This is a genomic window from Bacillus pumilus (genome assembly GCF_009937765.1).
Classification (GTDB): domain Bacteria; phylum Bacillota; class Bacilli; order Bacillales; family Bacillaceae; genus Bacillus; species Bacillus pumilus_O.
Window position 1 is genome coordinate 230,686 of record NZ_CP047089.1, and the last position, 56,977, is coordinate 287,662.

At 41.7% G+C, this 56,977-nt stretch carries 60 protein-coding genes and 1 riboswitch (2 of these 61 running past the window's edge); of the genes, 39 read left to right on the forward strand and 21 right to left on the reverse strand.

The features are described 5' to 3' along the window. The 5 genes from GPS65_RS01070 to ywaC all read left to right on the forward strand — a co-directional run. Positions 1 to 1,089, forward strand: the 3' portion of a protein-coding gene (locus tag GPS65_RS01070; protein WP_119125547.1) for a right-handed parallel beta-helix repeat-containing protein. It extends 339 nt beyond the left edge of the window; 1,089 of the gene's 1,428 nt are visible here — the last part of the coding sequence; the start codon falls outside the window, past its left edge; it ends in the stop codon at positions 1,087 to 1,089. Between the two features lie 115 nt (positions 1,090 to 1,204). Further along, positions 1,205 to 1,314, forward strand: a riboswitch (SAM riboswitch). Positions 1,315 to 1,483: 169 nt separating this feature from the next. After that, positions 1,484 to 2,602 (forward strand): sugar ABC transporter substrate-binding protein, encoded by a 1,119-nt coding sequence (locus GPS65_RS01075; RefSeq protein WP_012011701.1) that lies wholly within the window; start codon positions 1,484 to 1,486, stop codon positions 2,600 to 2,602. Between the two features lie 69 nt (positions 2,603 to 2,671). Beyond that, positions 2,672 to 4,168: a sugar ABC transporter ATP-binding protein gene (locus GPS65_RS01080; RefSeq protein ID WP_012011700.1), complete on the forward strand. Its 1,497-nt coding sequence runs from the start codon at positions 2,672 to 2,674 to the stop codon at positions 4,166 to 4,168. Continuing rightward, positions 4,165 to 5,178: an ABC transporter permease gene (locus GPS65_RS01085; protein ID WP_012011699.1), complete on the forward strand. Its 1,014-nt coding sequence runs from the start codon at positions 4,165 to 4,167 to the stop codon at positions 5,176 to 5,178. Before GPS65_RS01080 ends, GPS65_RS01085 begins: the two co-directional genes overlap by 4 nt. Before the next feature lie 94 nt (positions 5,179 to 5,272). After that, a complete protein-coding gene (gene ywaC / locus GPS65_RS01090) occupies positions 5,273 to 5,905 on the forward strand; it encodes a GTP pyrophosphokinase YwaC (RefSeq protein ID WP_012011698.1) in 633 nt (210 codons plus the stop codon). Positions 5,906 to 5,953: 48 nt separating this feature from the next. Here the strand turns inward: ywaC and GPS65_RS19230 are convergent, their stop codons facing one another. Then, positions 5,954 to 6,094, reverse strand: a complete 141-nt coding sequence (locus tag GPS65_RS19230; protein ID WP_162900864.1) for a hypothetical protein — start codon at positions 6,092 to 6,094, stop codon at positions 5,954 to 5,956. Between the two features lie 19 nt (positions 6,095 to 6,113). After that, complete coding sequence (locus GPS65_RS01095; RefSeq protein WP_088002537.1) at positions 6,114 to 7,199, reverse strand: Rap family tetratricopeptide repeat protein; 1,086 nt, start codon at positions 7,197 to 7,199, stop codon at positions 6,114 to 6,116. Positions 7,200 to 7,726: 527 nt separating this feature from the next. On the opposite strand from GPS65_RS01095, the gene GPS65_RS01100 reads away from it, so the two are divergent. The 3 genes from GPS65_RS01100 to GPS65_RS01110 all read left to right on the forward strand — a co-directional run bounded on the left by GPS65_RS01100 (position 7,727) and on the right by GPS65_RS01110 (position 9,930). Then, positions 7,727 to 8,491: a transporter substrate-binding domain-containing protein gene (locus GPS65_RS01100; protein ID WP_058013371.1), complete on the forward strand. Its 765-nt coding sequence runs from the start codon at positions 7,727 to 7,729 to the stop codon at positions 8,489 to 8,491. 69 nt (positions 8,492 to 8,560) lie between these two features. Next, positions 8,561 to 9,205 carry an amino acid ABC transporter permease gene (locus GPS65_RS01105; RefSeq protein ID WP_041816038.1) on the forward strand — a complete coding sequence of 215 codons (645 nt, stop codon included), beginning with the start codon at positions 8,561 to 8,563 and terminating at the stop codon, positions 9,203 to 9,205. Beyond that, a complete protein-coding gene (locus GPS65_RS01110; RefSeq protein WP_088002532.1) occupies positions 9,202 to 9,930 on the forward strand; it encodes an amino acid ABC transporter ATP-binding protein in 729 nt (242 codons plus the stop codon). Before GPS65_RS01105 ends, GPS65_RS01110 begins: the two co-directional genes overlap by 4 nt. A 79-nt stretch (positions 9,931 to 10,009) precedes the next feature. Here GPS65_RS01110 and GPS65_RS01115 read toward each other — a convergent pair whose 3' ends face one another. Continuing rightward, a complete protein-coding gene (locus tag GPS65_RS01115; protein WP_012011694.1) occupies positions 10,010 to 10,393 on the reverse strand; it encodes a glyoxalase GlxA in 384 nt (127 codons plus the stop codon). A gap of 117 nt (positions 10,394 to 10,510) precedes the next feature. Between GPS65_RS01115 and GPS65_RS01120 the strand changes: the two genes are divergently transcribed. Continuing rightward, positions 10,511 to 11,692: a class I SAM-dependent rRNA methyltransferase gene (locus GPS65_RS01120; protein ID WP_012011693.1), complete on the forward strand. Its 1,182-nt coding sequence runs from the start codon at positions 10,511 to 10,513 to the stop codon at positions 11,690 to 11,692. A 37-nt stretch (positions 11,693 to 11,729) separates the two neighbouring features. On the opposite strand, the gene GPS65_RS01125 is transcribed toward GPS65_RS01120, so the two are convergent. Both GPS65_RS01125 and GPS65_RS01130 read right to left on the reverse strand, forming a co-directional pair. Next, positions 11,730 to 12,410: a CidB/LrgB family autolysis modulator gene (locus GPS65_RS01125; protein WP_012011692.1), complete on the reverse strand. Its 681-nt coding sequence runs from the start codon at positions 12,408 to 12,410 to the stop codon at positions 11,730 to 11,732. Further along, a complete protein-coding gene (locus GPS65_RS01130) occupies positions 12,404 to 12,787 on the reverse strand; it encodes a CidA/LrgA family holin-like protein (protein WP_012011691.1) in 384 nt (127 codons plus the stop codon). The genes GPS65_RS01125 and GPS65_RS01130 overlap by 7 nt, the downstream gene beginning before the upstream one ends. A 165-nt stretch (positions 12,788 to 12,952) precedes the next feature. Between GPS65_RS01130 and cidR the strand changes: the two genes are divergently transcribed. From cidR to GPS65_RS01150, 4 genes are all read left to right on the forward strand, one after another. Then, entirely contained in the window at positions 12,953 to 13,840 is an 888-nt protein-coding gene (cidR, locus tag GPS65_RS01135) for a cidABC operon transcriptional activator CidR (RefSeq protein WP_012011690.1), read from the forward strand. 17 nt (positions 13,841 to 13,857) lie between these two features. Beyond that, complete coding sequence (gene thiM, locus GPS65_RS01140) at positions 13,858 to 14,673, forward strand: hydroxyethylthiazole kinase (protein ID WP_012011689.1); 816 nt, start codon at positions 13,858 to 13,860, stop codon at positions 14,671 to 14,673. Then, positions 14,670 to 15,338, forward strand: coding sequence for a thiamine phosphate synthase (gene thiE, locus GPS65_RS01145; protein ID WP_012011688.1), 669 nt, complete (start codon positions 14,670 to 14,672; stop codon positions 15,336 to 15,338). Before thiM ends, thiE begins: the two co-directional genes overlap by 4 nt. A 134-nt stretch (positions 15,339 to 15,472) precedes the next feature. After that, positions 15,473 to 15,847 (forward strand): nuclear transport factor 2 family protein, encoded by a 375-nt coding sequence (locus tag GPS65_RS01150; protein ID WP_012011687.1) that lies wholly within the window; start codon positions 15,473 to 15,475, stop codon positions 15,845 to 15,847. A 25-nt stretch (positions 15,848 to 15,872) separates the two neighbouring features. Here the strand turns inward: GPS65_RS01150 and GPS65_RS01155 are convergent, their stop codons facing one another. From GPS65_RS01155 to GPS65_RS01170, 4 genes are all read right to left on the reverse strand, one after another. Then, positions 15,873 to 16,211, reverse strand: a complete 339-nt coding sequence (locus GPS65_RS01155) for a DUF4288 domain-containing protein (protein ID WP_012011686.1) — start codon at positions 16,209 to 16,211, stop codon at positions 15,873 to 15,875. A gap of 491 nt (positions 16,212 to 16,702) precedes the next feature. Next, positions 16,703 to 18,244 carry a solute symporter family protein gene (locus GPS65_RS01160; RefSeq protein WP_012011684.1) on the reverse strand — a complete coding sequence of 514 codons (1,542 nt, stop codon included), beginning with the start codon at positions 18,242 to 18,244 and terminating at the stop codon, positions 16,703 to 16,705. Then, on the reverse strand, positions 18,241 to 18,555 hold the full coding sequence (locus GPS65_RS01165) for a DUF485 domain-containing protein (protein ID WP_012011683.1): 315 nt from the start codon (positions 18,553 to 18,555) through the stop codon (positions 18,241 to 18,243). The genes GPS65_RS01160 and GPS65_RS01165 overlap by 4 nt, the downstream gene beginning before the upstream one ends. Before the next feature lie 425 nt (positions 18,556 to 18,980). After that, positions 18,981 to 19,649 carry a hypothetical protein gene (locus GPS65_RS01170; RefSeq protein WP_012011682.1) on the reverse strand — a complete coding sequence of 223 codons (669 nt, stop codon included), beginning with the start codon at positions 19,647 to 19,649 and terminating at the stop codon, positions 18,981 to 18,983. A 740-nt stretch (positions 19,650 to 20,389) separates the two neighbouring features. On the opposite strand from GPS65_RS01170, the gene GPS65_RS01175 reads away from it, so the two are divergent. Together GPS65_RS01175 and GPS65_RS01180 are read left to right on the forward strand one after the other, a co-directional pair. Beyond that, on the forward strand, positions 20,390 to 21,517 hold the full coding sequence (locus GPS65_RS01175) for a Rap family tetratricopeptide repeat protein (RefSeq protein WP_012011680.1): 1,128 nt from the start codon (positions 20,390 to 20,392) through the stop codon (positions 21,515 to 21,517). Then, entirely contained in the window at positions 21,507 to 21,752 is a 246-nt protein-coding gene (locus GPS65_RS01180) for a hypothetical protein (protein WP_012011679.1), read from the forward strand. The genes GPS65_RS01175 and GPS65_RS01180 overlap by 11 nt, the downstream gene beginning before the upstream one ends. Positions 21,753 to 22,031: 279 nt before the next feature. Here the strand turns inward: GPS65_RS01180 and GPS65_RS01185 are convergent, their stop codons facing one another. The 3 genes from GPS65_RS01185 to GPS65_RS01195 all read right to left on the reverse strand — a co-directional run bounded on the left by GPS65_RS01185 (position 22,032) and on the right by GPS65_RS01195 (position 23,821). Beyond that, positions 22,032 to 22,700, reverse strand: a complete 669-nt coding sequence (locus tag GPS65_RS01185; RefSeq protein ID WP_012011678.1) for a glycosyltransferase family protein — start codon at positions 22,698 to 22,700, stop codon at positions 22,032 to 22,034. After that, a complete protein-coding gene (locus tag GPS65_RS01190) occupies positions 22,693 to 23,382 on the reverse strand; it encodes a class I SAM-dependent methyltransferase (RefSeq protein ID WP_012011677.1) in 690 nt (229 codons plus the stop codon). The genes GPS65_RS01185 and GPS65_RS01190 overlap by 8 nt, the downstream gene beginning before the upstream one ends. A gap of 298 nt (positions 23,383 to 23,680) precedes the next feature. Next, positions 23,681 to 23,821: an anti-repressor SinI family protein gene (locus GPS65_RS01195; protein WP_003215413.1), complete on the reverse strand. Its 141-nt coding sequence runs from the start codon at positions 23,819 to 23,821 to the stop codon at positions 23,681 to 23,683. Positions 23,822 to 24,277: 456 nt separating this feature from the next. On the opposite strand from GPS65_RS01195, the gene GPS65_RS01200 reads away from it, so the two are divergent. Both GPS65_RS01200 and GPS65_RS01205 read left to right on the forward strand, forming a co-directional pair. Beyond that, positions 24,278 to 24,661, forward strand: a complete 384-nt coding sequence (locus GPS65_RS01200; protein WP_012011676.1) for a GtrA family protein — start codon at positions 24,278 to 24,280, stop codon at positions 24,659 to 24,661. Positions 24,662 to 24,688: 27 nt separating this feature from the next. Continuing rightward, a complete protein-coding gene (locus GPS65_RS01205) occupies positions 24,689 to 24,946 on the forward strand; it encodes a hypothetical protein (protein ID WP_012011675.1) in 258 nt (85 codons plus the stop codon). Positions 24,947 to 24,981: 35 nt separating this feature from the next. On the opposite strand, the gene GPS65_RS01210 is transcribed toward GPS65_RS01205, so the two are convergent. Then, positions 24,982 to 25,827 carry an AraC family transcriptional regulator gene (locus GPS65_RS01210; protein WP_012011674.1) on the reverse strand — a complete coding sequence of 282 codons (846 nt, stop codon included), beginning with the start codon at positions 25,825 to 25,827 and terminating at the stop codon, positions 24,982 to 24,984. 176 nt (positions 25,828 to 26,003) lie between these two features. Here GPS65_RS01210 and GPS65_RS01215 point away from each other — a divergent pair, with 176 nt between their 5' ends. The 8 genes from GPS65_RS01215 (at position 26,004) to qoxD (ending at position 35,280) form a co-directional block, all read left to right on the forward strand. Further along, positions 26,004 to 27,188 carry a galactokinase gene (locus GPS65_RS01215; RefSeq protein ID WP_144481790.1) on the forward strand — a complete coding sequence of 395 codons (1,185 nt, stop codon included), beginning with the start codon at positions 26,004 to 26,006 and terminating at the stop codon, positions 27,186 to 27,188. After that, the gene (gene galE, locus GPS65_RS01220) at positions 27,188 to 28,180 is read left to right on the forward strand and encodes a UDP-glucose 4-epimerase GalE (RefSeq protein WP_012011672.1); all 993 of its coding nucleotides are present in this window, start codon (positions 27,188 to 27,190) and stop codon (positions 28,178 to 28,180) included. Before GPS65_RS01215 ends, galE begins: the two co-directional genes overlap by 1 nt. 34 nt (positions 28,181 to 28,214) lie before the next feature. After that, complete coding sequence (gene galT / locus GPS65_RS01225) at positions 28,215 to 29,735, forward strand: UDP-glucose--hexose-1-phosphate uridylyltransferase (RefSeq protein WP_012011671.1); 1,521 nt, start codon at positions 28,215 to 28,217, stop codon at positions 29,733 to 29,735. Between the two features lie 4 nt (positions 29,736 to 29,739). Continuing rightward, a complete protein-coding gene (locus GPS65_RS01230; protein ID WP_012011670.1) occupies positions 29,740 to 30,822 on the forward strand; it encodes a M24 family metallopeptidase in 1,083 nt (360 codons plus the stop codon). A gap of 516 nt (positions 30,823 to 31,338) precedes the next feature. Further along, the gene (gene qoxA / locus GPS65_RS01235) at positions 31,339 to 32,295 is read left to right on the forward strand and encodes a cytochrome aa3 quinol oxidase subunit II (RefSeq protein WP_088002709.1); all 957 of its coding nucleotides are present in this window, start codon (positions 31,339 to 31,341) and stop codon (positions 32,293 to 32,295) included. 27 nt (positions 32,296 to 32,322) lie between these two features. Next, positions 32,323 to 34,281 carry a cytochrome aa3 quinol oxidase subunit I gene (gene qoxB / locus GPS65_RS01240; protein WP_003215069.1) on the forward strand — a complete coding sequence of 653 codons (1,959 nt, stop codon included), beginning with the start codon at positions 32,323 to 32,325 and terminating at the stop codon, positions 34,279 to 34,281. Then, positions 34,281 to 34,898, forward strand: coding sequence for a cytochrome aa3 quinol oxidase subunit III (qoxC, locus tag GPS65_RS01245; protein WP_012011668.1), 618 nt, complete (start codon positions 34,281 to 34,283; stop codon positions 34,896 to 34,898). The genes qoxB and qoxC overlap by 1 nt, the downstream gene beginning before the upstream one ends. Before the next feature lies 1 nt (position 34,899). After that, positions 34,900 to 35,280: a cytochrome aa3 quinol oxidase subunit IV gene (qoxD, locus tag GPS65_RS01250; RefSeq protein ID WP_012011667.1), complete on the forward strand. Its 381-nt coding sequence runs from the start codon at positions 34,900 to 34,902 to the stop codon at positions 35,278 to 35,280. Positions 35,281 to 35,358: 78 nt separating this feature from the next. Here the strand turns inward: qoxD and GPS65_RS01255 are convergent, their stop codons facing one another. After that, positions 35,359 to 35,625: a spore morphogenesis/germination protein YwcE gene (locus GPS65_RS01255; RefSeq protein ID WP_003215279.1), complete on the reverse strand. Its 267-nt coding sequence runs from the start codon at positions 35,623 to 35,625 to the stop codon at positions 35,359 to 35,361. 476 nt (positions 35,626 to 36,101) lie between these two features. Between GPS65_RS01255 and GPS65_RS01260 the strand changes: the two genes are divergently transcribed. From GPS65_RS01260 to GPS65_RS01270, 3 genes are all read left to right on the forward strand, one after another. Continuing rightward, a complete protein-coding gene (locus GPS65_RS01260; protein WP_012011666.1) occupies positions 36,102 to 37,313 on the forward strand; it encodes an FtsW/RodA/SpoVE family cell cycle protein in 1,212 nt (403 codons plus the stop codon). Positions 37,314 to 37,423: 110 nt separating this feature from the next. Next, complete coding sequence (nfsA, locus tag GPS65_RS01265; RefSeq protein ID WP_012011665.1) at positions 37,424 to 38,173, forward strand: oxygen-insensitive NADPH nitroreductase; 750 nt, start codon at positions 37,424 to 37,426, stop codon at positions 38,171 to 38,173. 55 nt (positions 38,174 to 38,228) lie between these two features. Next, positions 38,229 to 39,230, forward strand: coding sequence for an LLM class flavin-dependent oxidoreductase (locus GPS65_RS01270; protein WP_119125545.1), 1,002 nt, complete (start codon positions 38,229 to 38,231; stop codon positions 39,228 to 39,230). A 324-nt stretch (positions 39,231 to 39,554) separates the two neighbouring features. On the opposite strand, the gene GPS65_RS01275 is transcribed toward GPS65_RS01270, so the two are convergent. After that, positions 39,555 to 41,981, reverse strand: a complete 2,427-nt coding sequence (locus GPS65_RS01275) for a S8 family peptidase (RefSeq protein WP_161985299.1) — start codon at positions 41,979 to 41,981, stop codon at positions 39,555 to 39,557. Between the two features lie 500 nt (positions 41,982 to 42,481). Here GPS65_RS01275 and GPS65_RS01280 point away from each other — a divergent pair, with 500 nt between their 5' ends. The 6 genes from GPS65_RS01280 (at position 42,482) to GPS65_RS01305 (ending at position 48,435) form a co-directional block, all read left to right on the forward strand. After that, positions 42,482 to 42,760: a hypothetical protein gene (locus GPS65_RS01280; protein WP_012011661.1), complete on the forward strand. Its 279-nt coding sequence runs from the start codon at positions 42,482 to 42,484 to the stop codon at positions 42,758 to 42,760. Between the two features lie 52 nt (positions 42,761 to 42,812). Continuing rightward, on the forward strand, positions 42,813 to 43,646 hold the full coding sequence (locus GPS65_RS01285; protein ID WP_119125542.1) for a PRD domain-containing protein: 834 nt from the start codon (positions 42,813 to 42,815) through the stop codon (positions 43,644 to 43,646). 254 nt (positions 43,647 to 43,900) lie between these two features. Beyond that, positions 43,901 to 45,289, forward strand: coding sequence for a sucrose-specific PTS transporter subunit IIBC (locus tag GPS65_RS01290; RefSeq protein ID WP_012011659.1), 1,389 nt, complete (start codon positions 43,901 to 43,903; stop codon positions 45,287 to 45,289). 19 nt (positions 45,290 to 45,308) lie between these two features. Beyond that, positions 45,309 to 46,766: a glycoside hydrolase family 32 protein gene (locus tag GPS65_RS01295; RefSeq protein WP_119125541.1), complete on the forward strand. Its 1,458-nt coding sequence runs from the start codon at positions 45,309 to 45,311 to the stop codon at positions 46,764 to 46,766. Between the two features lie 189 nt (positions 46,767 to 46,955). Next, positions 46,956 to 47,210, forward strand: coding sequence for a hypothetical protein (locus GPS65_RS01300; protein ID WP_008359596.1), 255 nt, complete (start codon positions 46,956 to 46,958; stop codon positions 47,208 to 47,210). 148 nt (positions 47,211 to 47,358) lie between these two features. After that, positions 47,359 to 48,435, forward strand: a complete 1,077-nt coding sequence (locus GPS65_RS01305; RefSeq protein WP_119125540.1) for a chitobiase/beta-hexosaminidase C-terminal domain-containing protein — start codon at positions 47,359 to 47,361, stop codon at positions 48,433 to 48,435. A 45-nt stretch (positions 48,436 to 48,480) separates the two neighbouring features. Here GPS65_RS01305 and GPS65_RS01310 read toward each other — a convergent pair whose 3' ends face one another. Both GPS65_RS01310 and GPS65_RS01315 read right to left on the reverse strand, forming a co-directional pair. After that, positions 48,481 to 49,290, reverse strand: coding sequence for a bifunctional hydroxymethylpyrimidine kinase/phosphomethylpyrimidine kinase (locus GPS65_RS01310; RefSeq protein ID WP_119125539.1), 810 nt, complete (start codon positions 49,288 to 49,290; stop codon positions 48,481 to 48,483). Positions 49,291 to 49,416: 126 nt separating this feature from the next. Beyond that, positions 49,417 to 49,722 carry a YflT domain-containing protein gene (locus tag GPS65_RS01315; protein WP_119125538.1) on the reverse strand — a complete coding sequence of 102 codons (306 nt, stop codon included), beginning with the start codon at positions 49,720 to 49,722 and terminating at the stop codon, positions 49,417 to 49,419. Between the two features lie 128 nt (positions 49,723 to 49,850). Between GPS65_RS01315 and GPS65_RS01320 the strand changes: the two genes are divergently transcribed. Together GPS65_RS01320 and GPS65_RS01325 are read left to right on the forward strand one after the other, a co-directional pair. Then, the gene (locus tag GPS65_RS01320; RefSeq protein WP_012011652.1) at positions 49,851 to 50,678 is read left to right on the forward strand and encodes a glycosyltransferase family 2 protein; all 828 of its coding nucleotides are present in this window, start codon (positions 49,851 to 49,853) and stop codon (positions 50,676 to 50,678) included. Further along, entirely contained in the window at positions 50,675 to 51,355 is a 681-nt protein-coding gene (locus tag GPS65_RS01325; protein WP_012011651.1) for a uracil-DNA glycosylase, read from the forward strand. Before GPS65_RS01320 ends, GPS65_RS01325 begins: the two co-directional genes overlap by 4 nt. Before the next feature lie 33 nt (positions 51,356 to 51,388). Here the strand turns inward: GPS65_RS01325 and GPS65_RS01330 are convergent, their stop codons facing one another. After that, positions 51,389 to 52,747 carry an aldehyde dehydrogenase gene (locus GPS65_RS01330; protein WP_119125537.1) on the reverse strand — a complete coding sequence of 453 codons (1,359 nt, stop codon included), beginning with the start codon at positions 52,745 to 52,747 and terminating at the stop codon, positions 51,389 to 51,391. Positions 52,748 to 52,917: 170 nt separating this feature from the next. Between GPS65_RS01330 and GPS65_RS01335 the strand changes: the two genes are divergently transcribed. The 3 genes from GPS65_RS01335 to GPS65_RS01345 all read left to right on the forward strand — a co-directional run bounded on the left by GPS65_RS01335 (position 52,918) and on the right by GPS65_RS01345 (position 55,033). Next, a complete protein-coding gene (locus GPS65_RS01335; protein ID WP_012011650.1) occupies positions 52,918 to 53,250 on the forward strand; it encodes a YwdI family protein in 333 nt (110 codons plus the stop codon). Between the two features lie 33 nt (positions 53,251 to 53,283). After that, positions 53,284 to 54,591 carry a purine/pyrimidine permease gene (locus GPS65_RS01340; RefSeq protein WP_012011649.1) on the forward strand — a complete coding sequence of 436 codons (1,308 nt, stop codon included), beginning with the start codon at positions 53,284 to 53,286 and terminating at the stop codon, positions 54,589 to 54,591. A gap of 70 nt (positions 54,592 to 54,661) precedes the next feature. After that, positions 54,662 to 55,033, forward strand: coding sequence for a DUF423 domain-containing protein (locus GPS65_RS01345; RefSeq protein WP_012011648.1), 372 nt, complete (start codon positions 54,662 to 54,664; stop codon positions 55,031 to 55,033). 40 nt (positions 55,034 to 55,073) lie between these two features. Here GPS65_RS01345 and GPS65_RS01350 read toward each other — a convergent pair whose 3' ends face one another. The 3 genes from GPS65_RS01350 to GPS65_RS01360 all read right to left on the reverse strand — a co-directional run. Continuing rightward, a complete protein-coding gene (locus GPS65_RS01350; protein ID WP_012011647.1) occupies positions 55,074 to 55,691 on the reverse strand; it encodes a cupin domain-containing protein in 618 nt (205 codons plus the stop codon). Between the two features lie 129 nt (positions 55,692 to 55,820). Next, on the reverse strand, positions 55,821 to 56,363 hold the full coding sequence (gene gerQ, locus GPS65_RS01355) for a spore coat protein GerQ (protein ID WP_012011646.1): 543 nt from the start codon (positions 56,361 to 56,363) through the stop codon (positions 55,821 to 55,823). A gap of 223 nt (positions 56,364 to 56,586) precedes the next feature. Continuing rightward, positions 56,587 to 56,977: the 3' portion of a YIP1 family protein gene (locus GPS65_RS01360; RefSeq protein WP_012011645.1), read on the reverse strand. It continues 284 nt past the right edge of the window; 391 of the gene's 675 nt are visible here — the last part of the coding sequence; its start codon lies beyond the right edge, outside the window; the stop codon is at positions 56,587 to 56,589.

The window sequence follows — 56,977 nt, forward strand, 5'->3', positions numbered from 1 at the left end:
CAAGCAGATGGCGGTCTTGTCACGATCGATCAAAAAAGTTACATTACCCTCAAAGGTCTGACGGTGGGACATCTCAAGACGAATAAAGAAGACCTGACCCCAGTCGGTATTTTCATCAAAGGAAGCGGGAAAGGCGTAAAACTTCTCAACAACCGAGTGTATGACATTCAGACGACACACAAAAATGGGAATGCGCACGGTATTGCGGTCTATGGAACAAAAGCTCCAGCGGCCATTGAAGATATTGAAATCAAAGGAAACACTGTTGAAAAATTAAAGCTTGGCTTCAGTGAAGCGTTTGTGCTCAATGGAAACGTCACTAAGTTTCGTGTGACACATAACACGGTTCGCCACACGGATAATATAGGTATTGATTTAATTGGTTTTGAGAACGTAGCACCTTCTAAAAAGTACGATCAAGTTAGAAATGGTGTTGTATCAAGAAACAAAGTGTACGAGATCACGAGTGTAGGGAATCCAGCCTATGGCAAAGACATCTCCGCTGGTGGCATTTATGTGGATGGTGGGAAGGATATTGTGATTGATCATAACATTACACATCACAACGATCTTGGGATTGAAGTCACAAGTGAACATAAAGGAAAAATGGCAGATCGTATTCGCATTGAACACAACCAAGTGTATTTGAACCGTTATACAGGCATTTCAATTGGCGGTTATGATAAAAAGCGAGGCGGAACAACAAATACGACGATCTCACATAATATTTTATACAAAAATGACACAGCTGGCTTAGAAGGCGGCCAATTGTTGATGCAATATCAAGCCGTGAACAATCGAATCACGAGCAATATCATGACAGCGAGTGCCTCGCATTACTTAGTCGTGAATCTTTATGGAGTGAATCAAAAGAATATCTTCCAAAAGAACGTATATGATGACCGCAAAGGTGCGAAGGCATCACAGTGGGTATGGCGCGGGAAATGGATGGAGGGCTACAAAACGTATCTCTCTAAAAGCGGACAAGATAAAGGATCAGCACACCTCAATCCACAATTTGTGAATGAGAAAAAATATGATTTTCGCCTGAAGAAGTCATCACCTGCTAAGAAAATCATCGGAAATTAAGCATGTGTGAACGCAAACGCATTGTTTTAAATTTTCAAAAAAATCATTGACATTGATGTGACATCACATTAAAGTAAAGAAGACATTTCAACGAAAACAAAATTTCATAACGGATCTCTTATCAAGAGAGGCAGAGGGACTGGCCCTATGACGCCCGGCAACCGTTTCTACTATAGAAATTGGTGCTAATTCCTGCAAAGCTGTGACAGCTTTGACAGATAAGAGAGGAAGAATTCCCGATACATGTTTCATGCAACGGTGATCAAGCCTCTCTTTCTAAGAGAGGCTTTTTGTCGTCTCTTTTTCAAAAGGAAGAACAGTTTACTGGCGTTTCCCCACATTTTTACCTAGTTTTCCGATGTGAAAAATAAAAACAACTTGAGGAGGAACAGCAATGAAGCGTAAGTATTTTACATCTAGTCTTATATTATTAACGGTATTGACTGTCCTATTAACAGGCTGCGGCACTGGATCGAGTGCGGGCTCAAAGGCAAATGCGAATGAAAAAGTCTCTTTTGACAATGTACCGAAGCGATTCGCAAAGGGACAGGGAGCAAAAATTAAAGTCATCCGTAAAATCGGCGGAGATGATCATACAGCACAGTTTTTAGCTGGGACAAAGGCAGAAGGTGAAGCGCTTGGCTTTACGGTTGATGTCTACACCGCAAATGGAGATACAGCGAAGTTCCATGACGCCATCTCTCAGGCGCTGGAAGAAAATTATGATGGCTTTATCATCTCTCATGGGGACGACGAGGCGACCGTCGCTGACGTGAAAAAGATTACGGCAAAGGGCATTCCGGTCGTAGCGTTCGATTCAAATCCTAAACTGAAAGGCATCAAAGGGGTTACAGTGACGTCTCAAGATGACGAACAATTAGCGAAAAAATCACTAGACGCACTCGTGTCTGATTTTAAAGGAAAAGCCAATATTGCGTACCTCTGGGTAGATGGATTCCCGCCAATGGTGAGACGGAACAAGGTTTATCAAGAAACGCTCAAACAACATTCCGGCATCAAGGAACTTGACCGCTTTGGTATTGCCTCCTCTGATACGTCTGTTCAAACACAAAATGCAGTGGCAGCGATGCTAAATAAATATCCAAAGGGTAAACTTGATGCTATTTTTGCCACGTGGGATGCCTTTGCCATTGGCGCAGCAAGAGCGCTAAAGGAAGCAGGAAGAACAGAAGTGAAGATTTATGGGATTGATGTGTCAAATGCTGATCTTCAAGAAATGACAGCAAAAGACAGTCCGTGGAAGTACACAGCAGCAGTTGATCCGAAGCTCATTGGCGCAGTTGACGTGAGAATTCTTGCGAAGAAAATAGCGGGCGAGAAAACCCCGTCTTCCTATGACCTTGAGGCCTCTCTCATCTCACAAAAACAGCTTCAACAATCAGGAAAAGCCATCAATATGGTCAATCTTGCAGACGAAGTGAAGGGATTCGGCTCATCAACTGCCTTTGAAGAAGATTGGATGAAGACCTTGAAGAAGCATTATACAAAATAAACGTCGTGCACTCTCTTCTATAGAGGGTGTTTCGTTTTTCAGATGATGATCATGAGAAGGAGGACACCTATGACAGCGCCGTTAGTTTGTATGAAGCATATTTCGATTGAATTCCCAGGAGTAAAAGCGTTAGATCAAGTGAATTTCACATTAGAAAAAGGGACAGTTCATGCACTGATTGGAGCGAATGGTGCTGGGAAGTCCACGTTAATGAAAGTTCTTTCTGGCGCTCATTCCCATTATGAAGGAAGCATCCAAATCAATGGTCAGGCGGCATCAATTCAAACCCCAAAGGATGCGGCCTCATATGGTGTGCAGACGGTTCATCAAGAAGTGGATACAGCTCTCGTTCCTTATTTAAGTGTTGGAGAGAATATGATGATGCATCAGCTTGAGAAAAAAACATTTGTCGGCTGGAAAGAGCTACACCGTAAGGCAGCTCACCGATTAAAAGAATTGGACATCGACATTTCCACAAAACGCCTTGTGAGTGATCTGTCCCTTGCGGAAAAACAGATGGTGCTCATCGCCAAGGCTGTTTCAATCAAATGCAGCATTTTAATCTTAGATGAACCAACAGCCCCGCTTAGTCATGCAGAAACAAACAAGTTATTTTCAATGATTGATCGGCTGAAACAGAATGGAACGGGTATTGTGTTTATCTCTCATCGCATGCCTGAAATTTTCACCATTTGTGATGAACTGACAGTGATGCGAAATGGAACCGATGTCGCAGCTCATCTTGTTCAAAATACAAATCCCCAGCAGATCATTGAAGAAATGCTAGGAGCGCCATTAGAGGAGCAATTCCCGCTTCGTACACCTTTGAAAGACGCACCTATTGTCCTTGAAGTGAAGCAGCTAAACGACCAGCATAAATTACGCAACATTCATCTTCATGTGAAAAAGGGAGAAATTCTCGGAATTGCAGGCCTTGTCGGTGCAGGAAAAACGGAATTGTGTAAAGCGCTTTTCGGCGCCTCAGAAAAAACGACGGGGACTGTACAACTTCATGGTCAAACCGTACGCTTCACATCGCCTCATCAAGCTGTGAGAGCTGGAATGGCCCTTGTGCCAGAAGAAAGGAGAAAGGAAGGGGTTCTGACAGAAGAGAGTGTGGGGTGGAACTTAACAGCAGCAAATCTTCGTTCATTCTCACGTGTGTTCAGCTTCTTACATCGTTCAAAGGAAAAGCGGAAAGCAGACGAAATCGTCAAGCGACTTGGTGTGAAAACCCCATCTCTTGAAGCAAAGGTGAAGCATCTATCCGGTGGAAATCAACAGAAGATTGCCATTGGAAAATGGCTGCTGGCTGAGGCGGATGTCTATCTCTTTGATGAACCAACTAAAGGTGTTGACATTGGAGCGAAAAAAGATATTTTCACACTGATTGCAGAGCTTGCCGCCCGCGGGAAATCTGTGATTTATGCGTCAAGTGAGCTGTCGGAGATTGCAGGGATCGCAGACCGCGTCTATGTGCTGTATGATGGCAGCATTGCCCGGGAAATGACGGCCCCAACGACTGAGGAAGAGCTTTTATATCATTCAACAGGAGGACAATCATGACTGAACGACAAATTCTAGCCCCTGTGCAGCAAACGAAAAAACAGCGGCCATCCTTTCATCTATTTGATTTCTTTTATCGATATGGCACGATCTTAACCATTGTTGTATTGATTGTGGTATTTGCGGCAGCGAATCCAGCGTTTTTACAAACAGGGAATATCATCAATATCTTACGGTCTATCTCGATTGTGACCATTATTGCGGTGGGGCTTACCATCTCATTGGCAGTCAACGGCTTTGATCTATCAGTCGGATCAGTCGCAACGTTATCAAATGCAATCGTGATTTCTATGTTTGTGTGGTTTTCGCAAAACCCGCTGATTGCGATCCTTTCTGCGCTAGCGGCTGCCCTTATTGTTGGTTTACTCAATGCCTTGATGATTGTCAAAATGAAAATTCCAGATATGCTCATGACATTAGCCATGATGTTTATCATTCAAGGATTGGCTCAGACGTATACGAAAGGGGCGACCATTTCTGAAAACATGGTGCTGCCTGACGGTACATTCTCAACGGGTACAATTCCCGCCTTTTTTAGCAAAATCGGACAGGTGCCATATATTATTCTCTTAATGGCAGTGATTGTGCTATTTGCACATATTTTCATGACCTACACAAAGCACGGACGATTTATGTACATCATTGGTGGGAATAAGGAAGCGGCTCGATTGTCCGGGATACATGTAAATAAATATAAAATCGCGGCATATCTGCTCTCGGCTTTATTTGCAGCAATCGGTGGTATTGTGCTGGCATCAAGGGTGATGACAGCGGAAATAAATGCAGGCACACCTTATTTAATGGATGGCGTAGCGGCAGCTTTTATCGGTTTTTCCGTCATGGGAGCAGGAAAACCAAATGCATTTGGTACTTTTATTGGGGCTGTGCTCATCGGAATTTTGCAAAATGGGCTTGTGATGATGTCTGTCCCTTATTACGCGATGGATATTGTGAAAGGCTCTGTACTCGCGCTTGCGCTAGCGTTGACGTATTACAAACAGCGAGGCTGACGATGTATTTTTTAAAACCTTTCGAGTCTCGTCTCCGTCTAGTAAACGGAAAGCGGTGCAGCCGCCGTTTCCCAAAAGGAGATGACAAAAAGAAATGAATATGTCAGCAACTCATGTAGAAGATTTGAAAAACGTCATGGAAGACTGGAAAAATGAATTATTAGTATATAAATTTGCATTAGATGAAATGGATACGAAGTTTTCAATCATTAGCCAAGAATATAATTTAATCCATGGCCACAATCCAATAGAGCATACAAAATCACGGATCAAATCCTTTGAAAGCATTGTAAATAAATTAGCAAGAAAAGGATGCGACATCACAACACAATGTGCCAAGGAGTATATTCATGATATCGCAGGTGTCCGCATCATCTGCTCCTTTATTCAAGATATCTATAATATTATCGATGTATTGAGGCAAAGAGAGGATCTAACAATCCTTGAAGTGAAAGATTACATTCAACATCCAAAACCAAATGGCTACAGAAGTCTTCATTTAATTGTGGAGATTCCTGTCTACTTAACGAATCGTGTGGAGCATGTGAAGGTTGAGATTCAGGTGCGGACCATAGCGATGGATTTTTGGGCGAGTCTTGAACATAAAATCTATTATAAATTGCAAAACGATGTTCCTCATCAGCTAACCGATGAACTGAAGGAAGCGGCTGATATAGCCCATTACTTAGATGAAAAAATGCAAAATATTAAACGAGAAATTGATTAGTGCATAAAAAAGAGCAGCTGCGATATTCACAGCTGCTCTTTAACATGTTTAAGGATTGGTACCGCGGTCTCTCTTTTGAATCATATCTTGAGATTGTGCAGATTGGCTATCTTTTTGGATAGAAGCGCCAATGGAAGCACCAGTTATCAAGAGTGTCAAAACCGCAGTTGTGATAAGCCATTTTTTCATCATATATCACTCCATATTCTTAACAAGTTTTTAAGGATAACGCCTTGTTCCAGAAATAAGTAGATTCTTCATGAAGTCCAAGATCTGTTAAGTAAGCAGCTGCATCCTGACAGATGGCTTCAAGATCGACAAGAAAATTCATAGATTCTAATTGATCACAATAAGACTTGATTTGCTCTATCATGTTGTCTTGCTGAAGCATAAGTGTTTCTAAAATAGATAATTTAAGTGAAATGTTTCGTTGTTTTAAATTTTCTGCTTTTTGAAGTGAAAGCTGTACATAGTAGTGGAACAAACCAGGTTTTTTCAGCTTGAATAGTGCTTTTGTGTAGGCATACATGGCAAGTAAGTAGCCGCCTGGAGAAGACGTTTCAAATGTCTCGATCAATAAAGCCTTTTCTAGGAGCGGCACAGCTTCACTGTATTCATTTCTAAGACTTTTAATAAAAGCAGCATTGCAATACGCATGACCAAGTAAATCTGGGTCTTCCATTTGTTCTAGTGAATGAATTACTTCTTCAAATAATGATTCTGCCTCATCATATTTTGATTGATCAGCATAATTCAAAGCGAGCATCATTTGACAGCTGATTGACTTTTTTACATAACATGGATCTGCGTCATAAATAGATGAAGCCATTTTCAAGTGGTGTATGGAGAGGAGCGTGGATCTTATATTATAGTAAAGACAGCCTGTTTTATAATGAAATTCTGCTTTTTCAATGTCATCGTGGACGAGATCTAATTTATCCTCTGCCAATTTTAAAAGGTGAAATGCCGTATCCTGATTGCCTCTGCGCATTTCATACATCCCTTTAAAGAAATAGAAATAATAGCTGAGCATGTCATCTGTACGGATTGCATTTTCATCAACAAAAAGACTATGATCCAACGAAGCTGTATCTTCGATGAGATCTTTAAAACGGTACTCTAGCAATTGATAGTAAAGTAAGACGTCTTGATTCTCTTCCATGTGATCAAACGCTTGAAGAATCTCTTCCTTTAGCTGGATCGCACCTTGTATTTCTCTTTTTTTCATCATGACATACCAGTCATTTAACATATTCGCTACATCAACGGACGACAAAACACCTGTTTCTGACAATTTATATCCTCCTTTCTTCATCTATCACTCTAGTTCGATTTCCGTTCATCTGAATTCACTTTCCATATTCAGTATCTTCTTATATTTTAAGCGCTCTCTCGCAATTTGTAAAACATGTTTTTTGATGTAAATTCAACCAGTTGTGAAATAAATAGGGATTAGGCGTCTTTTTGTATACGTTTACATATTTTTAGGTAAAAAGAGGATATTATAAAAAATATATTGCAATATCAATAGAGAGAAGAAAGTCATTCAAACGTCTATCTTCGCATGTTAGAAAAAACGGCGGTTTTCAAGGTGATATCTCGTTTTTTGTGAGATTATCTCACATCATGATTGTGAATTGCTTTTCTTTTAGAATAAAATGAGTTATTCGCAAAAAAGTAAAATTTAAAGAGACTATTGATCTAGGATTGTATGGATCTTTGGTATTGATAAAAAATATCACACACTATAGATTTAGCGTGGTATATTATTAATGGTATTGCGAATATTTAGACAAAACTGACAATAGGGGGTCGTGTTTTATGAAAAAATCGATGTTACTGATCATGGGACTCATAGTTGTGCTCGTCATGGCAGCCTGTGGATCAAAATCGGACAGCGGTTCGGGAGAAGGCAAAGACACATATAAAATAGGGATAGATGTAACATATCCGCCGTTTGAATTTGAAAAGGGCGGTAAAACTGAAGGGATAGACGTAGATCTAATTAACGCCATCGCGAAAGACCAAGACTTCAAAGTGAAGCTGGAAGCTATGGATTTCTCAGGCATTATCCCAGCAATGCAGGCAGGCCAGCTTGATGTAGGGATGGGCGGAATGAGTATTACAGATGAGCGTAAGAAGAAGGTAGATTTCTCAGACCCATACTTCGACGCTGGACTGACAGTTGTTGTGAAAAAAGACAGCAGCATTAAATCAATTGATGATTTAAAGGGGAAAAAGCTAGCTGTTAAAAATGGGACGACGGGTGCAAAATTTGCATCGGATAACGCAGATAAATATGGGTATGAAGTGGTTCAATTTAACGACAGCCCATCGATGTTCCAAGAAGTTTCAAACGGAAATGCAGATGCTTTAATTGAGGATTATCCTGTCATTACGTATGCAATCGCACAACAAGATTTAAAATTGAAAACAGTTGGAGACCGATTGAATGGCGACCAGTATGGTATCTCTGTCATGAAGGGGAAAAACCAAGATCTATTGAAAAAGATCAATAAAGGTCTAGAGAACCTAAAGAAAAACGGTGAATATGACAAGATTATTGATAAATATTTGAAGTCATAACACTAGCGAGGCGCGCTCCGAGCGCGCTTTCTTTATGATACGCCGTATGTGAATTAGGGAGGGAGAAACATGGACACGATTGTTAATGCATTTCCGTATTTAATGGATGGGTTGCAAACCACTTTATATATCTTTGTTGTTGCCATCATTTTAGGGTTTATCATCGGTTTAATAGTGGCATTATTCCGTCTATCACCTTTTAAAATCTTAAATTTCATCGCGCTTGTCTTTGTCAATGCCATTCGAGGCACACCATTTATCGTACAGCTATTCTTCATTTACTTTGGTTTGAATACACTTGAATTCATATCGCTTGATCGAGTGCCGGCAGGGATTATTACAGTAGCAATTAATGCAGGGGCTTATTTCTCAGAAATTATTCGTGCTGGGATTCAGTCCATTGATAAAGGACAAACAGAAGCTGCACGTTCCTTAGGCTTTACAGGGGGACAAAACATGCGTTTTATCGTGCTTCCGCAAGCATTTCGCCGCATGCTTCCAGCAATTACAAACCAGGCCATCATCAGCTTGAAGGATACATCTCTCTTATCTATTATCGGAATCGCCGATATTATGCAGCGGGGTCAAGTACAAGCATCGGCAACATTTGATCCTTTGAATGTCTGGCTCATTGTCGGTATCATTTATTTCGTGATCATTTATTTACTTTCTCTACTGGCTAGCTATGCAGAAAGGAGATTTGATATCAAATGAGTATGATTACAGTGAAAAATTTGAAGAAATCCTTTGGAGATCACGAAGTGTTAAAGGATATTAATGCAGTCATCGAAGAAAAAGAAGTAGTGTGTGTCATTGGACCTTCTGGGTCAGGCAAAAGCACGTTTCTAAGATGTCTCAATAAATTAGAAGATATTACGGCTGGTGAAGTTGTTGTCCACGGACATACGATTACAGATCCAAAGGTGAATATCAATAAAGTACGACAAGAAGTGGGGATGGTGTTTCAGCACTTTAATTTATTTCCTCATAAAACCGTTTTAGAAAACATCACGATCGCACCGGTGAAGGTAAAAGGCACCGACAAGAAGGCGGCAGTCGATAAAGCGATGGACCTGCTTGAAAAGGTAGGCTTAAAAGACAAAGCCAAAAGCTATCCTAACCAATTATCTGGTGGACAAAAACAGCGTGTCGCCATTGCTAGAGCCTTGGCAATGGACCCGAAAGTGTTATTATTCGATGAACCGACATCTGCTCTTGACCCTGAAGTGGTCGGAGATGTATTAGCAGTGATGAAACAATTAGCCGTCGAAGGCATGACGATGATTGTGGTCACACACGAAATGGGCTTTGCGAGAGAGGTTGGAGACCGCGTGATCTTTATGGATGGCGGATATATTGTCGAGGAAGACAAGCCGGAAGCTCTCTTTGGAAACCCGCAGCATGAGCGTACAAAATCATTTCTTAGTAAGGTGTTATAAAAAAAGAGTAAGGGCATATGGATGCTCTTACTCTTTTTTATGGGGCATAAAGGGAATCGGCCCCATTTCCTAGGAAATATTAGCGCTGGAAGAATTCGATCCATTCTTGGTCTGGCCCTCTGAAAAAGAAGTAGCAGTATCCATTTGGTAATGTCGTAATTTCTTCATCAATCAATTCAATTTGCAGCTTTTGAATACGATTGAATTCAGCATGAATATTGTCTGTTGTAAAGGCAAGATGGTGTACTTTTCCTTCAGATGGCAGATCGCTACTGTACCCTTGGATGAGCTCAATTTCCGTTTCTGCCTCATCTTTAAAGCCGAGAAATGCAAGCTCAATCACTCCGTTTGTATGAGTGATGCGATCCTTTAATTTCATGCCCACGACTTTTTCATAAAAATCAATGGACGTATCAATATTGGAAACCATAATACCTGTATGATCTAATCGTAATGTCGTCAAAAAAGAGCCTCCTCTATGGTGTGTTGATATTTTTCTCCTCATCTTATCATAATAGAAGTAACGTATACATTCATATGATAGGATAGAGAGAGTCAATTTAGGATAAGGATGACACAAATGAAAAAAATCTCATTAAAACAAACATTTGCAGAACAACTCAAAAAAGGATATCCGCTCATTTCTAAAGATGCTGTATCGCATGTAAGCAGTGTGAAAGAAGGCGAACTGATTGAATGGGTGGATGAGCGAGGCGCCTTTTTAGGAAAAGGATATTATGGTGTGCAAAATAAAGGGATCGGCTGGGTACTTACTTTTGATGCCAACGAAAAAATAGACCACGCCTTTTTTGTCTCCAAGCTTGAGCAGGCAGCGAAAAGTAGAACGCATTTATTTCGTGATGCACAGACGACTGCTTTCCGTGTGTTCAACGGAGAGGGAGATGGAATTGGTGGATTCACGATTGATCATTATGACGGTTTCTATCTCATCCAGTGGTATAGCGAAGGAGTGTATACATTCAAGGCGGAAGTATTGGGTGCACTTGAGCATGTGTATCCAGACTATAAAGGCATTTATGAAAAGAAACGATTTGATACGTCGGGACAGTATATAGAAGATGATGATTTTGTAAAGGGAGAAAAAGGTGAATTTCCTCTTATCGTCAAAGAAAATGGTATGAACATAGCGGTTTACTTAAATGATGGTGCGATGACAGGTATTTTTCTTGATCAACGTCATGTGAGAAAAGCAATTCGAGATCGTTATGCAAAAGGAAAGACCGTGCTCAATACATTTTCTTACACAGGTGCTTTCTCTGTAGCAGCAGCACTTGGCGGAGCGAGCCGGACGACAAGTGTAGATGTCGCAAACCGCAGTTTGAAAAAAACATCTGAACAGTTTGAAGTCAATGATATAGATGTGGATGGGCAGGATATTAAAGTTATGGACGTCTTTAAGTATTTTCCGTTTGCTGCGAAAAAAGGATGGACCTATGATCTTGTCATATTAGACCCGCCTTCCTTTGCACGCACGAAAAAACACACATTCAGTGCAGCGAAGGACTATAAGAAGCTATTAAAAGAAGCCATCCAAATCACCGCTGAGAACGGCGTCATTGTGGCATCAACGAATAGCAGTGCATTTGGTATGAAGAAATTCAAAGGATTTATTGCGCAGGCCTTTAAAGAATCAGGCCAAACCTATCGTATCCTTGAAGAATATACACTTCCTGAGGATTTCCGTACGACGAAAAATTATCCTGAAGGAAATTATTTAAAGGTTGTCTTCATACAAGCATAAGAAAAAAGCCATTTTCCGATAAAGGAAATGGCTTTTTTTATAAGGCAAACGACATGAGGATAGGCGCTGCACATAAAGTAATGATGGCTGAAATAATCATGGATACGCTTGAGATCGTCCCTGAGACGGAGCTCATTTCAAATGCCTTTGATGTTCCTGCCCCGTGTGCACCTGTACCAAGCAAGACGCCCATGGCAATGTCATTATCGATACGGAAATAACGAATGATCATTGGACCGATGATTGACCCAAACAGTGCGGTTAAAATGACGAATACTGCCGTAACGGACGGCATTCCGCCAATCATTTCTGACACACTCATCGCCACTGGCGTTGTGACCGACCTTGGGACAAGACTTTCAATAAGGCCTGTATCCAAGTGGAACAACTTCGCGATAAATGCCGTAGATAGGATGGCAATGACAGAACCGCAAGCCACATTCAAAATAATTTCCACTGCATGCTTCTTCAGAATGTGAAAATACTTATAGAGGGGAATGGCAAAAGCAACAGTCGCAGGCTGAAGCATATTCGTGAGCCATTTCCCGCCTTGATTGTATGCGTCGTAAGGAATGTTGACGATTAAAAGCAAGACGACAAGGACAAGCGGTGTCACAAGTAACGGTGAGACATAGACCTTCGGGTGTCGTTTATATACCGCTTTTGATCCGAGATATAAAAGAACTGTTAAGATCAAAAATAGTACGCCAACTAACATAGCTTTTTTCGCTCCTTTCTTTTCGCAATCATTTGCGTCATGATACCAGTCGAGAGCATGACGACAAAGGTACTCAGTAAGACGACAAGGACAATACTTGTACCAGATTGAGAAAGCAATGTTCCATAATCAATAACACCAACGGCGGACGGGATAAAGAATAGTAGCAGTTCTCCGAGCAGCCAGACGGCACCAAGTTCAATCCATTTTAATTGAATAATTTTAAAATGAAGTAATAAGAAAATGACCAGAATGCCTAATATCGTGCCCGGAATTCTTAAATGCAAAAAGGCCGCGAGCACATTCATCAATTTCGCAAAAACAAACAAAGCCATAATCTGAAGGACAGCAATCAGCGGCGTTTTGAGCAATTTCACTTTCTGTTCACTCCTTTTTCTATATAAATTGTTCACTGTTTCACAAAAACATGACAACGTTCCAATTGATTAGCTTACTTTAAAGTGTACAGCACGTTCAGTTATAGGTAAAATACATATATCGAATAATTAGTATTCCTTTTGTCTATAGGAAGGATGAGTCATGTGGACATTAGACATTTAACATATTTCTTAGAAGTGGCAAGGTTAAAAAGCTTCACAAAAGCATCACAATCTCTTTATGTGTCGCAGCCTACCATATCCAAGATGGTCAAAAACCTTGAAGATGAGCTAGAGGTGCAGTTATTTTATCGGAATGGCAGACAGGTTGAAATGACAGATGCTGGACAAACGATGTATACCCAGGCGAGTGAAATCACACAATCATTTCAAAATTTAACAAGCGAGCTAAATGATTTAATGAATGTCAAAAAAGGGCATATTCGCATCGGGCTGCCACCGATGATTGGATCGAGTTTTTTCCCGAATGTCATGGGAGAATTTCGCCAGCAGTATCCAGATGTCACATTTCAATTGGTGGAACACGGCTCTATTAAAGTAGAGGAAGGGGTCGAAGATGGTTCGTTAGATATTGGTGTCATTGTTCTGCCTGCAAATGATAAAATCTTTCATACGTACACCATTATTAAAGAGGACATGAAGCTCGTGACGCATCCATCACATCCGATGGCAGGTCGAGATAAAGTTGATTTAGCTGATTTAAAGGAAGAGTCTTTTATTTTCTTTCGAGAAGACTTTGTTCTGCATAGCCGGATATTGAATGAATGTATGAATGCGGGCTTCCGACCCAATGTCATTTATGAGACATCTCAATGGGATTTCATTAGTGAGATGGTAGCCGAGAACTTGGGAATTGGCCTTCTGCCTGAGCGGATCTGCCGTGATCTTGATCCTGAAAAGGTGAAAGTCATTTCCTTAAATACATCGATCCCGTGGCATTTAGGAGTCATTTGGCGAAAGGATCGCTATTTGTCGTTTGCGGCAAGAGAATGGTTAAAACATACGAAATCCTATGTATGGGGAGCAGAGTAAAAGGGAGGACGATACGGATGAAAACAAGCATCGCATCTCATTTATTGGAGAAGGTTCGAGCGGAAAATCCACTTGTTCATAATATCACCAATCAAGTCGTGACGAACTTTACAGCGAATGGTCTGCTTGCTTTAGGCGCTTCGCCGGTCATGGCAAACGCCAAAGAAGAAGTGGCAGAAATGGCGCAATTAGCCGATGCGCTTGTGCTAAATATTGGCACACTGACCAAGGAGACGGTGGAGTCCATGATTCTGGCTGGACAATCTGCTAATAAAAAGGGGATACCTGTTCTATTAGATCCTGTCGGCGTTGGTGCGACAACGTTTCGTTTGAAAGCGGCAAAACAGCTGTTAGAGCAAGTGAACATAACCGTTGTCAGAGGGAACGCTGCAGAAATTGCTCATTTACTTGAAGTGGATGGCTGGGAGTCAAAAGGCGTGGATGCGAAAGCGGCCAACGGAGATGTATCGGCACTAGTCAAACAAGCAGCGAAGACACTTCAGACGGTTGTGGTGATTACAGGGGAAGTCGATGTAGTGTCAGATGGAGAGGACGTGTTGTCTATTCATAATGGACATGAATGGCTCACCAAGGTGACGGGAACAGGCTGTTTACTGACGTCTGTTATCGGGGCATTTTGTGCAGCAGGTGAAAGGCCGCTTCACGCATCGGCAGCTGCTCTATTGTTTTATGGTGTCGCAGCTGAAAAGGCAGCTCAGTACACCCAGAATAAAGGGCCAGGTACGTTTCAAATGGAATTGCTCAATGCACTCTCACACACAACTGGCAATGATGTGTTGACGCTAGGGAAAATAGGGAGGAATGTCACATGACAAAAACTGATCAACAGCAAATCAAACAGCAATTATCGGTTTATTTTATTATGGGAACAGCGAATACAAGCCGGCAACCGCTTGATGTGTTAAAAGAGGCGATTCAAGGCGGAATCACCATGTTTCAATTTCGAGAAAAGGGCGAGGGAGCCTTGCAAGGAGAAGAGAAGAAACAATTGGCTCGTCAACTTCAAGTACTTTGCCAAGAAGCGAATGTTCCGTTTGTTGTAAATGATGATGTGCAACTAGCGATAGATCTAGATGCAGATGGCGTACATGTTGGACAGGAAGATACAAATGCAGAAGACGTCAGACAAAAAATCGGGGATAAAATATTAGGTGTATCTACGCATAACCTAGACGAAGTGAAACAAGCCATGAAAGACGGTGCAGATTATGTCGGCATGGGTCCAGTCTATCCAACAGAAACGAAAAAGGATACACGCAGTGTCCAAGGAGTCTCATTGATCACTGAAGTGCGTCATCATGGACTTCATATTCCGATTGTTGGCATCGGGGGTATCGCATACGATAATGCAGCACCAGTCATACAAGCAGGAGCAGATGGTATCAGCATCATCAGCGCCATTAGCCAGAGCGCTGATCCTAAGAAAGCAGCAGAAGAATTAAGAGCACTTGTTACATCAGAAAAAGCATTACTTTAATACGGAAGAGACATGGATTGACTCAATTCATGTCTTTTTTGATTTCGGGGATAATAGACAGGTGAGAAACAATTGTGTACAATCAAATTGTTCGATTTTTATCGAAATGACAGGTAAATAAAGGAGAATGAACAATGGAAGTGCTCGATATGTATTTTCGCCGCTACGATGAAGCTGGAAAAGGGCAAGAACAAATGGATGATTTGCTCGCATTGTTTTCTGACGATGTCATGATTGTCTTAAATGGTGCAGAGAAGCCAGGTATCCAAGCGTTTACACAGTTTTTAAACACATTTTTCCACGTGCATGAAGACATCAAACATATGTGGGATGGATGGGAAAAAAGAGAAGATGGCAAGTATGAAACCAACTGGGCCGTGTGTGGAAAACTTTCGGATGGCCGTGTTTATACAGCAGAAGGAATTGATATTGCAGAACTAGACGACAAAGGAAAGATCGTTTATTTAGAAAACGTACCGAAAATTCCAGAGTTATTTCAGCGCTATTAAAAAGCCGGCTCATCAGCCAGCTTTTTTATTTGTCTAAAGAATAAGCCTCGATGGCTTCTTTTGCCGATGTTTCTTTATCAAAAATAAGGTGGCGGCTATACACTTCACTTAAATGCAGCGATTCTTGATCTAAGTGATCTATAAGCTCAAAGACATCTAATATGGCTGCTAATTTTATGGTCGTTTGTCCACCTGCAGCATTCTCAAAGGTTTCTTCTGGAAAGCTTTTTTTGACGATATCTTTTACTTTACGATGGTTTTTTGCTCGCACCAAAATGATTCGTTCTTCAAATATTTTATCGGGCATATTGCTTGGTGATGAGATGGATTCAAATAATAACTTGGCAGAATATAGCTGACGCATAAGTAATGTCACTTCTTTCTTGCAGCTTTTCATTGTACACGCGTGAAATGATTTCCAGTATGTGACTAAAATGATAACATATGAATGACGTAGTGTAGGAGAAATAGATCTATAACGGGGGGATAGTCATGAAGAAAGTGATTGATAACAGAGGAGAAACACATGAAATTTTGTTGATCATCGTCACCTTATGCTCTCTTATCACGTGTAGAAAAATTGCGAGATTAGAAAAGTATAAAGATAAGTTGAAGGGTCAATTTATACCTTACTAAGGAAAAGAAGAACACAAAAAAGCCGGCTCCAGCGTGTAGACAAACCATCGCATTCGGAATCAGTCCTGCGTGCTGGTGCTCACAAATGTCAAATTCGCTCTGCGCCAGTACTCGTCCTTTCAAGGGCTACAAAGATTTTCTATCACAATGAAAAGAAGAGAAAGGGCTAAAATCAAGATCATTTTAGCCCTTTGTCAACAATATGAAGCCGTCTCTTCCTTATGAATCAGTATCCATATGCATCCCTGTATGTGCCTTTACTTGAATTTCCGTAAAGGTGTCTTCATCTGCTTTTTCAGAAGAGAAGATCGTGCCTAAGTATGCGGCAAGGAATCCGAGCGGGATCGAGATAATGCCAGGGTTTGACAGCGGTATGAGCGGATCTCCTGTAAAGATAGCTGCTCCCGATGGGTCCCAGACGCTTGGGCTGAGCGAGACGATGATCAGTGCGCTCAACAGACCTACTAAGCTCCCTGCAATGGCACCCGTAGAATTAAATCGTTTCCAAAAGACAGTGAAGATAATCAATGGTAAATTTGCACTTGCTGCCACTGCGAACGCAAGTGACACAAGGAAAGCAACGTTTAACGATTGGGCAAATAATGCAAGAATAATAGAAAGAATGGCCACGCCGATAGAAGCAAAGCGTGCGGCCTTCACCTGTTCCCGTTCACTCGCTTTCCCCTTGCGGACGATCTGACTATAAAAATCATGCGCAAAGGCAGACGCAGCAGATAGGACGAGACCAGTTACGACCGCCAAAATGGTCGCAAAGGCAATAGCGGAAACAAAGGCAAATAACAGATCTCCTCCAAGGGCTTGGGCGAGCAGTGGGGCAGCCATATTTCCTGCTGCATCTTCTGCTGTAATCGCGTCTGTTCCAACGAAGGCAGCTGCACCGAAGCCAAGGAAAACCGTCATTAAATAAAAAATACCGATGATCCACGTAGCGGATAGAACAGATTTACGCGCAGAAATGGCATCCTTCACCGTATAAAATCGGATCAAAATGTGCGGCAAACCTGCTGTCCCAAGCACTAAAGCAAGGTTCAAAGACAAGGTCTCTAAAGGCACATCATATTTATTTCCCGGGTGAAGAAATGATCCACCGAGCGGGGTCGCTGTTTTCATCTCCTCAAACATCTTGAGCAGGCTAAAATCAAACTTTGCAAATACAAGCAGTGAAATAATCAGTGTTCCTAGCATGAGAAGCACAGCCTTTGTGATCTGTACCCAGCTCGTTGCGATCATGCCGCCAAACACGACATAAATGGTCATCAAGACACCAACGATTAGCACCGCAATCCAGTAATCAATGCCAAGAAGCAGCTTGATTAATGCACCTGCCCCAACAAGCTGTGCAATCATATAAAAAGTAGAGACTGTGATTGTGTTAAACGCGGCTACCCCTCGAATGGCAGGGCGTTTAAATCGTGCAGCAATCATATCAGCCATCGTATATTTACCTAGATTTCGAAGCGGTTCGGCCACAACGTAAAGAACGACAAGATACGCCACGAGAAAGCCAATGCTATAGAAAAAGCCATCAAATCCATTCAAAGCGATCATTCCAGCGATTCCTAAAAATGATGCAGCAGACATATAGTCTCCGGCGATGGCAAGTCCGTTCTGAAACCCAGTCAGACCTCCACCTGCTGTGTAAAAGTCGCTCGCATTGCTCGTTTTTTTCGCAGCAAAATACGTGATGACCAATGTGAGCCCTACGATCGCTATGAATAAAATAAAAGCGGTCATGCTCATTCGTCATCACCTCTCGATTCAATTTTTAAAGCGCTTACATATTTGTCGAACTGAGCAGCTTTCTTCGCATAAAGTCCACATAATACCCAGGTCATCACAAATTGTGTGAGGGCGAATAACCACGCCCATGAAATCGCGCCAATTGCCGGCGTGTTCAAAAAGGTGAAGTAGGATGTAGCAACCGGAAGTGAAAAGTAAAAGAGAAAAAAGAAAATCGTCATCGGTACGATAAATCTGCGTTTTTCCTCGAGAAGTTTTCGAAAATCCTCTGAAGCGGCAACCTTCTTATAGTGAACTTTTTTGTCTGCCATTGTTTCCTCCTTTGTACGAATTAGGGACAAGGTACTCCAATGCATATGAGACGATCTGGTTGTTTATGACAGTATATCATAAAAAAGGCACCCGGAAAGGGTGTTTGAGCCTAATTAAAACATGACTTTATCTTCAGGTATTTTTTGCTTCGCACTGGCTTACCCGGATTTCTGTGGTAGCGGTAAGAAATATAAAAAGTCATAAGGACATTCATCTGAATCAAGGGCTGCACAGTTTATCGAAACACAAAAAAGTACGAACGAAAAATAGAAGATTATCAAAAATTTACAGGTAATATTCCTCCATGTCAGGAGGAGTGTTATAACTGCTCCACTACTTGATCCAAAAACAACCGAGTTGGCATGTTGACATTAAGAATTACATAAACATGAGAAAAAGCAGGCTAATGAAGCCTGCTTCTTTTTTAATATTTTTTCCCAAGACGTGTCGTATGTGAAACTGTTTTAACATGCTTTTTACGCTTTGAATCTTTGTAGACAGATAAGACAAATTTGTTGTTCCAGTAGCCGTTTTTCGGGCTGTAGTACGTTTTGAATGTGTAATGAAAGACTTTTTGACCTGTTGATCCTGAAGCGGATGTTACTGCTGTAGCTATTATGGCTACTGCTTTCAGTGTCAAGACTGCGCCAGCTATAGCACCGGTCCCCGTTGGTAATGCTAAAATAGCACCTGTGACAAGAGCGACAATAGCAACAGTGATGTTGAATTTGTTTTTATAGTTTTTTACAAGTCTCCATTGGTAATCTTTGTTTGTTGTGCTAATCTCGCTGTCTTCATTGATTAATTCTTTTCCAGCTTCTTTAAATTCCTCTAACTCAACTAATTCATTGTTGATACGAAGTTCTTTTTTTGCTCGGTCAAAAGAGACGGTATCAACTCGTTCGCCATTATCAATCGTTATTGTTTGAGTGCTGCCTTTGGTCACGGAATTGAAAGTATGTACCTTACCTTCAATTTCAGTTTGATAAGATTCTTTAATTTCTTGAGGTTGGTGGGTTATTGCTGCTACGGTTTGTAATGGAACTGTTAGAAATAACGTCAGGCCTAAAAGCACGATTATGAACTTTTTCATTTTGGATATTTCCCCCTTGTTTTTTGTGCAATAATGTACATATGGATAAAAAATGCTTTTCTTTTAAAAAAAGTTAATTTAGGAGTGATTGATGTGTTTTGGAATTGGGTAGTGGGCATGATCGGGATAATCCTAGGAGCTTGTATCTTTGCAACGGAGTTCGAAGATGCTACTTTCTTCACTCGCTTTATGTTCAAGCTTATTGCGATTTTACTTCTTGTGTTTTCAGTGACTTTTATTAAGTGGCGGCGGAAAAAAATAAAACAGCATAAGTCATAGTACTCCCTCCTTTTTCTTGACATGTTTTCATCCTAGCATTGATTGATTCACCTTTGGGAATTCAATGGAAAATTTCTTTTTGGGTTGCGGTGACCGCAATATAGGTTCTTTAATATGGTCTTCACTTGATAATAAAGAACAGGCTACAGAGCCTGTTCTTTTGTTTCTTAAAAAACATTGAGTCTATTTCAAAAACACCACCAAGAGCGTTTATATTCGATACTAAGCACCTTTATTTATGCTCGGGGATTTTCCATAATGTGATACTGCAAATGCGCTTATATGGGATTTAAATGGGTTAACAGCGATAGCATTTAAAAACCGATATGTCTAGTGTCCTACTTGCTTAAAAAACGTTTGCGTCATGCCGAAAATTTTACATATTAATGGATAAATAGGTTTTTATTAGGAATTGATATGCTAACATTTATTAAAAATTGGTTTTCTAGGGGGGATTGTAGATGGCGTCTATACCGTCTCCAGTTGTAGCGATCAAGATAAATGAATGGTATAAGCATATAAAAAGATTCAATGTTAAAGAGGCTCAGATGCTAAGGGAAGAGGTTAGAAAAGATATAGATGTCATGGAAGAAGATGAACAGGCGGTTCTTTATTTTCAGTTAATGGAGTTCCGTCATCAATTGATGACAGACTATGTGCAGCCTTCTAAAGAACCACTTGAAAAATCGGATTACTTGAAAGCTGTAGAAGGACAAGGAAAAAAGATGTCAGCCATTCTTGAATACTATTTTAATTTTTTTCAAGGAATGTATGAATTCAAAAATGGTGAGTTTATTAGAGCTATTGTATTCTATAAGCGTGCGGAAAAGCGCCTTGAGCAAGTAGGGGAGGAGTTAGAAAGAGCAGAATTTTATTACAAGTTATCAGAAGTGTTTTATCACATGAAACAGACACACGTATCTATGTATTACGTTGGTCTTTCTTATGATACTTATAAGGCGCAAAAGAGCAATTCCCTTTATATGATTCGAGAAATTAATTGTCTAACTGTTATGGCAGGTAATTTCATTGATTTTGAATGCAGAGAAAAAGCGCTTCCTCATTTAATGTCAGCTTTAGAAAAATCTAAGGCAATTTCTAATAAGCCAATGATTGTGAAGTCATTATTTAATATTGGGTGCTGTTATAAAGGATTAGGTGATTTTAATAGGGCGCTAGCTTATTTTAATCAGGTTATTCTAGAAGGAGAGCCTATTAATGCTATAGAGTTGCTATTGGTTTATTACGAATTATCGTTATTTCATTTGAGTCAAAAGGAATTTATTGAGGGTGAAAGATTTTTCAAAAGAGGCTTGGAAGAAGCGAAGAATAGAAAAAATGATCTATTTTTATCGTTGCTGATGTTATTGGAAATTTTATTTTTAAAAACAGCAAACTTAAGTGAAGTCTTGAACTCGTTGGAAAAATTAGAGAATGAGAGGGGTTATCCATACATGGAAGACCTAGCGCTCGAAGCGGCTCGGTACTATAATGAGAATGGGCGTATGGATGAATCTGTAAAAATGTATGAAAAAGTGATGTACGCCCGAAAACAAATCCAAAGGGGCGACTGTTCATATGAATGTTAAAACGGTTCTTACTGGTTTTTTGGGTGCTACAGCATTGCTAGGTGTGATCTCATTATCATCTGTCGATTTTGATGTGAATTCAAGAAATGCTACTTCTCCAGAATCCACTGATCTGACTGTAAATGCTACAGGCAGTAGCGTTACTACTGAGGGTTTTGCTGTGAGGAATGGAACCCGTTCTAGTGAAAATCCTGATGTTCGTTTTGGAACACGTGATTCTAGGTTATCTACTTGATGAATTAAACTGACCTTTAGGATTTGTCAGGCTGTCGAGAAAATCTCGACAGCTTTATTGTCCCAGAAAGGTTATCGATTCTATAAATCAGATCCGAAAGCTTGTGCTCCGTGTCCTTTTCTTGAAAGCTGCACAAGATTTCAAAAGCACCAAAAGGTCATTTCAAGACACGTGTGGGAAGCCTTTTTCATTCTCACCTTACATCATGACATGGAAAATAAAAAGAATGTAGAAAAACATGAGTTTCTCTACATTCTGTGCACCCGAAAAGGGTGCTTTCTATCGATAATTTGCAAGAAATGTTTGTCTCGCTTTTTCATATGCTTCCGCATCAAAATGATCTCCGCATTTGTGGATGCACCAAGGCTCTTCTTGCCTTGCAATGCCAACCTCATAGCCTTGTTGCATGAATTCAAAGGATTGCGAAACATCATAAAAATGAAAACCATCAAAGAGATCCTCACGCCACTTTACATCATACTGCGTCGCCATAAAAAGACCATCAATCGCTGAAGCGTTGATATAATCTTGCGCTTCGGCCTGTTGACGACCATTTTCAAATGAAAGCAGTTGATAGGTGTCGTGACGATATTCAATGACTTTCCCCCTGCAATCAGAACTCTCCCACCAGATCCCATTGTCAGGCACGCTTTCTGCACCTATGACCCCAACCATCCCAAGTGATGGATGCTGTAAAAAAAGCGGGATCAACTCAAGAAGCATATGCTGTTTGACAATCAATGTATCTTGATGAAGATAAATTTTAAACTGAGCTGGATGAGTGATGGCTTCATTATAAGCAGAGGTCATACTGGATGCATGTCTAATCGGCAAAACCTCCACATGATATCCATGGGGAGCGGGAAGTGAAGCGAGCTGCCGAAAGCAAGCCTGAAACATCGACTCATCATTTACACATAAAACAAACAGGATGGTGGGGTTACTCATGAAGCTGAACCGCCTCAACTACATACTGATAGGCGGTAGCGGCCTCATGAAAATCTGAACGAATGCCATGCTTCATGAGTAATTCATGTAAATCACTCATCACGCTCTCATAGGAAGGATGCTGTACGCGAATGGTTTCGAGTTCGCGAATACGGAAGCCTGCTGATTGAAAGAGTGCATGAATTTCATGAAGAGTGAAGAAACGCAAATGAGTTTGATCCATTAATCCTGCATCTGTATAAGTGAATCTGCCGGCTAATAATTCTAAAACGGTTGATATGTGACCGATATTCGGAATGGATGACAGAATGGCTCCTTCTTTTTTTAGGAAAGGTTTGACCTTCTTTAAAACGGCCCACGGGTCCAATAAATGTTCAAGGACATCTCCGAAAATGATGCAGTCAAATTGTTCCTGTTCGTAAGGGAGCGTCATCTGTTCAATATTTCCGCATAGCACATGATCTAGCTCTTGTTCAGCCTCTTTTGCTGCATCCTCAAACGATTCAATTCCATAAATGGTCCGTCCTTTTTGTTTCAGGACTTTTCCAAGCTTGCCTGTGCCGCATCCGATATCCAATAAAGACGTCCATTCCGCGCGGATACGGCTGACAATGACCGGGTTCACGCCATGATAATACTGATCCTTTTTTTGGTGATAATAGGAAAGGGACTCTGAACTCACGCTCTACCCACCTTTCTGCTTTCTCATTGCTTTCATGCTTAATATATGGGTGGGGAGCTTGGTTTTATAACGAGAGAAGGACAATTTTCATGAATGGTGGCTAAAAAGGGATCATATAAAGAACGGGAAACGGACTGTCCTCCTAATATAGAAAGACAGAACCCCATGAGTGGAAGGGATTGGTATGAAGGGGTGTTCTACTGTAGCGTATCGTCATGAAAGGATTTTTAAAAGGTCAATTGACAAGTCAGAACTTTTAGCCAAAGCAGTCTGAAAGACAAAGGATAACGGCGTTGATTTACGGTTTGTTTATCATCTTCTGATCACCGTTGGATGTTAAAAAAGCTTGTATTTCTTCGATGGCTAGTCCAATTTTTTTCGCTTCCTGAATCAAATAAACCCACTCTTCGTCAACTCTTCTTTTCACTTGCGTATCCATAATATCCTCCAGTTCAATAAGACATATTCATCTGCAACCAATGACTTGAACAAACCGTCTAGTAACTGTACGTGTGGATGAAAACAGCGCAAAATAGATTTTGTCGAAAAATGATGACATTTAACCTATTTTGTAAAATCTATCACCTACCACGTTCCTAAAAAAATGACTAAAAAACCCATAATTATTGATTTCTTACTTCTAATAATAAACAATTGTACAGTCAGTTAAAAGATTATAAATTAAAATAATGAAAAAGACCTAAATCATTTGGCTTATATAAACCAATTAGGTTGACATTTGCCATCGAGTAGAACAAATTTCATCTGTGCAGAACGTACATATTGTTCGTTTGGGAAGTTCTTCTCAAGATGGTATTCTAAAAGAAACAGAAACCACCAAGAAGGAATGAAGAAAGACATGTATAGCCTTTTTCAAAAGTATCAAGAAGTTGTCATGTATCTTGTGATGGGTGTGTGTACAACCATCGTCAACATAGTCAGCTTCTACTTATTCGTTGAGATGTTTTCCATGGATTATAAAACAGCTACAGTTGTTTCATGGGTATTTGCTGTTCTCTTTGCTTATATCACCAATAAGAAGTATGTCTTCAAGCAAAAGGCTCGTGATACGAAAAGCCTTATGCGTGAGCTTTCTTCATTTTTTAGTGTTCGTCTCATGTCTCTAGGTGTCGATCTGGGGCTGATGATTTTATTTGTGAGCCAAATGGCGCTCAATGAAACGGTCGCAAAAATTCTTGTCAACTTTGTGATTGTGGTCGTGAATTACGTCGCCAGTAAATGGTTCGTCTTCAAGAAAACAAAAGAAGATGCGATTTAACATATGAAAAAAGATAGGTGATGTGAAATGAGCAGCAGGCCAGACGAATTATATGACGTCATATATCAGCAAACAGAAAAGCAGCATGAACAAGTGTTGAGGCTAGTCAAAGAAATGACCGCACATCCAGAATCGTTTTCGGAACAAGAAAAGGAAAAGATCAACCGAATGGACATTGCGCTTCAAACAGCAACGGACATTTTGGAAAACTTAATGACACCTGACACGCAAATGTCCATTGTTTTAAGACAAGGGAGAATTCATGTTGACCTGACGAAAGCGTAAAAGAAGCAGCCAATTGTGAAAGCGGCTGCTTTTTATTATGCATCGCTTGTTTCCCGCAGTTGCTTTGGAGACATGCCGATTTTCTTTCGAAAGACTTTATTCAAGTAATTCGCATTTCTATAGCCGCACTGTATGGCGATTTCTTCAATCGAATATTTTGTTGTTTTCAATAACGTTTCCGCCTTTTCTAACCGAATATTGGTTAGGTAGTGAATAGGTGTGAAGCCAGTGGCCTTTTTGAATTCCCTCGTAAAATGACTTTTGGATAAACGTGCCGCAGCTGCCATATCGTCTGGGCCAATTTCTTCGTGAAAATGATGGCTGGCAAACAAGGCAGCTTGAACGATGGGCTCGGGCCATTTCTCCATTTGTCCCTCAAGCTTTGGCAAATATGAATACAGTTCCATGACAAATTGATAAGCAAGGCTAGACCCCTCAAATGGATTGGTAATCCGTCTTTCACTGGCTTCATCATAAATGGTCTTGAGCAGGCGGATCGGTCTGGAATTCGGATGAAAACGCATGACCTGCTTTCCTTGGTCAATAAATTGGTCAAAGCAAAGATCGCAGGATTCCCCGTAAAGCGTTAAATAGAGAAATTCCCAATGCTCACTGTCTTCTGGAAAATAATATTGGTAGGCACTAGGGCTTTTCACGAGAAAGGCCTGACCCGGCAATACTTTGAAACGTTTTTCTCCGATTTCAATCATGCCATGTCCAGACAGTGTGAGCTGAAAAATGCACTTGCCCTGATCCTTCCGCTCCACGCCATTCCAGCTATATAACGAAGAAGATTGAACTTCCCAGCCAACAGACCAGATTTGTGCCGGCAATGTCACATCAGAATGGTGAAAACGAAATGCAAATGCTTCTTTCTTCAAATTGGAAACCCTCCTTCACAGCAAAAAACAACCTTTTTCTATTTATAATCATGTTACACCTCATATCACATCGTACCATTCACAGCAAAAAAAGGGTATTTTTTAACGATTTTTTTACCATTGAACGGATGTTGCTGTGACAACTAAAATAAATAGTATCAGAAGAGAAAAGGGGAATGGATATGATCGGTACGTTACGCGCGGCATTTCACCAGCAATTTGGAGATAGAGAAGAACTTCGCTATTTTTTTGCCCCAGGAAGAGTGAACTTGATTGGTGAACATACAGATTATAATGGAGGACATGTGTTTCCATGTGCGCTTACTCTCGGAACGTATGCTGCTTGTGCAAAACGTTCAGATGGCCGCATAAGAATGTATTCCTTGAACTTTGAGGGCGATGGTGTGAAAGAATTCAATCTTTTTGAAATCGCTTACGTAGAATCGGACGGCTGGGCAAATTATCCGAAGGGTGTGTTCAAACAGTTTATAGAAGCAGGAATGAAGATAGAAGAAGGCTTTGACATTGTGTACAGCGGCAATATTCCAAATGGGGCAGGTCTGTCTTCCTCTGCCTCCATAGAGCTTGTCACCGCTGTTCTCATCAATGAATGGCATTCATTCGGCGTTTCAAATGTCCAACTCGCTCTTCTTTCTCAGCGTGCAGAGAATGAATTTATTGGTGTCAATTGCGGGATCATGGATCAGTTTTCGATTGCCCTTGGAAAAGAAGATCACGCCATTTTGCTCAATTGTGATACCCTTGCCTTCGAATATAGTACGTTTCGACAAGATGGACTTGCGCTTGTCATCGCCAATACAAATAAAAAGCGGACACTGGCAGATTCCAAATATAATGAGCGCCGGGCAGAGTGTCAATCCGCTTTAAATGATCTACAGAAAAAAATCGACATTACCCACTTATGTGAGCTCACTGCGGATGAATTTGCAGAGGTTGCCCACTTGATTGAAGATGACATCTGCCGCAAACGGGCAAGACATGTCGTGACGGAAAATGAGCGGACCATAAGAGCGATAAATTTCTTGAAAAATGATAAAATTGAAAAGTTAGGCGCACTCATGAAGGCTTCTCATCTTTCATTAAAGAATGATTATGAAGTAACAGGACTTGAACTAGATGCACTGGCTGAAGCCGCTTGGCGGCACCCGGGAACGATTGGCTCCCGTATGACAGGTGCAGGCTTTGGCGGATGCACGATCAGCATTGTGAAAGAAGAGCAGCTGGTGTCATTTATAGAAGAAACTGGTGCGATGTATCAAGAGAAAACAGGCATTCAAGCCTCCTTTTACACAGCTGGAATTGGAGGCGGCGCAAGAGAACTCACGAAGGAGGAAGTGTAATGACAATTTTAGTTTGTGGAGGAGCAGGGTACATCGGCAGTCATGCGGTGGCGGCTCTTCTAGCGAAAGGCGAACGAGTAGTGGTAGTGGATAATTTGCAGACAGGCCACAAAGAAGCTGTTTTGGAAGGAGCTGTCTTAGAGAAGGGGGATTTACGAGATCACGCTTTTTTAAGACAGGTGTTCAAAACGCATCAAATAGAAGCGGTCATGCACTTTGCGGCAGATTCACTTGTTGGGGAGAGTGTGACAGACCCGCTTAAGTACTATGACAACAACGTTGGCGGAGCAACTGCTTTACTACAAGTCATGAATGAATTTGATGTGAAGCACATCGTCTTCTCTTCCACTGCTGCTGCATACGGTGAACCGAAGCGGGTACCGATCGTTGAAACGGATGAAACGAACCCAACAAATCCTTATGGAGAAACGAAACTAGCGATTGAAAAAATGCTGAAGTGGTCTGAAGAAGCGTATGGAATAGAATACGTAGTGCTTCGCTACTTTAATGTAGCTGGTGCCCATACAGAAGGGCTTGTCGGAGAGGATCATCAGCCTGAGACGCATCTCATTCCAATTATTTTGCAAGTTGCTTTAGGAAAACGAGATCAAATCATGATTTATGGTGATGATTATGAGACAGAGGATGGCACGTGTATTAGAGATTACATTCATGTGATGGATTTAGTAGAGGCACACATCCTAGCTGTTGACCGCTTGCGTGCTGGAAAAGGCAGTGCGACCTACAACTTAGGGAATGGAACAGGTTTCTCAGTGAAGCAGGTCGTAGAAGCCGTCAGAAAAGTCACGGGGCATGCCATCCCGGCACAAGTGGCAAAAAGGCGCGCGGGAGATCCAGCAAAGCTGATTGCTTCTTCTGAAAAAGCGCTGCAAGAATTAGGATGGACACCTCAATATGCTGACCTTCACACGATCATTCAGAGTGCGTGGGATTGGTTTCAAAAGCATCCAGATGGCTATCAAAGTGAATAAAACGTAAAGACAGGCAAGAGAGGGGGCAAAGGGAATGGCGATTGATATTTTTGAAAAGCTGGAACAGCTGATTCAATATGGGATCAATAAAAAGCTCATAACATCACTAGATATCGAATATACGAGAAATCGATTGCTTGAGGTGCTCAGGCTTGATGAAGCGGAAACAAGAACAGTCCCAGGAGAAGAAGACCTTGAAGACATCTTAATGCCAATGCTCGATTGGGCAGTAGAAACAGGGCTAATTCCTGAGGGGACGGATACGTATCGTGATTTACTAGATGCGAAAATTATGGGCTGTTTGGTGGCTCCTCCAAGTGTTATCTATGCGAAGTTTGAAGAAAAGCGCAAGCAGGAGGGACCGAAGGCTGCTACGAGCTGGTTCTATGAGATGCAGAAGCATGCCCATTACATTCATACAGGCAGGATCGCCAAAAATGTACAGTGGTTTACACCAACAGACGATGGCGTGCTGGAGATCACCATTAATCTATCAAAGCCAGAAAAAGATCCTAAAGCCATCGCTCAAGCGAAGAAGCTCAGTCAAAAGCAATATCCCCTTTGTCTCCTTTGTAAAGAAAACGTTGGGTTCGAGGGCAGGGTCAATCATCCAGCGAGACAGAATCATCGGATCATTCCTGTGTCACTCTCAGGCGAATCGTGGTTTCTGCAATTTTCACCTTATGTGTACTACAACGAGCATTGCATAGTGTTCAAAGGCAAACATGAACCAATGAGCATCACCAAAAAGACCTTTGAACGACTGCTTTCCTTCATATCTATATACCCGCACTATTTCATCGGGTCAAACGCCGACCTTCCGATTGTCGGAGGCAGTATATTAAGTCATGACCATTTTCAGGGCGGTGCACATGAATTTCCGATGGCAAAAGCAGAGATGGAAGAAGTCTTTTCTCTCAAAGCCTTTCCAAATGTGCGAGCTGGTATTGTGAAATGGCCGATGTCTGTGATCCGCCTTCGAAGCAGTGAGCAGCAGTCGCTCGCAGACGCAGCAGATTTTATCTTACATGAGTGGAAACTGTATTCAGATGAAGAGGTGGGGGTGATCGCTCATACAGGAGAGACTCCTCACAATACCATTACTCCTATTGCTCGGCGTCACGGGGATGACTATGAATTAGATTTAGTGCTGCGTAATAACCGGACAAACAAGCAGCACCCGGACGGCATTTTCCATCCGCACGAAGAAGTTCACCATATTAAAAAAGAGAATATCGGATTAATTGAAGTCATGGGCCTTGCTGTGCTTCCTGGTAGATTAGCAGAGGAATTAAGCCAATTAAAAGAGGCTTTACTATCCGAAAGTCCACTTGAAGAAATCAAAGCCCGTCCTGAAATCATGAAGCACGAGGCTTGGGCAAAGCGGATGCTTGAAGAGAACACCTTTACAGAGGATAATACTCAAACCATTTTACAAAAAGAACTTGGTGTTATTTTTTCTCGAATTCTCTCACAGGCAGGTGTGTTTAAAAGAACTGAGCAAGGGAAAACAGCTTTTAACCGTTTCATTCAAACACTTCAAACAGGCAGGTGATTAGATGATTGAACAAGTAAGAGAGCTAATGGAAGATAAGCAGCTTGATGGTGTTTTGATTCAAAAACGAAATAACTTCTCATGGCTGACAGGCGGAAGAAGGAATCATATTGTGTTAAATACGCCAGAGGGTGTGTGCCAGCTACTCGTCTTAAAAGACGACATCGTTCTCATTGTGAATCAAATGGAAGAAAAGCGGATCATTGAAGAAGAAATGGCGTACGTCGATCATCCGTTTCAAGTGGTCACAATGGATTGGTATGAGGATGAGACCCCATACATTCAAGAACTCACAAAAGGTAAACGAATTGGGACGGATATTCAAATGGAAGGATTCGAATGGATCGAACCGGATTTGTCGCATGTTCGCTCGATCCTAACTGCTTCACAGCTCAGACAATATGAAAAACTCTGTCATGAAACAGCAGTCATTGTAGAAAGTGTCTGTCAAGAAATCGTTCCAGGGCAGACCGAGCACGAAATTGCTTCGCTTGTTGCTCAAAGAGCCATTGCTCAAGGGATGACGATAGAAGTCCTGCTTGTGGCAACAGATGATCGGATCCATCAATACCGTCACCCGATTCCAACAGATAAAGCCCTTCAAAAGCACGCGCTTGTTGTTCTCTGCGCGGAGCGTCACGGGCTCGTTGCAAATGTCACAAGGTCTGTTTACTTTGGTCAGCTTCCGAAGGAGCTTGCAGAGAACAAAGAGCGGCTAGCACGAATTGACACGGTCATGAATGCCGCCACACGTCCTGGGAAAACATTAGGTGATGTTTTGAAAGCAGGTATTGCTCAGTATGAAAGAGAGGGCTTCCCTGATAGCTGGAAAAAGCTCCATCAAGGGGGAAAAACGGGATTTGTATCTAGGGAAATCATTGCCGTTCCTTCAGCAAAGGAAGAAATTCAGATGCATCAAGTGTTTACATGGAACCCTTCATTGCCTGGACTGAAATCAGAGGATACGATTGTGGTAGAAAAAGAGGGCAACCGTTTTTTAACGTATACAGGCAAGTGGACGTACATGGACATTGAACATGAAGGGAACATCTATAGACGACCTGACATCTTAGTGAGAGATGAATAAATGTAGATTGCCGGCGCTGAGCCGGTTTTTTGCTGGAAGTCTTTAGAGAGATTCTACTAATTCAGCATCATTACCAATTCTTACAGCGTATACACAGAGGATCGATACTTTCTTTTCTTGTGAACTTGCGTTAAAATGAGTAAGGTTTTTGTTAAATGTGGGGATACCTATTTCGAAATTGTTTACCTAGATAAAATTTCATTAAGTTAAATTGAAATTTGACCAAACTTTTTTATTGTGGTAAACCTAAATTTGACAAAGTTCTTGATTGTTTGTCCTTTGCCTTCAACTCTCAACTTTTCAAAATCCTAGAAATTTATTGTGTGTGCAATAATATAAATTTATGTCGAATTTATGACATTTTAATAGAAATCTGTTGAAAAATAAATGAACTTTTGAAAAAAGGGAAGCTAACTCTAACAGATTTTGATAGCATTACAAAGGGAAGAAAAGTTTTCGAAGGCAGATGGCTTTTCACAATTATTCAGCAATTTATACATTATCTAAGGAAGGATGGTGATCTTCTTGTTCAGAGCCATTAAACCTATGCTTTTATTAGCGATGCTCGTGAGTGTTTTTCTATTAGGAGGTTGCAGCAATATCGCTGTTTTAGATCCTAAAGGACCTGTCGCAGCACAACAAAAAGACTTAATCCTTTTATCCATCGGATTCATGCTCTTTATCGTTGGTGCGGTATTTGTATTGTTTACCATTATTTTGGTTAAATACCGTGAGCGTAAGGACGTTGGAAACGCCTCTTATAACCCAGAACTACACGGGAATACGCTTCTAGAAGTTGTCTGGACAGTGATCCCAATATTAATCGTTGCTGCCCTTTCAGTTCCAACTGTAAAAACCATTTACTCTTTGGAAGAGGCACCTCAAGCAACAAGCCATAAAGATCCTCTTGTCGTTTATGCTACAGCTGTTGATTGGAAATGGATTTTCAGCTATCCAGAGGAAAATATTGAGACAGTGAACTACTTAAACATTCCAAAAGATCAGCCGGTTTTATTCAAAATCACTTCTGCTGATACAATGGCATCACTATGGATTCCTCAGCTAGGCGGGGAGAAGTATGCGATGGCTGGAATGGAGATGGAACAATATCTTCAAGCTGATCAAGTTGGCACATATGAAGGAAGAAACGCCAACTTCACAGGCGAGGGCTTTGCTCAACAAAAATTCAAAGTCAATGCGATGAAGCAGTCTGACTATGATAAATGGGTAAGCAAAACGAAAAAAGAAGCACCGAAGTTAACGAAGAAAACGTATGACTACTTGATGCTTCCTGATGCTGCAGATGTGCAGACATTCTCATCAACACATTTATCCTTTGCGAAGCATGGAGAGGATTCTGAATACGCACTCCAAGCACGCAAACGTTTAGGTTACCAATCAGTTTCTCCGCATTCCAAAACAGATCCTTTCGAGAATGTGAAGAACTATAAAAGAAAACTAGATAATGAATAAACTGACTAAGGAAAGGAGGAGGCCGTTATGCATTTGAAATGGGATGAGTTTTTTGTAACTGGAGACCCATTAATTCTTGGTGCGCAAATTTCTATCGCTCTTACTTCCATTGCTATCGTGTTTGTTTTAACCTACTTTAAAAAGTGGAAATGGCTCTGGAAAGAATGGCTAACATCAGTTGATCATAAAAAGCTTGGGATCATGTATATCCTTGCTGCTGTGATTATGTTCTTCCGCGGTGGGGTAGACGGACTGATGATGCGCGCACAGCTGGCGCTTCCTAATAATACGTTTTTAGATTCCAACCACTATAATGAAATTTTCACAACGCATGGTACGATCATGATTTTATTCATGGCGATGCCATTTTTAATTGGTTTAATCAACGTCGTTGTACCTCTTCAAATTGGTGCGCGTGACGTTGCATTCCCTTACTTGAACAACCTGAGTTTCTGGACATTTATGGTCGGAGCGATGCTGTTCAACATTTCCTTCGTTATTGGAGGATCACCAAGTGCAGGCTGGACGAGTTACATGCCGCTCGCCGGAAATGATTTCTCACCAGGACCTGGACAGAACTATTACTTGCTCGGGCTCCAAATTGCAGGTATTGGTACACTTATGACGGGTATTAACTTCATGGTGACCATCTTAAAAATGCGTACAAAAGGTATGACGCTCATGCGTATGCCAATGTTTACATGGACAACATTGATCACGTCTGTCATCATCGTATTCGCATTCCCTGTACTAACAGTTGCTTTAGCACTTATGACATTTGATCGTTTATTCGGTTCTGCATTCTTTACACTCGAAGCAGGCGGTATGCCAATGCTTTGGGCGAACCTTTTCTGGATTTGGGGACATCCTGAGGTATATATCGTTATCCTGCCGGCTTTCGGTATTTTCTCAGAAATCTTTGCGACGTTCTCAAGAAAACAGTTGTTTGGTTACAAAGCGATGGTTGTATCGATTGTGGCAATCTCTGTTCTTAGTTTCCTTGTGTGGGTTCACCACTTCTTTACAATGGGGAACAGTGCAGCGGTTAACTCATTCTTCTCGATTACAACAATGGCGATTTCCGTACCAACAGGTGTGAAAATCTTTAACTGGCTCTTTACGATGTATCGAGGCCGTATCAGTTTTACTTCACCAATGCTTTGGGCACTTGGTTTCATCCCGAACTTTGTTATCGGTGGTGTCACTGGGGTTATGCTTGCGATGGCAGCTGCGGATTACCAGTACCATAATACGTACTTCCTAGTATCCCACTTCCACTATGTATTAATCGCAGGTACTGTCTTTGCATGTTTTGCTGGTCTTGTTTTCTGGTATCCAAAAATGTTTGGTTACAAGTTAAACGAAAGAATCGGCAAATGGTTCTTCTGGGTATTCATGATCGGATTTAACATCTGTTTCTTCCCGCAGTACTTCTTAGGACTGCAAGGAATGCCAAGACGTATTTATACGTACGGACCAGAAGATGGCTGGACTGCACTAAACTTTATTTCAACAATTGGTGCATTTATGATGGGTGTCGGATTCATCATCCTTTGCTACAACATTTACTACAGCTGGAGACACGCGAAACGTGAAGTGTCTGGAGACAGCTGGGGAGAAGGACGTACTCTTGACTGGGCGACATCTTCTGCAATTCCGCCGCATTATAACTTTGCAGCACTTCCAGAAGTGACAACACCAGATGCATTCCATCATTGGAAGCAAAACAATGTAGACGTTCATCCTGAGAAAGAATTCAAGAAAATTCACATGCCGCACAATTCAGGTAGACCGCTTATCATGTCTGCATTCTTCGGACTTGGAGCATTCGGTCTTGTATTTGAATGGTACTGGATTGGCGTTATTGGCTTAATCGGTGTATTCGCAACAATGATTTTACGTTCATTTGAATATGATGATGGCTACTATATTCCTGTTGAAGAAGTGATTGAAACAGAGAAAAAGAATAAGGAGGCGCAAAAGTAATGGGACATAATGATAGCAGCTATGCAAATGCACCGCTTGAATATCAGTCTGAAACGGGACGTTTAAACATTCTTGGTTTCTGGATATTCCTTGGCGCGGAAATCGTGTTATTCTCAACACTTTTTGCGACCTACTTTGTTCTTCATGGCAGAACAGCTGGCGGCGTTTTACCAGCTGAGCTGTTTGATATGAAGCTTGTATTGATCATGACATTCCTGCTATTGGTTAGTTCATTTACATGTGGGATTGCTGTTCATGAAATGCGCCGTGGAAGTACAAAAGGGGTTGTCATTTGGACGATTCTTACACTGCTTCTAGGTGCAGGATTTGTTGGATTTGAGCTTTTTGAGTTCTTCCATTATGTACACGAGGGTGCGAGCATCCATACAAGTGCGTATTGGTCTGCATTCTTTGTACTCTTAGGAACTCACGGATTACACGTATCTATCGGTATCTTCTGGATTACCGGGGTCTTGTTCCAAATTAAAAAACGTGGATTAACTCCACAAACAGCATCGAAGATTTTTATCTCAAGTCTATACTGGCATTTCCTTGATGTTGTATGGATCTTCATCTTCACAGCTGTTTACTTGATCGGATTAGGGGGGCTTTTGTGATATGGCTGGAAAAACACATTCCTCAGCAGAGCACGAACACTTCCCTTGGAAACACGTAGTTGGCTTCATTCTATCCATCGTGCTAACCGTTTTAGCATTCTGGATTGCTATTGGAGCTGAAATTGGCAGTTCTGCAAAACTATGGATTATCTTTGGTTTTGCTTTCATTCAAGCGTTCTTGCAGCTATTCATGTTTATGCACATGACAGAAAGCGAGAACGGAACTGTTCAAGTCGGAAATACATTGTTTGGTCTGTTTTGTGCGATTATCTTCGTTATCGGATCTGTTTGGATCTTTGCGGCTCACTACAGCCACGGAGAGAACAGCAAAGACGGTTATTCACCTTCTGCGCCAAAGCAATCTGAGCATTCAGAGAAATAATAAAAAACCACTCATCTTTTAAAGGTGAGTGGTTTTTATCTTTGATGTTGATAACGCCCTTCAATAAGTGGGCGTTATTTATCTGGTGCTACTGAATCTTTTACGAATGAATGGAAGTCCATAAATGAGGAACGCTGCAATGTGTGCCAAAATGACGTTAATGGCAAAGAATGCGATCATGAAGGTATGTCCTGCTGGAGATAAACTGCTTGTCATGTAAAGACCGAAGAAAATCCACATAATCATAATGGGTGGAATAGAAGCAAGTGCAATTTTTCTGTTTTCCAACCATAAAAACAGGGGTGTAGCCGTTGCAATACATAGGTACGCAAAGAACATATCCATCGTATCCAACTCCTTTGTAAGTTGATGTTCAATTCAAATGAGAGGTCAGGATGCAATTGTGTCTGTTTTTAGGAGATATTGTGAACATTTTGTTACAAGTATTATACCACAATTGACTTTGAAGTAAACTCAATAATTGGAAAATGGGCCTTATTCCGTAGAAGGTGGATTTTTCTTTTTCTCTTCGTACAGCTTATGTTGGTTTAATAATTGCTTGTCATATCGCCACATAGGTCATTGAATTTTCCCCTTAATATCTGTAAAATAATCTTTTTAAAGGACTCATGATCGGTTGAATGAAAAGAGTATAGAGGAATTTTTTCCTATTGTTAGGATGAAAAGTATTTCATTTTTTGAAAAATGATTGGAACCTTTCGGAGGTATCTTCCGTCATATTTAAGGTGAGTTGCTTTTGTGAAAATTTCAATCTAATATAAATAAGGGCTTTTATGTTTTGTAATAAGGGTGGTTAGTTCATGAACAAGAGGAATACATCTCCATACTATCAAGGGGATTTAATTTTTATATTTTTAGCCTTCTTTGCCATTAGTGTCATTGCGATTTATGCTGCGGGTCAATTTGGACAGTATGGATCTAATGCATGGACGAGGCAGATTATTTACTACATGGTCGGCGTTATATGTATTGTAGCGATAAATTACTTTGATTTGGAGCAATTAGAGAAGCTAAGTCTCTATATTTTTATAGGTGGTATACTGCTGTTACTCTTTCTGAAAGTTGCTCCTGCAAAAATTGGAAGCCATGATTTTGCCCCAATTAAAAATGGTGCAAAAAGCTGGTTTGTAATACCAGGAGTTGGAACACTTCAGCCTTCAGAGTTTATGAAAATTGGTTTGATTATGATGCTTGCATCTGTCATCGGTAAGTCAAGCCCTAGAGGAAAACGGACATTAGAGGATGATATCTTCCTACTATTAAAAATTGCCGGGGTATCAGCCGTTCCAGTTGGGCTAATTTTCTTACAGGATGCAGGTACAGCAGCTGTTTGTATGTTTATTGTCGTTGTGATGGTGTTTTTATCAGGGGTCAATTGGAAGCTGATTTCTCTCATCGGTTCTGTGGTTGTGCTTTTAGTTGCCGCTGTGTTAGCCGTGATCATTCTCTTCCCTGATGTTGCGAAAACAATTGGTATTCAGCAGTATCAAATTAACCGGATTACCGCTTGGCTGCCTGATAGCTCTACATCAGCCAACCAAGCGCAGACTCAGGATTCGTCTGGGTCTGATAAATATCAAGTAGACCAGGCCATTATGGCTATTGGGGCTGGACAGATTTTTGGGAATGGGGTTAAAAACTTAAAAGTCTATGTCCCAGAAGCACAAACAGACATGATTTTCTCCATTATAGGAGAAGCCTTTGGTTTTATTGGCTGTGCGTTTGTTGTGATCATGTTCTTCTTCTTGATCTACCGGCTTGTCGTGCTGATTGACCGTATCCATCCTTATAGCCGATTTGCGTCATTCTTCTGTGTAGGATATACAGCACTTATTGTAATCCATACGTTCCAGAACATTGGGATGAACATCGGCGTAATGCCTGTAACAGGGATTCCGCTCCTATTTATCAGCTTCGGAGGAAGTTCTGTCTTATCTGTTCTCATTGGATTCGGAATTGCTTATAACGCAAGTGTTCAATTAACGAAATACCAAAGTTATTTATTTAAATAAAACGGGTAAGGGCAGTCTAAGCATAGACTGTCTTTTTTCATTCGAGTTTTAATTTTTGAAAAGCCATATGTCTTTGTCTTATGATAGGAGAAGTGAAGGAGGTCTTCGAATTGAACAAAACGATAGAAACGATATTAAATCATCGGTCCATTCGTTCGTTTACAGACGAGCGTTTGTCCGAAGAAGAGGTGCTGACACTCATTAAAAGTGCACAGGCTGCTTCGACATCAAGCTATGTACAGGCGTACAGTATTATTGGTGTGACAGATCAAAAGAAGAAGGCCAAGCTTGCTGAACTGGCTGGGAATCAGCCGTACGTTGAGAAGAATGGGCATTTCTTTGTCTTCTGTGCAGACTTGAAACGCCATGATGATATTGCAAAAAAAGCAGGGAAGAATCATCAGGAGGCGCTTGAGAATACGGAAGCCTTTCTCATTAGCGTCATTGATACGGCACTCGCTGCACAAAATATGAGTATAGCCGCAGAATCAATGGGACTTGGGATCTGCTATATTGGCGGTCTGCGCAATCAACTGAGAGAAGTCTCTGATCTGCTTGAAACACCATCATATGTGTTGCCGTTATTTGGTCTGGTTGTCGGACATCCAGCAAGTCAATCGTCACAAAAGGAACGGCTGCCAGTTGAACTCATTTATCATGAAAATTCATATCAGCAAGATGAAGCGCATGTGGATCGTTATTTAAAAGAATACGATGATCGTATTTCATCCTATTATGAAGAACGAACAAACGGAGAGAGAACAGATACTTGGTCTAAGCAGATGCTTCGCGGCTTTAGTCAGCCAAAGCGTGCCTTCCTTGGGGAATTTGTAAAAGAGAAGGGCTTTAATCGAAAATAAATAGAAATCCCCCTTTCGATGGAGAGAGGGGGATTTCTGTAAGAGGTGCAGTAAGATGAAATTAAGTATACTGGATCAATCTCCTTTAATTGGAGATGCAACTCCTGCTGAAGCCTTGAAGCAAACGGTTGAATTGGCAAAACAGGCAGAAAAGTGGGGCTATCACCGATTTTGGGTATCAGAGCATCACTTTTCAAACCGGCTTGCAGGATCGAGTCCAGAGGTGCTCCTCGGTCATTTATCAGCCGTTACGTCACATATACGTATTGGCTCAGGCGGTGTGATGCTGCCGCACTACAGCGCGTATAAAGTAGCAGAGAACTTCAGGGTTCTCGAGGCTCTCGCTCCTGGCAGAATCGATCTTGGGATTGGACGTGCTCCTGGCGGTATGCCGATTTCTTCCATTGCTCTTCATCATGGTGAACGAAAACGTCTAGGTGATCAATATCCTGAGCAAGTAGAAGAGTTGAAGGTCTATTTACACGACCTAGCAGATGAATTTTATCCATTGCCTCATTTAACCGCTTCTCCGAAAGTAGAGACTGCACCAGAGGTATGGATGCTTGGTTCCTCTGGAGGAAGTGCAAGACTTGCGGCGAAAGCAGGTGCAGGCTATACGTTTGCTCTATTTATCAATGGTGAAGGTGGAGAAGATTCTGTAGAACAATATATCAACCGTTTCGAACCATCAGCATTCGGTGAGAAGCCGCGCGTTAGTCTGGCGGTCTTCGTTTTATGTGCTGAAACTGAGGAACAGGCAGAAAAACTGGCAGTCAGCTTAGATTTATCCTTACTTGCCAATGAACAGGGGCAAAACCTCGGGGGATTTCCTTCATATGAAAAGGCACAAGCATATTCCTATAGTCCATATGAACAAAAACGTGTGGCAGCCAATCGTCAAAGAATGGTGGTTGGGACGCCATCTTCTGTGAAAAAGCAGCTGACGGCACTAACGAAGGCTTATCGTACAAATGAAGTGATCGCCGTGACCATCACTCACCGCATGCAAGACCGGCTCACATCCTATCGTTTATTAAAAGAAGCCTTTGATGCATAACGTATGTATGTCTAGTTAGCGTCCACGTAGCCAGTAGAGAGGGAAGAGAAGCATCATGATGAAAATAAACGAGGCTGTCATAAGTAAACTAAGCGGGTAAATAAAGGACACATAGACTGTCAGCTCGCATGTTTGATGAAAAGGACGAGGATGTTTCGTATATAAAAGGGTGAAAAAATACAACAGGGTGATCGTTAGAAAAAAAGCAGTAAAACAAGAAACGATCCATAGCAATATCAACATCAGTCTCTCTTTCCTCCATATATGATCGAAAAGCCTTGATGAGCTGATCCGCTCATTCAAGGCTTTTCTTGTGATTCACATTTATTCAGGGTAAATATCGAAAGGTTCCTTCGTTTGAACAGTGTCGGATTTTCCTTTCAAACTTGCATACGCAAGCATTGTATACTCACCAGATTCGAGCTTTTGACCTTGATTGATTGTGCCATTCCATTTTACGCGGTGTTCTCCTTTATCAACATGTTGATAAACACCTGCTTCACCTAAATACTCTCCATCTGTCGAGTAGACGAGGAATGCAAGGTTTTCAGCTCCGCCAGGCAGATAGCTGCTAATGACATAGCTTCCAGCACGGTTATCCGGCTCTACAGAAACCGAAGTGACGCGCGGATAATCAGGTTCTTTTACAATCAATAAAGTCGGAATCTCTGTGACCTTTCTGCCATTTTCGCGAAGGGTAATGCTACCTTGGTACGTTCCTTTTTTGGTTTTACCGTATTTCACTTGTACGGCGGAAGTAAAGGACCCTGTGGAATTCCCTTTGACAGTGATTTTCTTCGTTCCGTTTGTGCTGATGCCGCTGCCATCGAATTTGTAATCAATGGTGTATGTTTTCGGTGCTTTTGAAAGGTTCTCTACCTTGAATTTCTTCGTTTTGATTTGAACGCCTTTTTCTTTCAAGAAAGTGCCATAAGAATAACTCGCATCAGAAACGATAGATGACGCTTGGAGTGATTCGATGATTCGAACACTGCCTGTCCCTTGTGTGTTGTGAGGGAATGGGCTGCCGTTTGCATCGGATAGTTTTTCTGCTGTATTCATCAGCAATGCTTTAATTTGTGCTGTTGAGTAAGATGGTTTTGCTTGCTTAATGATCGCTGCAACCCCAGCCACATGCGGTGAAGCCATGCTTGTTCCTTGCTTTGATCCATATCCGTAAGGCTGAGAAGGATCGTGCGTTGGGATTGTACTCACAATGCTGACCCCTGGCGCTGATAAATCAGGCTTAATCATCCACGTATCCACAACTGGTCCGCGAGAGGAGAAGTCAGCGACTTGCTCACTAAGCTCTTTAACAAATTGAATGGAGAAAGTCGTTGTATTATTTCCAGCCTCAATGGCATTGACAAGCGCCGTTCCTTCAGCTTTTGATAGCTTAATCGTTGGAAGAGCAAGACCTGGTACATCGACTGGAATTTCCCCATCGGTGTTGTTATACATCACAACGCCGATTGCACCAGCAGCTTTTGCATTGTCGACTTTATCAACAAAGGCAATCGCTCCTCGCTCGATCACGGCAACCTTTCCTTTCACATCAATGTCTTCAAATGCTTTTTCGTCACCGATCCCTGCATGGACGAGTGTGACTTGTTTTTGGTCAAGTGCTTTTAAATCACTCTCTTGGTAGTAGCCCATCACTTTTGCAGTAGAATAGTTCGGGAATGTCACATTGTAAAGGCTGTAAGGAAGCTGAGTTGCTCCGACAGATATGGCATCTCTTGACGTGCCGGGAGATCCGACTGTCCAGCTGTTCGGACCGCTGTTTCCATTCGATGTGACAGCGACAACGCCTTCAGACATGGCCCAATCAAGTGCGATACTTGTAGCATAATCAGGGTTATTCACACTGTTTCCGAGAGAGAGGTTCATAACATCTGCTCCATCAGTAACAGCACGGTCGATGCCTGCAAGAACGTTTTCAGTTGTTCCAGAACCGCCTGGTCCAAGTACACGGTATGCAAGAAGTGTGGCATCCTTGGCGACACCTTTCATTTGTCCATTGGCAGCAATTGTCCCTGCAACGTGTGTGCCGTGGTCTGTCGATTCACCTCTAGGGTCTCCTTTAGGTGTCTCTTGCGGAGAATAATCGTTATCAACAAAATCATAGCCTTTGTATAAACCAAAGTTTCCTTTTAAATCAGGGTGGGTATAGTCAACTCCAGTATCAATGACAGCGACTTTTACCCCTTTTCCAGAGTAGCCGGCATCCCAAGCTTTTGGTGCACCGATAAACGGAGCGCTTTTATCCATAAGAGGGGAGACATCTTCATTTGGAAGCTGAATGCTTTCCTTTTTCACTTCATCTGTTTGATATGTAACGTCCGGATAAACGGCTTTGACTCCGTCAACTGCGAGCAGCTTCGGAATTTCGTTTGCAGGAAGTTTCATAGAGAAACCAGAGAAGACTTTTTCATATTCTTGACGAACACTCGCTTTATCAATTTCTTTGAGTGCTTCATTTTTTACTTTTGTTCGAGATTTTTTGAGGGAGGCTTTTGTTTGAGCTTTGCCTTCTTGCTTTGCTTCAACTAAAGATTTTTCCTTTAATTCAACAATGACAGTGGTATGTTTTCTAGATTTGACATTGATTTCACCGAAGATTTCTGCTTTTTCCAGTTCCACCTGTTTGTTCGATGGAGCGGCAGCAGCCTGTTGACCTGTAAAGAATGTGGATAAAACAAAAATAGTGGAGAACAATAGAACGGAAGAACGAGAGATGACCTTTTTCATTAATTTTCCCCTTTCTAGATGTGTTTTTAGGGAGATAGCCTTTCTTTTTGTGGATAAATAGGAAAGATTCACTGCCCGTTATTAAGTATTCAATACGATGAAAACAATTCCTTTACTAAAATGGTCTTATTTTACATAGTTATAAAGAACTATTTTGTTTATAAAGTCTCACTTATGCACAAACTCCTGTTGATAACTCAATTATTTAGATATATATATGGAAAACAAAAAAATCTCATACACAAAATCTAGTAATGGGGTGTTGATATGTGGATAAACCCTGTTGATAAGGTGTGCTTATCTTTTGGATATAGTGTGTATAAAATTTTTATTGAAACATCCTCGTACATGATGATCTTCTGCACTTTTCAACAAAACTTCTGAAAACTAGTTTGTTTTTTCACCCAGATTGTGACAAACCTCTCTTTTTTCTCGGGATATGATAGGAGCAGTTGTTTTGCTAGAACTGCTAGATTCTAAGAAAAGCGGAGGGATGTTCAGTGAGGAAATTCAAAAACTGGTTGAGTGTATGGTTTGGTTTCATGATGAATGTGCTTGTGAATCCTGGTGTGATGATGAAGCAGCAACGTTTTCAGGCAGCTGCAGTGGATGATCGTTTCTTTCAAATCGTGAAAGAGAGAGAGCTAGAGAAGCTGGCAGAAGTAAAGAACAAGAAGCGCAGGTCAGAAAGAGCGTTTAAGCAAAGTCTGATAATGCTTGATGAGAAGACGACGAGAGAGGCGCGTGCTGGTCCGCTCTTACCTTTACATGGGAGATGAAACAGGGTAAAATCCCACATAAGAAACGTTATCTGGTGGGAGAGGATACCCCTTGAAGATATATAAGATATTGAATAACAATGCAGTGGTTGTAAAGGAAGGTGATCAGGAGAAAATTGTGATGGGGCCCGGAATTGCTTTTCAGAAGGGGAAAAATGACGTCGTTCCCGTTCAAAAAATAGAGAAAATCTTTGTTGTGCGTGAAGAAAATGAGAAATTCAAACAAATCCTTGCAACATTGCCCGAAGCGCATATTGAGGTGGCAGAGCATATCATCAGTTATGCAGAGGGTGAACTGATGATGCCGCTTAGTGATCATATCCACATATCACTGACTGACCATTTATCCTTTGCCATTGAGCGTATTCAAAAGGGCATTTTGCTATATAATAAATTGCTTGGTGAGATCAAAGTCTTATATAAGCAAGAATATGATATTGGAAAGTATGCCATTCGTTATGTAAAGGAGCGGCTCGGGGTTGAACTGCCGGACGATGAGGCAGGGTATGTAGCACTCCATATTCATACGGCCAAAATGAATACGGAGTCTATGAAAAAGACCGTGAAATATACAACGATGATCAAAGAAATGATCGAGCATATAGAAAGCTATTTTCAGTATTCAATTGATGAGGATAGTATTTCCTATCAGCGGCTTGTGACACATTTGAGGTATGCATTAGGCAGGTTGGAATCAAATGAGGCATTTCAAATCATGGACGATGACATGCTGAGTTTTATCCAAACAAAGTATGATTTGGCTTACCAGTGTGCACGTGGACTCGCTGATTTGTTGAAAAATGAATATGAACTTTATCTCCCTGAATCGGAGATCGGCTACATCACGCTGCATGTCCAGCGTCTGCAGGATGCCGAATTGGTTTAGTGGTTGTGCCTGCATGCAGGCTTTTTTTTATGCACACTACTTTAATTAGTGTATATGGGTCAATAGATTCGAAAAAAGAGGTTGACGCAGGTCACGCTCTTATACTATGATGAAAGCGTAATCAAAATTTGATATCGTGGGATTGTGACTGTCAGGCAGGCAAGACCTAAAATTTGCGTAACGAGGGGACGTGTATGTCCTTTTATCGTTGGTGAATTTTAGGTCTTTTTTGCTTTAAAAAAGGAGGAGACAACATGGATTATCAAAAAACAGCCAAAGAATTAACAGAACTATTAGGTGGCAAAGAAAATGTCATCAGTGCCACGCATTGTGCAACAAGACTCAGATTGGTGATGAAAGATGAAGAGCTAATTGACAAAGATGCCATTGAGGAACTTGAAGGGGTAAAGGGGGCTTTCTCAAGCTCGGGGCAATTCCAAATCATTTTTGGAACGGGAGCAGTCAACAAAGTATATGAACCTTTTGCACGTGAGACTGGCCTTGAGACAGACGACGAGAAACAAAAACCTGTCAGCCATGATGAAGCAGTGAAACAAAAAATGAATCCACTTGCACGTTTTGCAAAGACATTATCAAATATATTTGTGCCGATCATTCCAGCCATTGTTGCAAGTGGTTTATTAATGGGCTTATTAGGCATGATGAAAGCCTTCAAATGGGCTGACCCAAGCTCCGCGATTTTTCAAATGCTTGATATGTTCTCAAGCGCAGCCTTTATCATTTTGCCGATTTTAATTGGGGTCAGTGCAGCGAAAGAGTTTGGTGGAAATCCATATTTAGGAGCCGTTATTGGGGGGATTATGATTCACCCGAACCTGCTCAACCCGTGGGGACTGACAGATGCGAAACCAGAGTATATGCATTTATTCAATTTTGATATTGCTCTTCTTGGTTACCAAGGAACAGTCATTCCAGTGTTATTGACTGTGTACATCATGTGCCTTGTTGAAAAGAATTTAAGAAAAGTGGTTCCGAACAGTATTGATTTACTTGTGACCCCATTTGTGACGGTGATTGTGACTGGATTTGTGACGTTTATTGCTGTTGGGCCGCTTGGAAGAATGCTCGGTACAGGAATTTCGAATGCACTGACATTTATTTATGATCATGCAGGGTTCTTAGCAGGACTCATTTTCGGAGGAGCCTACTCACTCATTGTGCTCACAGGGGTTCATCATAGCTTCCATGCGATTGAAGCTGGACTGTTGAATGATATTGGACGTAACTATTTGCTGCCAATTTGGGCGATGTCTAACGTAGCACAGGGCGGGGCAGGTTTGGCGGTCTTTTTCTTAGCGAAACGAGCGAAAACAAAGGAAATCGCACTACCTGCAGCTTTCTCTGCTTTCCTAGGGATTACCGAGCCTGTGATATTCGGTGTCAATCTCCGCTATCGTAAGCCGTTTATCGCCGCGATGATTGGAGGCGCATTAGGCGGGGCATTTGTTGTTTTCACAAAGGTAGCCGCCAACGCCTATGGTTTAACTGGTATTCCGATGATTGCGATTGCAGCGCCATTCGGTGTGCAAAATGTGGTGAATTATGTGATTGGTATGTTAATCGCTGTTGCGGTCTCATTTACTCTCACTATCATGTTTAAAGTAAAAGAAGTAGAAAAATAATCAAGGAGTGGTCACAGTCATGACAACAACTGACGCAGCACTTCGTCAAAAGGTAGTAGAACGTATTCGAAACTATGAGCATTTGGTGAAAAAAGATGTGTATCGCCAGCATTTTCATTTAATGCCGCCGGTTGGTCTTTTAAATGACCCGAATGGGTTGATTCAGTGGAAAGGGGTTTACCACATTTTTTATCAGTGGCAGCCATTCAAAACGGGTCACGGCGCAAAATTTTGGGGCCATTACACATCGACAGATTTAGTGAATTGGCAGCACGAGGAAGCCGCCCTTGCGCCAAGTGATTGGTTTGATCAAAACGGCTGTTATTCTGGCAGTGCAGTCATTGACGATGGACATATGTATGTGATGTACACTGGCAACGTTCGCGATGAACAAGGGAACCGCGAGACGTATCAATGTTTAGCGGTTTCAGAGGATGCCATTCATTTTCAGAAAAAAGGAGTCGTGGCGACGCTTCCAGATGGATTCACTGCCCATTTTCGTGATCCGAAAGTATGGAAGCGAAATGACCAGTGGTACATGGTTCTAGGTGCACAAAGCCTTGATCTGAAAGGGAATCTCGTCTTGTTTACCTCTGATACTTTAGACAATTGGACGTTTCAAGGCATCATTGCAGGCAGTGGGAAAAATGGATTAGAGGATTTCGGCTATATGTGGGAATGTCCAGATCTATTTGAATTAGATGGACGGGATGTATTGATTGTGTCGCCGCAGGGGCTCGAGCCGAATGGCTTAAAATATCATAATACACATCAATCAGGTTATTTTGTTGGGAAATTGGATGACCATACCTATCAATATACGCACGGAGCGTTTGAGGAGCTGGATCGAGGCTTTGACTTCTATGCGCAGCAAACCTTTCTAGACGAATCAGGCAGACGCCTTTTAATTGGATGGATGGGAGTGCCTGATCAAGGAGAAGAGCATCACCCAACGATTTCTTATCAATGGATACACTGCCTCACCATTCCAAGAGAGCTACGTTTAGATGAAGATGGACATCTGATTCAAAAGCCCGTCACTGAGCTTCAGGCGATGAGAACCAACGAACAAGAGCATGTTTTCCATATCAAACGCTCTGTTCAATCGATTCCTGTAGATGATATTACGAGTGCAGAGTTATTCATTGATCAAATTGATACACAAAAAGGGTTTGAATGCTGTATTCGTGCGGCAGCCCGTATCATTTATGATAAAGATGAGGGCAAACTGACATTAGAGAGAGAGCGATTTGAAGATCGAACAAAAGAAGTTCGAGAAGTGGCAATAGAGGAATTACACGACCTTCACATCTTGATCGATGCATCTTCAATTGAGATTTTTGTAAACGGAGGCAGAGAAGTATTGACTGCTCGTTACTTTCCTTCCCCGGGAAATAAATCAATCTCAATCAGTGGCAGAAATGAAACAAAACTTAAACTAAAAACATGGCATTTACAAAGAAAAGTAGATCAATGATCTGCTTTTTTTCTAGTGAATTCAGCCTGTATCTTAGGGGCTATATCATGTATATACAAGCGTTGTCAGAAGCGGTTTGATGACGTTTTACATATATGATAACAGGTGGAATTATGGTATCATTTTAAAATATATACAGCTGAGGCTGACGTTTATCCAAATGCGATAGGACAAAAAGGGGTTGTTTACTTGAATTCAAAACAGCAGCCGACGACTAGAAAACGCTTGGAGACAATGGCAGATCATGTTGAAGATAAACGTGAAGAATATAAAGAATTGCTCATTCAAGTCCAATCTATTCTCGGTGAACCTTCTCTAGAGCAGGAAGAATTAAAAGAGAAGCTGTCAGATACGTATAAACAAATGAAAGAATATGCCTTATTTGTTGAATCTATTGAAGCCTTTATTCGAAAAATGGCGAAAGAATCTGATCAGCAAAAGTAGGTATGAATGTATCGTGAAAAAGTATACCTGTGTATGGGTATGCTTTTTTTAGTCAGATCATTAAAAATTAAAATGAAAGCGTTGACATTTATTTTGTTATGATACAAAATAAATGAAAATTCATCTCAGCTTATACAGGAGGAACGATATGAACCATGCAACCAAGAAATATTTGATTACCGCTATCATTGTCCTTTTTTCTATGAGTTTTCTTAGTCCTTCCGTTTCATCTGCTCGAACCCCGCACACGTCATTTTTTACACCTACCGCTTCCTTACCATCTGGTCAATATTATCGTGCACAAGAGGTGGCTCTCCATTCTCCGGTGCCAAAAGCTACTTTGTATTACACAACAGACGGCAGTCAGCCGACATCTCAAAGTCAGCGGTATAAAAAGCCTATTCATATTGATACCAATACAACTTTAAAAGTAAGCGCTTACAAAAATAAGCACTACCTAGCTACTTCTACGTACAAATATCGTTTTGTCACACGAGAGGATATTGCATCATCTTTTTTATCTTTTGAATATCAAGGAATGCCTTATCGGTTGTACATTCCGACAAACCATAAGAGGGGTAAAGCTTATCCTCTAGTCCTATTCTTACATGGAGGCGGGGAAAGAGGGACCGATAATCAAAAGCAGTTACTTGCGAACGATGGTGCAGTTTTATGGGCTTCTCCTGAAGTTCAAAAGAAACATCCTGCATACGTACTAGCACCTCAGGCGCGAAATACTGTGGATGGGGGCTTTGCTTTAACAAGAAATGCGCAAAATGAAATCGATCTGAAAAATGTATTTCAATTTTCACCAGATTTACACAAAGCCTATGAAGTGCTTCAGCATGTGTTAACTTCTTATAAGATTGATCAGAAAAGGATTTATGCGACTGGTTTATCTCAAGGCGGATTTGGCTCGTATCAGTTGAACATCACATATCCTCGTTTGTTTGCAGCGATGATTTCTATTGCCGGTGGTGCTGATCCAAGCAAGGCGGGAATTTTAGCACACAAGCCAATATGGGCATTTCATGCAGAGGATGATTCCATTATCCCTATCAGCTATGCGAGAAATACAATTCAGGCTATTCAAAATGCTGGTGGAAGGCCAATTTATACGGAGTATGAAAGCAAGTATGGGTATGATCATGCATCATGGACGCCTGCTTATGAGACCAAAGGATTAACCGATTGGTTATTTGCACAGAGACTCAGCTTACGATAAACAAAAAAACCGATTCATCCAAAAGACGAATCGGTTTTTTCTATTCTACTTATCAAAACGATGAGCAGAATGCTTTGTTGGTCCGATGTATTTATTTAGCTGGAAAGAGCCTTTGATGGCAGCTGTGATGAATTCTTTTGCTGCATAAATGGCTTCTTTCACGTCTGAGCCGTTTGCCAGTTCAGCTGTGACTGCTGCTGAGAATGTGCAGCCCGCGCCGTGTGTGTATTCTGTGTCGATCTTATCTGTTTCAAGTCGTTCGAAGGTTTGTCCATCATAAAGCAAATCGATCGCTTTATCTGGGCTTAGCTTACCGCCTCCAGTGATGACCACATACTTGGCACCAAGTTCGTGAATGCGTTTTGCTGCTTCTTCCATTTGTTCAATCGTTTTGATCTCACCGATTCCGCTTAATTGACCTGCTTCGAAAAGATTAGGCGTAATGACGGTTGCCAGTGGCGTAAGCTTTTCGCGCAGTGCTTCAGCGTGCTCTGGATATAGCACTTCGTTCGCACCCTTACAAACCATAACAGGATCAATGACGACATTTTTTAGGTCGTATGTTTTGATGGTGTCCGCTGCAAGTTCGATCACGTCGACTGTTGGGAGCATACCTGTTTTCAGCGCATCTACCCCAATGCCTTCTACAATGGTAGAGAGCTGCGCACGGATCGTCGCCGTATCAATTGGAAACACCTGATGATCCCAATGGTTATGAGGGTCCATTGCAACGACAACGGTTAAAGCTGTCATCCCATAGACGTTTTTCTCTTGAAACGTTTTTAAATCTGCTTGGATACCTGCACCGCCGCTTGAATCCGAGCCTGCGATGGTGAGTGCTTTATTCATAGACATAGTTGCTGAACCTCCAATGTGATGTGTAACAGTTACTGTTCTATCCCTTATTATAATCAGCTTTTCCATTTATCACAATGAAACGACATAAAAAAGCGTTCCACCCTAGGAAGAACGCCTTTCCCCTTATCTTTTACAAATCACCAATTTCCCCATTTTCAGTTCGTCTAAAAGTGTTAAGGCTAATTCCTGATCGGCGCCAACTGACATCATTTTGGCCATGAGCTCGTCATCCCGAGTGCGGATGACATTGGCCATTTGATCTAAAATCCCTTGATCGACCGCTGTCATGCTTTTGGCATTCGTATGCTCTGTGACGGTATCAGAGCGTTCTGGATCGTACGCAAAAACAAAAATATCATCCTTTGCTGAACGTATTTGTTCAATGGTCTGTTTTGCTTCTTTGCTATTTTCTACTGTGAAATGTTCCATCGTCATCACTCCTTTTCATCAAAAATTCCCATTTTTCCGTCACATCAAACCGCCTTTTATATCATGAGAAGAACGTCATTTTATGTTTTAATGGAAAAAGACGAATCTATTAAAGGAGTAAGCTGAATATGAAGATTTCCTTATTAATTGTGACACATAACCGGCTCAGCGCACTGTGTGAGCTGCTTGAATCTATTACGAGACAAACCGTACAGCCCTTTGAAATTGTGGTTGTGAATGATGCAGGAGAGCGTGTCGAGGTCATTCAGGAACTCTATCCCGAACTTCCGATCCGCTTGATCCATTTAGATGAGAATGTCCAGCATGTGAATGCTAGAAACGTGGGGGTGCGGGAGCTGACAGGCGATGTCATTATGCTTAGTGATGACGATGATTATTTTACACCTTGTCATATTGAACGGATGAGTAAGGCGCTGGAGGATGCCGATTTTGTCTTTTCTGATGCAGAAATTGTGTCATTTGAAAAAAAAGGCACGACCCGCTTCCCGGTGTCAAGACGTCTGTTTGCGTATACAGCTGCTATTGAGGATATGCGTGTCTTTTCTACATATGTTCCTTCCGGCAGTATGTACAAACGCTGTATACACGATGAGATTGGCTATTTTGATCCAGCGATGCATCATTACTGGGATTGGGACTTTTTCTTACGTGTCACGCAGCATGCCCGGGTCAAACGAGTGCCTGCTGCCAGTGTGATCTATGCGTTCTTTGACGGCGGTGGAAATCAGTCTAGTGACCTTGGTGAGACAAGAAAGAACTATTTAGATGATTTAAGTGAAAAGCATGGGCTGGGCGATTTGCCGACAGCGAACTTTGCTGTCTTATTAGAAGAACCAGCGATGAAAAAGCGAGAATCAGAGAGTGAGATTGTGTGGGATGGAAAACCGATGATCTCAAGACTGGCACAGCAGACACAAGGAGGAGAACCCCAATGAAGCCATTTTTAAATGATAGCTGGTGGGCTGTGATGAAAAGTGAATTTGAACAGCCATATTATCAGGAATTACGTGAATGGATGAAGGAAGAATATCGCACGCAGACCGTTTTTCCGAAACCGGATGACGTTTATCGTGCGCTTCATTTGACATCATATGAAGAGGTCAAAGTGGTGATTTTGGGACAAGACCCTTATCATGGCCCAGGACAGGCACATGGATTAAGCTTTTCTGTCCAGCCTGGCGTGAAGCATCCACCATCGTTGAGAAATATTTTTCAGGAGCTAAAGGATGATCTTGGCTGTCCTGTTCCAAATCACGGCTCACTTGTGAGCTGGGCAGAGCAAGGTGTGCTGCTCTTAAACACTGTGTTGACCGTAAGAAAGGGCGAGGCGAACTCGCATAAAGGCAAAGGCTGGGAACGTGTGACAGACCGTGTGATAGATGCGCTGAATGAACGTGATCAGCCCGTCGTTTTTGTGCTGTGGGGAAGACATGCTCAAAATAAGAAAGAACGCATTGACCAAAACAAGCATTACATCATTGAGTCACCTCATCCAAGTCCTTTTTCAGCAAGAAACGGCTTTTTTGGCAGTCGTCCGTTTTCAAAGGTAAACGCGTATTTAAAGCAAATGGGGACAGAAGAAATTAATTGGTGTATCCAAGATATTGAATAAAAAGAGGACGAGGGGATAGACCCTTCGTCCTGTTTATTTTAAAAATTTACGAACCAAGTCGAGTCCGTTTTTCGCATTTGGATAACGGAAGGAAAGATCGAAGCGATTGGTTTGGCGTAGAACGCTTTTTTCATGCGTAAAGGTAAAAAAGCTTTCTTTCCCATGATATCGTCCCATGCCGCTTTCACCCACGCCTCCGAATGGCAGGTAAGGAGTAGCGACATGCATGAGCGTGTCATTGATACATCCTCCGCCAAATGAGAGATGGTCTAGAATATAGGATTCTGTTTCTTTACTTGTTGTAAATAAGTAAAGCGCAAGCGGCTTCGGTCTTGCTTTGATCATATGAGTTGCCTCGTGCAGAGAATCGAAGGTCATGACAGGCAGAATCGGTCCGAAAATTTCCTCCTGCATGACGGGATCTTCCCATGTGATGTGGTCTAAAATGGTCGGTGCAATTTTGAGCTCGTCTTCGTTGCGCTGTCCACCCGTAACGACCGTTCCATTTGAGAGGAATTGTGAAAGCCTGTCAAAGTGACGCTGGCTGACATTTTTCCCAAAGTGCGGATGTGTTTCGGGTTGTTCACCATAAAAGTCACGAATGCAGGCTGTCATTTCCCGTAAAAGTTCCTCTTTTATGGATTCATGAACAAGCAAATAGTCTGGCGCAATACACGTTTGACCGGCATTGGTAAATTTGCCGAACGTGATTCGTTTTGCCGCTAATTTGATATCTGCATCAGGCATGACGATGCAAGGGCTTTTTCCGCCAAGTTCGAGTGTGACAGGAGTCAAATGCTTTGCGGCGGCTTCCATGACGACTTTGCCGACTGCCACACTTCCTGTAAAGAAGATATAATCAAAGGGCAGTTTCAACAGCTCTGTACTCACATCTACACCGCCTTCTACGACAGTGGCATGGTCTTCTTGAAATACAGGTTCGATTATTGCACTGATTACTTCTGAAACTTGCGGCGTCAGCTCAGACGGTTTTAAAATAACGGCATTCCCCGCAGCAATGGCACCAACTAATGGAGAAAGAGCCAATTGGAAAGGATAGTTCCAAGGAGCAATGATGAGCACACTGCCATAAGGTTCCTTTATAATCATGCTTTTCGACCCGATATGAGTGAGAGGCGTGCGCACGCGTGTTGGCTTTGCCCATTTGTGGAGGTGCTTGATGGTATGATTGATTTCTTCATACACCATCCCGATCTCAGTTGTATAGGCTTCCTGTTCGGATTTATGTAAATCATGGGCCAAGGCTTGTAAAATATCCTCCTCATGCTGTTTGATGGCTGCTTTTAAGTCTTTAAGAAGACGGATGCGTTCTTCAACCGACGGCTTTTGAAAGACTTTTTGTTTCTGAAAAAGAGCAGTGAGCTTATCCATTATTCAATCCTTTCATAAACGATACTGTTTCTTTTATTATGTGTGAAGGGCTATGTCGGGTCAAATAAGAGAGGCGGGAGCAGACTGCTTTGAAAAAATGAACCCATTTCGGTTGTTCATTTGGTAAAATAATGTTGAAAAGAGACTTTTTTAGATTGGAGGGTCTACCCTTGAATATTCATATATCAAGCCTGCTCCAAAAAATGGATGAAGCGGTTCAAAAGGCGAAACAAAGTGGAAATGATGAAGAGGTGAAACGTCAAGTGGCGGCGATTTCTTCACTATGTGATGTCATACTCGATGCACCATCACAGGTGCAAATGCCGCAAACGCCGGTGATCTCGCCACCTTCTTCGATACAGACACCGTCCGCGCCGCCCGTATCCTCAGATCAAGCGATGCTTGAGAAACTGATGGGTGCGAGTGGTGCGAAGAAATTTCAGCATCAAGAAGAGGGGCAAAAAGAGAAGGATGGGAACGGCGACTCTATCTTTGATTTTTAATGGTCTTGTCACGACAAAGGGAAGGTGATCGGTTTGAAACTATTTTTGGGCGCCATTCAGTGGATGGCATTTTTTATCGCAGCTTCTATTGCTGTACCAATTGCGATTGCACAAGCATTTGAATTGAACCAAGTGCAGTCAGCGGAGCTGATTCAAAGTACATTCTTTTCACTTGGTCTTGTGGCGATGGTGCAATGTTTATGTGGCCATATGCTACCGATCAATGAAAGTCCAGCGGGGCTTTGGTGGGGTGTGTATACCCTTTATGCAGGTATGACAGGAACCATCTTTGCGACGTATCCTGAAACCCTGCAAGCCTTACAAGGAGCTTTAATTTTTAGTGCTGCTTTCTTTTTTATTTTTAGTTTATTTAAAATCATTAATTGGCTCGCGTCGTTATTTACGCCAGTCGTCACAGGTATTTATTTGCTGCTATTAGTTGTCCAGTTAAGTCAGCCGATCATGAAAGGGCTGATGGGCATCGGCTATCGGGGAAATCAGGTGGATGGACTAGTCTTTTGCTTGTCGATCTTAATTATTGTCCTGACCTTCATGATCAGCCGCTCAAAATGGCATTACTTAAGGCAGTTTTCTGTGTTGTTTGCCCTTGCAGGAGGTTGGTTGTTATTCGCTCTACTCGGGCTGGCAAAGCCGGTTCGAATTCCAGAAAAAATTATTGAGTTTCCGAAGATTTTCCCATTCGGAACGCCAGTCTTTGACAGTGGATTGCTTGTCACGTCCTTTTTCATTACGATATTACTCATTGTGAATATGCTGGCAAGTATTCGAATTGTGGAAAGTTCAGTGAAGGCATTTGGTGAACTGCGTGAGCGGAAGAGAGCTCGTCCGGCTGGTTTTGTTGCAGCATTTGGTCACTTACTGAGTGGATTGATCGGAGCGATTGCGCCTGTACCTATTTCCGGGGCAGCAGGATTTATCCAGACAACGAAAATTCCATCGAGAAAGCCTTTTTTCATAGGAAGTTTGCTCATTGTACTCATTAGTTTATTCCCACTGCTCATGAGCTTTTTCTCCGCATTGCCATCACCTGTGGGGCTTGCTGTAAACTTTGTGGTATTCTCCTCAATGATTGGAATTGCGATGTCTGAGTTCGATCAGTATGAGAAAGAAGAAATTCCGCGGATTCGCTTTGTCTTAGGAATTGCCGTTTTAGCAGGTGTAGGGGCGATGTTTGTACCGCAGGGAGCCTTGAAAGGCATGCATCCTGTGCTTATTTCATTATTAAGCAATGGACTTGTTCTAGGAACACTCATTGCGATCGCGGTCGATCAAGTTCTGTTACGAAAGAAAAAGAAATCCGACAATCTCGTGTCAACGTAAAGGGAAAGTTGAATATCGTCTGTCACCCGCGCTATGATAAACATAATTGACGAGATAAGGAGAATGACGAATGAAACTATTTTTCATTTTAGGTGCGATGAATGCGATGTTAGCTGTTGGACTCGGAGCCTTCGGTGCGCACGGTCTTGAAGGGAAAATTCCTGAAAAGTATATAGAGATTTGGAACAAAGGGGTTCAATATCAAATGTTCCATGCGATAGGACTATTTATTGTCGCTTTTCTTGCAGATAAGCTGTCAGGTGTTTCTCTAGTTCCAACCGCTGGCTGGGTCATGCTTGCAGGCATCCTTTTCTTCTCAGGCAGCCTTTATGTCCTAGCATTGACTCAGGTGAAGATTCTAGGTGCCATTACCCCAATTGGTGGGTTGGCATTTATCGCTTCTTGGATCATGCTTGTTATTGCAGCAGCAAAAAATTTATAAGCCAAAAAACCGATGCTTTGAGAAGGGCATCGGTTTTTTCTTAATTCCAGTAAGGAGCGTAATTCGGTGGTGCTTGATAATATGGAATGTAGTGAGATGGAGGGACAGGGTTCGTTTGTACTTCCTCTTCCCTGTGGCAAAATGGCCCGATAAAAGCACTTGGCTTCACAGGCTGAATCGCCTGTTTCCACTGTGTTTCGTTCATGCAATACGTATGTGCCATGATGTGAGCAGGGGTGAGGGTGAGAAGGTCTGAGCCTAGGATCACTTCTGGCGTAGATGCGTTAAAAATGGCTAACAAATGAGTTCTGTCTTGAAGGGCAACTTCGTAGTGCCACCAGCCTTGAGGTACGTTTGCCACCTGTCCAGGGTTGATGGTATAGGTGTGCAGTTTTTTTGTAAATGGATTCAGCATCGAGACGGCAGCAGAACCGGCTATACAATAAACAAGCTCTGCGGCATTTTGATGATAATGAGGCTCTACGACTTTGCTTTTACTCAAATATATATCCAGCAGCGATACTTGATCCAACGAATTTAATTGTTTTTTCCCTAAAACGTTAATCAGGTTATGCTGATCGTATTTCACAAGTGGGCTTTGATTCAGATCGTATGAATATTTCACATTTGGCGATGTATAATCTAGCTCAACAGTCATGAATGTCACCTCTAGGCGTTTGATAAAAACTACTAGGCATCTTATGAGCAGTTCTCTAGAGGTGTGACAAAAACCTACTCAAAAGAAAAAAGCAAGGGCACCTGCTCCTTGCTTTTTGTGTGGCGTTATCTACCTCGGAGAATACGTGGACATAGAGTATGGATAGTCGTATTGAATTTCCCCATCAAACGTAATGTAATCAAGATAGATCGTTAATAGTAAGTATCGTGTTCCCGTCTTGTTATCGCTAATAATAATGTGGTCACGTCCTGCAGCTTCAATGACGCCTCTGAAAATCTTCGAGTTCCACTCCTTACTTGCCTCAAACGTCATATAAATCGTGGCTACCTTGCCGCGGTTCAATCGTAAAATATTTTCAATATAGGACTGTTCGATTGGCAGCTGACCAGTGACATTCTGCTGATAAATGGGTCCAGAAGGAATTTGATACGGCTGCCCGCTGCTCTGCATGCCCTGCCCCCCTTGTGAAGAACCAGTAGACGGCATTGGTGAAAATCCCTGCTGCATTTGTCCTTGCATTTGACCCTGCGTTTGGGGAGGGACTGAATAACCCATCTGCTGCGCAGGATACGGATTTGCTCCATATTGTTGCTGGCGAAAATCTTGACCTTCGAAACCCGAACCTTGCCCAAATTGATTTTTCAATTTCATAACGTTCCTCCTCTTTCCTCATGGTGTTCTAAACAGAAGGCGCTTAAGCACCTGTTGTTTCCATAGCATTCTTTCTCTCTTTCACACTATGAGACAGGTGGGCAGAATATGTACATTGAACGAAAAAAAGGAACTGCGGTGCAGTTCCTTAGGCGCGGGCAAACCCTCGCATTCTTTGTCAAGTCTGTGCTTCGTTGCTTACGAATATGATGTGAAATCTTCCTTACATCATCCAATTTACAGCGCGCTGGACATCAAATAAAAGAGTCATGATAAGAAAAAATACCGCAAGCGGTGTGATCACAATGAGAAAGGCTTGCCATAATCTGAGCTTCATCACAGCGACAATGCCTAAAACGGTCATTCCAAATATCCACGTCTTCGCATAAGCATCAATCAGAGGCAACAGACTAAGATAATACCAAACTCCATAATGCTGATCTAAATAGGGTGAGATTTTGACAAACGTATACGGACCGAGCAATCCGATCGTAAAAATCCAACTGAGTGCAAATAAAGAGGAAGGGAAAAAGATTGTCAGCGTGCAGGCTTTGAGTACATCTAGATATGCCGTTTGACTGCCGAAAAAAAGACGCCCTAACCACTTTAGGATG

What these genes read in the sequence shown, in the direction of transcription:
- GPS65_RS01075 (WP_012011701.1), top strand. Translation starts at nt 1,484, where the DNA reads ATGAAGCGTAAGTATTTTACATCTAGTCTTATATTATTAACGGTATTG.
- GPS65_RS01080 (WP_012011700.1), top strand. Translation starts at nt 2,672, where the DNA reads ATGACAGCGCCGTTAGTTTGTATGAAGCATATTTCGATTGAATTCCCA.
- GPS65_RS01085 (WP_012011699.1), top strand. Translation starts at nt 4,165, where the DNA reads ATGACTGAACGACAAATTCTAGCCCCTGTGCAGCAAACGAAAAAACAG.
- ywaC (WP_012011698.1), top strand. Translation starts at nt 5,273, where the DNA reads ATGAATATGTCAGCAACTCATGTAGAAGATTTGAAAAACGTCATGGAA.
- GPS65_RS19230 (WP_162900864.1), bottom strand. Translation starts at nt 6,094, where the DNA reads ATGAAAAAATGGCTTATCACAACTGCGGTTTTGACACTCTTGATAACT.
- GPS65_RS01100 (WP_058013371.1), top strand. Translation starts at nt 7,727, where the DNA reads ATGAAAAAATCGATGTTACTGATCATGGGACTCATAGTTGTGCTCGTC.
- GPS65_RS01105 (WP_041816038.1), top strand. Translation starts at nt 8,561, where the DNA reads ATGGACACGATTGTTAATGCATTTCCGTATTTAATGGATGGGTTGCAA.
- GPS65_RS01110 (WP_088002532.1), top strand. Translation starts at nt 9,202, where the DNA reads ATGAGTATGATTACAGTGAAAAATTTGAAGAAATCCTTTGGAGATCAC.
- GPS65_RS01120 (WP_012011693.1), top strand. Translation starts at nt 10,511, where the DNA reads ATGAAAAAAATCTCATTAAAACAAACATTTGCAGAACAACTCAAAAAA.
- GPS65_RS01125 (WP_012011692.1), bottom strand. Translation starts at nt 12,410, where the DNA reads ATGTTAGTTGGCGTACTATTTTTGATCTTAACAGTTCTTTTATATCTC.
- thiM (WP_012011689.1), top strand. Translation starts at nt 13,858, where the DNA reads ATGAAAACAAGCATCGCATCTCATTTATTGGAGAAGGTTCGAGCGGAA.
- thiE (WP_012011688.1), top strand. Translation starts at nt 14,670, where the DNA reads ATGACAAAAACTGATCAACAGCAAATCAAACAGCAATTATCGGTTTAT.
- GPS65_RS01150 (WP_012011687.1), top strand. Translation starts at nt 15,473, where the DNA reads ATGGAAGTGCTCGATATGTATTTTCGCCGCTACGATGAAGCTGGAAAA.
- GPS65_RS01155 (WP_012011686.1), bottom strand. Translation starts at nt 16,211, where the DNA reads ATGCGTCAGCTATATTCTGCCAAGTTATTATTTGAATCCATCTCATCA.
- GPS65_RS01160 (WP_012011684.1), bottom strand. Translation starts at nt 18,244, where the DNA reads ATGAGCATGACCGCTTTTATTTTATTCATAGCGATCGTAGGGCTCACA.
- GPS65_RS01165 (WP_012011683.1), bottom strand. Translation starts at nt 18,555, where the DNA reads ATGGCAGACAAAAAAGTTCACTATAAGAAGGTTGCCGCTTCAGAGGAT.
- GPS65_RS01170 (WP_012011682.1), bottom strand. Translation starts at nt 19,649, where the DNA reads ATGAAAAAGTTCATAATCGTGCTTTTAGGCCTGACGTTATTTCTAACA.
- GPS65_RS01175 (WP_012011680.1), top strand. Translation starts at nt 20,390, where the DNA reads ATGGCGTCTATACCGTCTCCAGTTGTAGCGATCAAGATAAATGAATGG.
- GPS65_RS01180 (WP_012011679.1), top strand. Translation starts at nt 21,507, where the DNA reads ATGAATGTTAAAACGGTTCTTACTGGTTTTTTGGGTGCTACAGCATTG.
- GPS65_RS01185 (WP_012011678.1), bottom strand. Translation starts at nt 22,700, where the DNA reads ATGAGTAACCCCACCATCCTGTTTGTTTTATGTGTAAATGATGAGTCG.
- GPS65_RS01195 (WP_003215413.1), bottom strand. Translation starts at nt 23,821, where the DNA reads ATGGATACGCAAGTGAAAAGAAGAGTTGACGAAGAGTGGGTTTATTTG.
- GPS65_RS01200 (WP_012011676.1), top strand. Translation starts at nt 24,278, where the DNA reads ATGTATCTTGTGATGGGTGTGTGTACAACCATCGTCAACATAGTCAGC.
- GPS65_RS01205 (WP_012011675.1), top strand. Translation starts at nt 24,689, where the DNA reads ATGAGCAGCAGGCCAGACGAATTATATGACGTCATATATCAGCAAACA.
- GPS65_RS01215 (WP_144481790.1), top strand. Translation starts at nt 26,004, where the DNA reads ATGGATATGATCGGTACGTTACGCGCGGCATTTCACCAGCAATTTGGA.
- galE (WP_012011672.1), top strand. Translation starts at nt 27,188, where the DNA reads ATGACAATTTTAGTTTGTGGAGGAGCAGGGTACATCGGCAGTCATGCG.
- galT (WP_012011671.1), top strand. Translation starts at nt 28,215, where the DNA reads ATGGCGATTGATATTTTTGAAAAGCTGGAACAGCTGATTCAATATGGG.
- GPS65_RS01230 (WP_012011670.1), top strand. Translation starts at nt 29,740, where the DNA reads ATGATTGAACAAGTAAGAGAGCTAATGGAAGATAAGCAGCTTGATGGT.
- qoxB (WP_003215069.1), top strand. Translation starts at nt 32,323, where the DNA reads ATGCATTTGAAATGGGATGAGTTTTTTGTAACTGGAGACCCATTAATT.
- qoxC (WP_012011668.1), top strand. Translation starts at nt 34,281, where the DNA reads ATGGGACATAATGATAGCAGCTATGCAAATGCACCGCTTGAATATCAG.
- qoxD (WP_012011667.1), top strand. Translation starts at nt 34,900, where the DNA reads ATGGCTGGAAAAACACATTCCTCAGCAGAGCACGAACACTTCCCTTGG.
- GPS65_RS01255 (WP_003215279.1), bottom strand. Translation starts at nt 35,625, where the DNA reads ATGGATATGTTCTTTGCGTACCTATGTATTGCAACGGCTACACCCCTG.
- GPS65_RS01260 (WP_012011666.1), top strand. Translation starts at nt 36,102, where the DNA reads ATGAACAAGAGGAATACATCTCCATACTATCAAGGGGATTTAATTTTT.
- GPS65_RS01270 (WP_119125545.1), top strand. Translation starts at nt 38,229, where the DNA reads ATGAAATTAAGTATACTGGATCAATCTCCTTTAATTGGAGATGCAACT.
- GPS65_RS01275 (WP_161985299.1), bottom strand. Translation starts at nt 41,981, where the DNA reads ATGAAAAAGGTCATCTCTCGTTCTTCCGTTCTATTGTTCTCCACTATT.
- GPS65_RS01290 (WP_012011659.1), top strand. Translation starts at nt 43,901, where the DNA reads ATGGATTATCAAAAAACAGCCAAAGAATTAACAGAACTATTAGGTGGC.
- GPS65_RS01295 (WP_119125541.1), top strand. Translation starts at nt 45,309, where the DNA reads ATGACAACAACTGACGCAGCACTTCGTCAAAAGGTAGTAGAACGTATT.
- GPS65_RS01305 (WP_119125540.1), top strand. Translation starts at nt 47,359, where the DNA reads ATGAACCATGCAACCAAGAAATATTTGATTACCGCTATCATTGTCCTT.
- GPS65_RS01310 (WP_119125539.1), bottom strand. Translation starts at nt 49,290, where the DNA reads ATGTCTATGAATAAAGCACTCACCATCGCAGGCTCGGATTCAAGCGGC.
- GPS65_RS01315 (WP_119125538.1), bottom strand. Translation starts at nt 49,722, where the DNA reads ATGGAACATTTCACAGTAGAAAATAGCAAAGAAGCAAAACAGACCATT.
- GPS65_RS01320 (WP_012011652.1), top strand. Translation starts at nt 49,851, where the DNA reads ATGAAGATTTCCTTATTAATTGTGACACATAACCGGCTCAGCGCACTG.
- GPS65_RS01325 (WP_012011651.1), top strand. Translation starts at nt 50,675, where the DNA reads ATGAAGCCATTTTTAAATGATAGCTGGTGGGCTGTGATGAAAAGTGAA.
- GPS65_RS01330 (WP_119125537.1), bottom strand. Translation starts at nt 52,747, where the DNA reads ATGGATAAGCTCACTGCTCTTTTTCAGAAACAAAAAGTCTTTCAAAAG.
- GPS65_RS01345 (WP_012011648.1), top strand. Translation starts at nt 54,662, where the DNA reads ATGAAACTATTTTTCATTTTAGGTGCGATGAATGCGATGTTAGCTGTT.
- GPS65_RS01350 (WP_012011647.1), bottom strand. Translation starts at nt 55,691, where the DNA reads ATGACTGTTGAGCTAGATTATACATCGCCAAATGTGAAATATTCATAC.
- gerQ (WP_012011646.1), bottom strand. Translation starts at nt 56,363, where the DNA reads ATGAAATTGAAAAATCAATTTGGGCAAGGTTCGGGTTTCGAAGGTCAA.